General features: G+C 49.3%; 55 protein-coding genes (1 of these 55 cut by a window edge). 42 read left to right on the plus strand and 13 right to left on the minus strand.

Annotation, left to right across the window (positions count from 1 at the left end; translation table 11 throughout):
• From AC5YBZ_RS01885 to AC5YBZ_RS02040, 32 genes are all read left to right on the plus strand, one after another.
• A protein-coding gene (locus AC5YBZ_RS01885) for a malic enzyme-like NAD(P)-binding protein (protein WP_494524275.1) crosses the window boundary here: on the plus strand, positions 1–1,000 show its 3' portion. 248 nt of this gene lie to the left of the window's left edge; the window shows 1,000 of its 1,248 coding nt (coding positions 249–1,248); its start codon lies beyond the left edge, outside the window; it ends in the stop codon at positions 998–1,000.
• Between the two features lie 230 nt (positions 1,001–1,230).
• On the plus strand, positions 1,231–3,177 hold the full coding sequence (csrD, locus tag AC5YBZ_RS01890; RefSeq protein WP_494543359.1) for an RNase E specificity factor CsrD: 1,947 nt from the start codon (positions 1,231–1,233) through the stop codon (positions 3,175–3,177).
• 234 nt (positions 3,178–3,411) lie between these two features.
• Positions 3,412–4,296: an MSHA biogenesis protein MshI gene (locus AC5YBZ_RS01895; protein WP_494520226.1), complete on the plus strand. Its 885-nt coding sequence runs from the start codon at positions 3,412–3,414 to the stop codon at positions 4,294–4,296.
• Positions 4,297–4,902, plus strand: coding sequence for a PilN domain-containing protein (locus tag AC5YBZ_RS01900; protein WP_494520225.1), 606 nt, complete (start codon positions 4,297–4,299; stop codon positions 4,900–4,902).
• Positions 4,899–5,549, plus strand: coding sequence for an MSHA biogenesis protein MshJ (locus AC5YBZ_RS01905; protein WP_494520224.1), 651 nt, complete (start codon positions 4,899–4,901; stop codon positions 5,547–5,549). Before AC5YBZ_RS01900 ends, AC5YBZ_RS01905 begins: the two co-directional genes overlap by 4 nt.
• A gap of 1 nt (position 5,550) precedes the next feature.
• On the plus strand, positions 5,551–5,877 hold the full coding sequence (locus AC5YBZ_RS01910) for an AKAP95 family protein (protein WP_494520223.1): 327 nt from the start codon (positions 5,551–5,553) through the stop codon (positions 5,875–5,877).
• Positions 5,878–7,554 carry a pilus (MSHA type) biogenesis protein MshL gene (gene mshL / locus AC5YBZ_RS01915; protein ID WP_494543360.1) on the plus strand — a complete coding sequence of 559 codons (1,677 nt, stop codon included), beginning with the start codon at positions 5,878–5,880 and terminating at the stop codon, positions 7,552–7,554.
• Between the two features lie 6 nt (positions 7,555–7,560).
• Complete coding sequence (locus AC5YBZ_RS01920) at positions 7,561–8,469, plus strand: ExeA family protein (RefSeq protein WP_494524277.1); 909 nt, start codon at positions 7,561–7,563, stop codon at positions 8,467–8,469.
• Positions 8,466–9,662: a tetratricopeptide repeat protein gene (locus AC5YBZ_RS01925; protein ID WP_494520220.1), complete on the plus strand. Its 1,197-nt coding sequence runs from the start codon at positions 8,466–8,468 to the stop codon at positions 9,660–9,662. Before AC5YBZ_RS01920 ends, AC5YBZ_RS01925 begins: the two co-directional genes overlap by 4 nt.
• Positions 9,659–11,416, plus strand: coding sequence for a GspE/PulE family protein (locus AC5YBZ_RS01930; protein WP_494543361.1), 1,758 nt, complete (start codon positions 9,659–9,661; stop codon positions 11,414–11,416). The genes AC5YBZ_RS01925 and AC5YBZ_RS01930 overlap by 4 nt, the downstream gene beginning before the upstream one ends.
• 2 nt (positions 11,417–11,418) lie before the next feature.
• On the plus strand, positions 11,419–12,636 hold the full coding sequence (locus AC5YBZ_RS01935; protein ID WP_494524279.1) for a type II secretion system F family protein: 1,218 nt from the start codon (positions 11,419–11,421) through the stop codon (positions 12,634–12,636).
• A gap of 48 nt (positions 12,637–12,684) precedes the next feature.
• Positions 12,685–13,170, plus strand: a complete 486-nt coding sequence (locus AC5YBZ_RS01940) for a hypothetical protein (protein ID WP_494543362.1) — start codon at positions 12,685–12,687, stop codon at positions 13,168–13,170.
• A 75-nt stretch (positions 13,171–13,245) separates the two neighbouring features.
• A complete protein-coding gene (locus AC5YBZ_RS01945) occupies positions 13,246–13,869 on the plus strand; it encodes a prepilin-type N-terminal cleavage/methylation domain-containing protein (protein WP_494520216.1) in 624 nt (207 codons plus the stop codon).
• A gap of 58 nt (positions 13,870–13,927) precedes the next feature.
• Positions 13,928–14,446, plus strand: a complete 519-nt coding sequence (locus AC5YBZ_RS01950; RefSeq protein ID WP_494543363.1) for a prepilin-type N-terminal cleavage/methylation domain-containing protein — start codon at positions 13,928–13,930, stop codon at positions 14,444–14,446.
• Positions 14,447–14,461: 15 nt separating this feature from the next.
• Positions 14,462–14,986, plus strand: a complete 525-nt coding sequence (locus AC5YBZ_RS01955) for a type II secretion system protein (RefSeq protein ID WP_494543364.1) — start codon at positions 14,462–14,464, stop codon at positions 14,984–14,986.
• Between the two features lie 172 nt (positions 14,987–15,158).
• Positions 15,159–15,605: a pilus assembly FimT family protein gene (locus tag AC5YBZ_RS01960; protein ID WP_494543365.1), complete on the plus strand. Its 447-nt coding sequence runs from the start codon at positions 15,159–15,161 to the stop codon at positions 15,603–15,605.
• Entirely contained in the window at positions 15,595–16,170 is a 576-nt protein-coding gene (locus tag AC5YBZ_RS01965; protein WP_494543366.1) for a prepilin-type N-terminal cleavage/methylation domain-containing protein, read from the plus strand. Before AC5YBZ_RS01960 ends, AC5YBZ_RS01965 begins: the two co-directional genes overlap by 11 nt.
• Positions 16,170–16,994, plus strand: coding sequence for a PilW family protein (locus tag AC5YBZ_RS01970; RefSeq protein WP_494543367.1), 825 nt, complete (start codon positions 16,170–16,172; stop codon positions 16,992–16,994). The genes AC5YBZ_RS01965 and AC5YBZ_RS01970 overlap by 1 nt, the downstream gene beginning before the upstream one ends.
• Positions 16,984–17,433 (plus strand): MSHA biogenesis protein MshP, encoded by a 450-nt coding sequence (locus AC5YBZ_RS01975; RefSeq protein WP_494543368.1) that lies wholly within the window; start codon positions 16,984–16,986, stop codon positions 17,431–17,433. Before AC5YBZ_RS01970 ends, AC5YBZ_RS01975 begins: the two co-directional genes overlap by 11 nt.
• Entirely contained in the window at positions 17,426–20,137 is a 2,712-nt protein-coding gene (locus AC5YBZ_RS01980; RefSeq protein WP_494520210.1) for a DUF8470 domain-containing protein, read from the plus strand. The genes AC5YBZ_RS01975 and AC5YBZ_RS01980 overlap by 8 nt, the downstream gene beginning before the upstream one ends.
• 221 nt (positions 20,138–20,358) lie before the next feature.
• Positions 20,359–21,408 (plus strand): rod shape-determining protein, encoded by a 1,050-nt coding sequence (locus AC5YBZ_RS01985; protein ID WP_494520209.1) that lies wholly within the window; start codon positions 20,359–20,361, stop codon positions 21,406–21,408.
• A gap of 124 nt (positions 21,409–21,532) precedes the next feature.
• Entirely contained in the window at positions 21,533–22,408 is an 876-nt protein-coding gene (gene mreC, locus AC5YBZ_RS01990) for a rod shape-determining protein MreC (protein ID WP_494520208.1), read from the plus strand.
• The gene (gene mreD, locus AC5YBZ_RS01995) at positions 22,405–22,893 is read left to right on the plus strand and encodes a rod shape-determining protein MreD (RefSeq protein ID WP_494524286.1); all 489 of its coding nucleotides are present in this window, start codon (positions 22,405–22,407) and stop codon (positions 22,891–22,893) included. Before mreC ends, mreD begins: the two co-directional genes overlap by 4 nt.
• 2 nt (positions 22,894–22,895) lie before the next feature.
• A complete protein-coding gene (locus AC5YBZ_RS02000) occupies positions 22,896–23,477 on the plus strand; it encodes a Maf family protein (RefSeq protein WP_494520206.1) in 582 nt (193 codons plus the stop codon).
• Between the two features lie 67 nt (positions 23,478–23,544).
• Positions 23,545–25,047 carry a ribonuclease G gene (rng, locus tag AC5YBZ_RS02005; protein WP_494520205.1) on the plus strand — a complete coding sequence of 501 codons (1,503 nt, stop codon included), beginning with the start codon at positions 23,545–23,547 and terminating at the stop codon, positions 25,045–25,047.
• Positions 25,047–29,312, plus strand: coding sequence for a YhdP family protein (locus AC5YBZ_RS02010; RefSeq protein ID WP_494543369.1), 4,266 nt, complete (start codon positions 25,047–25,049; stop codon positions 29,310–29,312). Before rng ends, AC5YBZ_RS02010 begins: the two co-directional genes overlap by 1 nt.
• Positions 29,236–30,066: a carbon-nitrogen hydrolase family protein gene (locus AC5YBZ_RS02015; RefSeq protein WP_494520203.1), complete on the plus strand. Its 831-nt coding sequence runs from the start codon at positions 29,236–29,238 to the stop codon at positions 30,064–30,066. The genes AC5YBZ_RS02010 and AC5YBZ_RS02015 overlap by 77 nt, the downstream gene beginning before the upstream one ends.
• A gap of 64 nt (positions 30,067–30,130) precedes the next feature.
• Complete coding sequence (tldD, locus tag AC5YBZ_RS02020; RefSeq protein ID WP_494543370.1) at positions 30,131–31,579, plus strand: metalloprotease TldD; 1,449 nt, start codon at positions 30,131–30,133, stop codon at positions 31,577–31,579.
• Positions 31,580–31,819: 240 nt separating this feature from the next.
• A complete protein-coding gene (locus AC5YBZ_RS02025) occupies positions 31,820–33,274 on the plus strand; it encodes a TolC family protein (RefSeq protein WP_494520201.1) in 1,455 nt (484 codons plus the stop codon).
• 2 nt (positions 33,275–33,276) lie between these two features.
• Positions 33,277–34,248 (plus strand): HlyD family secretion protein, encoded by a 972-nt coding sequence (locus AC5YBZ_RS02030; RefSeq protein WP_494520200.1) that lies wholly within the window; start codon positions 33,277–33,279, stop codon positions 34,246–34,248.
• 4 nt (positions 34,249–34,252) lie between these two features.
• Entirely contained in the window at positions 34,253–35,422 is a 1,170-nt protein-coding gene (locus AC5YBZ_RS02035; protein WP_494524784.1) for an ABC transporter permease, read from the plus strand.
• Between the two features lies 1 nt (position 35,423).
• A complete protein-coding gene (locus AC5YBZ_RS02040) occupies positions 35,424–36,566 on the plus strand; it encodes an ABC transporter permease (protein ID WP_494520199.1) in 1,143 nt (380 codons plus the stop codon).
• A 134-nt stretch (positions 36,567–36,700) separates the two neighbouring features.
• On the opposite strand, the gene yjgA is transcribed toward AC5YBZ_RS02040, so the two are convergent.
• Positions 36,701–37,240, minus strand: coding sequence for a ribosome biogenesis factor YjgA (gene yjgA / locus AC5YBZ_RS02045; protein ID WP_475515688.1), 540 nt, complete (start codon positions 37,238–37,240; stop codon positions 36,701–36,703).
• 140 nt (positions 37,241–37,380) lie between these two features.
• On the opposite strand from yjgA, the gene pmbA reads away from it, so the two are divergent.
• The 6 genes from pmbA (at position 37,381) to AC5YBZ_RS02075 (ending at position 45,114) form a co-directional block, all read left to right on the plus strand.
• Positions 37,381–38,721 carry a metalloprotease PmbA gene (gene pmbA, locus AC5YBZ_RS02050; protein ID WP_494520198.1) on the plus strand — a complete coding sequence of 447 codons (1,341 nt, stop codon included), beginning with the start codon at positions 37,381–37,383 and terminating at the stop codon, positions 38,719–38,721.
• 168 nt (positions 38,722–38,889) lie between these two features.
• On the plus strand, positions 38,890–39,231 hold the full coding sequence (locus tag AC5YBZ_RS02055; RefSeq protein ID WP_110455718.1) for a metalloregulator ArsR/SmtB family transcription factor: 342 nt from the start codon (positions 38,890–38,892) through the stop codon (positions 39,229–39,231).
• 55 nt (positions 39,232–39,286) lie between these two features.
• The gene (arsB, locus tag AC5YBZ_RS02060) at positions 39,287–40,330 is read left to right on the plus strand and encodes an ACR3 family arsenite efflux transporter (RefSeq protein WP_475515690.1); all 1,044 of its coding nucleotides are present in this window, start codon (positions 39,287–39,289) and stop codon (positions 40,328–40,330) included.
• A gap of 32 nt (positions 40,331–40,362) precedes the next feature.
• The gene (locus tag AC5YBZ_RS02065; RefSeq protein ID WP_494543371.1) at positions 40,363–41,373 is read left to right on the plus strand and encodes an ArsJ-associated glyceraldehyde-3-phosphate dehydrogenase; all 1,011 of its coding nucleotides are present in this window, start codon (positions 40,363–40,365) and stop codon (positions 41,371–41,373) included.
• Positions 41,374–41,388: 15 nt separating this feature from the next.
• Complete coding sequence (gene arsJ, locus AC5YBZ_RS02070; protein WP_494543372.1) at positions 41,389–42,636, plus strand: organoarsenical effux MFS transporter ArsJ; 1,248 nt, start codon at positions 41,389–41,391, stop codon at positions 42,634–42,636.
• 1,110 nt (positions 42,637–43,746) lie between these two features.
• Positions 43,747–45,114 (plus strand): alanine/glycine:cation symporter family protein, encoded by a 1,368-nt coding sequence (locus AC5YBZ_RS02075; protein WP_494520194.1) that lies wholly within the window; start codon positions 43,747–43,749, stop codon positions 45,112–45,114.
• 61 nt (positions 45,115–45,175) lie between these two features.
• Here AC5YBZ_RS02075 and AC5YBZ_RS02080 read toward each other — a convergent pair whose 3' ends face one another.
• From AC5YBZ_RS02080 to AC5YBZ_RS02115, 8 genes are all read right to left on the minus strand, one after another.
• Positions 45,176–46,270 (minus strand): ABC transporter permease, encoded by a 1,095-nt coding sequence (locus AC5YBZ_RS02080; RefSeq protein ID WP_475516909.1) that lies wholly within the window; start codon positions 46,268–46,270, stop codon positions 45,176–45,178.
• Positions 46,263–47,228 (minus strand): ABC transporter ATP-binding protein, encoded by a 966-nt coding sequence (locus AC5YBZ_RS02085; RefSeq protein WP_494520193.1) that lies wholly within the window; start codon positions 47,226–47,228, stop codon positions 46,263–46,265. The genes AC5YBZ_RS02080 and AC5YBZ_RS02085 overlap by 8 nt, the downstream gene beginning before the upstream one ends.
• On the minus strand, positions 47,228–48,175 hold the full coding sequence (locus tag AC5YBZ_RS02090) for an HlyD family secretion protein (protein ID WP_494520192.1): 948 nt from the start codon (positions 48,173–48,175) through the stop codon (positions 47,228–47,230). Before AC5YBZ_RS02090 ends, AC5YBZ_RS02085 begins: the two co-directional genes overlap by 1 nt.
• 205 nt (positions 48,176–48,380) lie before the next feature.
• Positions 48,381–48,554, minus strand: coding sequence for a hypothetical protein (locus AC5YBZ_RS02095; RefSeq protein WP_494520191.1), 174 nt, complete (start codon positions 48,552–48,554; stop codon positions 48,381–48,383).
• Between the two features lie 372 nt (positions 48,555–48,926).
• Positions 48,927–49,619 (minus strand): TorF family putative porin, encoded by a 693-nt coding sequence (locus tag AC5YBZ_RS02100; protein ID WP_494520190.1) that lies wholly within the window; start codon positions 49,617–49,619, stop codon positions 48,927–48,929.
• 297 nt (positions 49,620–49,916) lie between these two features.
• Positions 49,917–50,189: an HU family DNA-binding protein gene (locus AC5YBZ_RS02105; protein WP_119977178.1), complete on the minus strand. Its 273-nt coding sequence runs from the start codon at positions 50,187–50,189 to the stop codon at positions 49,917–49,919.
• 147 nt (positions 50,190–50,336) lie between these two features.
• On the minus strand, positions 50,337–51,134 hold the full coding sequence (locus AC5YBZ_RS02110; RefSeq protein WP_494520189.1) for a response regulator: 798 nt from the start codon (positions 51,132–51,134) through the stop codon (positions 50,337–50,339).
• Positions 51,135–51,192: 58 nt separating this feature from the next.
• Positions 51,193–51,606: a hypothetical protein gene (locus AC5YBZ_RS02115; protein WP_494520188.1), complete on the minus strand. Its 414-nt coding sequence runs from the start codon at positions 51,604–51,606 to the stop codon at positions 51,193–51,195.
• Between the two features lie 146 nt (positions 51,607–51,752).
• Between AC5YBZ_RS02115 and AC5YBZ_RS02120 the strand changes: the two genes are divergently transcribed.
• Entirely contained in the window at positions 51,753–52,262 is a 510-nt protein-coding gene (locus AC5YBZ_RS02120; protein ID WP_494524290.1) for a DUF4240 domain-containing protein, read from the plus strand.
• Between the two features lie 95 nt (positions 52,263–52,357).
• On the opposite strand, the gene AC5YBZ_RS02125 is transcribed toward AC5YBZ_RS02120, so the two are convergent.
• Positions 52,358–52,672 carry a hypothetical protein gene (locus tag AC5YBZ_RS02125; RefSeq protein ID WP_494520186.1) on the minus strand — a complete coding sequence of 105 codons (315 nt, stop codon included), beginning with the start codon at positions 52,670–52,672 and terminating at the stop codon, positions 52,358–52,360.
• A gap of 379 nt (positions 52,673–53,051) precedes the next feature.
• Positions 53,052–53,360 (minus strand): hypothetical protein, encoded by a 309-nt coding sequence (locus AC5YBZ_RS02130; protein WP_494520185.1) that lies wholly within the window; start codon positions 53,358–53,360, stop codon positions 53,052–53,054.
• Between the two features lie 285 nt (positions 53,361–53,645).
• Between AC5YBZ_RS02130 and AC5YBZ_RS02135 the strand changes: the two genes are divergently transcribed.
• Positions 53,646–54,182 carry a DUF3016 domain-containing protein gene (locus AC5YBZ_RS02135; protein WP_494520184.1) on the plus strand — a complete coding sequence of 179 codons (537 nt, stop codon included), beginning with the start codon at positions 53,646–53,648 and terminating at the stop codon, positions 54,180–54,182.
• 47 nt (positions 54,183–54,229) lie between these two features.
• On the opposite strand, the gene AC5YBZ_RS02140 is transcribed toward AC5YBZ_RS02135, so the two are convergent.
• Complete coding sequence (locus AC5YBZ_RS02140; protein WP_494520183.1) at positions 54,230–54,541, minus strand: prephenate dehydrogenase; 312 nt, start codon at positions 54,539–54,541, stop codon at positions 54,230–54,232.
• 49 nt (positions 54,542–54,590) lie between these two features.
• Here AC5YBZ_RS02140 and AC5YBZ_RS02145 point away from each other — a divergent pair, with 49 nt between their 5' ends.
• A complete protein-coding gene (locus tag AC5YBZ_RS02145; RefSeq protein ID WP_494520182.1) occupies positions 54,591–55,475 on the plus strand; it encodes a TraB/GumN family protein in 885 nt (294 codons plus the stop codon).
• On the opposite strand, the gene AC5YBZ_RS02150 is transcribed toward AC5YBZ_RS02145, so the two are convergent.
• Positions 55,472–56,257, minus strand: coding sequence for a methyltransferase domain-containing protein (locus AC5YBZ_RS02150; protein ID WP_494520181.1), 786 nt, complete (start codon positions 56,255–56,257; stop codon positions 55,472–55,474). The two genes, AC5YBZ_RS02145 and AC5YBZ_RS02150, sit on opposite strands and share 4 nt — an antisense overlap.
• A gap of 162 nt (positions 56,258–56,419) precedes the next feature.
• On the opposite strand from AC5YBZ_RS02150, the gene AC5YBZ_RS02155 reads away from it, so the two are divergent.
• Positions 56,420–57,292 carry a MaoC/PaaZ C-terminal domain-containing protein gene (locus tag AC5YBZ_RS02155; protein WP_494520180.1) on the plus strand — a complete coding sequence of 291 codons (873 nt, stop codon included), beginning with the start codon at positions 56,420–56,422 and terminating at the stop codon, positions 57,290–57,292.
• Positions 57,293–57,671: the final 379 nt, after the last annotated feature.

The raw sequence follows: 57,671 nt of genomic DNA on the forward strand, positions 1-57,671 counted from the left end.
GCTGGCGTCAAAACCTGTAATGGAAGGTAAGGCATTATTGTTCAAACATTTTGCTAATATCGATGCGACAGATATTGAAGTGAAACACCGTACAACGGAAGAGTTTATTAATACCGTTGAGGCCATTGCCGATACCTTTGGTGGTATTAACCTTGAAGATATTAAGGCGCCAGAGTGTTTTGAAATAGAAAAGGCCCTAATCGAGCGTTGTAACGTACCGGTATTTCATGATGACCAGCATGGTACAGCCATTGTTACCGCGGCGGGAATGATCAACGCACTAGAGATCCAAGGCAAAAAACTGGAAGAAGCGGTTTTTGTTTGTATGGGCGCTGGCGCAGCCGCGATTGCCTGTATGACCATGCTTGTAAAGTGTGGCGTGCAGCGTGAAAACGTTTACATGCTTGACCGTAAAGGGGTTATCCATACTCGTCGTGAAGATATTAACGAGTACAAAGCCCTGTTTGCCAACAACACCGACAAACGTACCTTACAAGATGTGATCAAAGGCGCCGATGCGTTCTTGGGTCTATCGGGTCCAGATGTATTAACCGCTGACGATGTTATGTTAATGGCCGACAAACCAGTGATTTTTGCTTGTTCTAATCCAGATCCTGAGATCAGACCCGAGCTTGCCCATGACGTGCGTAAAGATCTGATCATGGGAACGGGTCGCAGTGATTATCCTAACCAAGTTAACAACGTCTTATGCTTCCCATTTATTTTCCGCGGTGCGCTGGATGTGCGCGCCTCGCAAATTAACGATGAAATGAAGATTGCCGCAGTGCATGCGATTGCGGCATTGGCCAAAGAGCCAGTACCTGCCGCCGTATTGGCCGCTTATCCTGATGTCTCTGAGTTAACATTTGGCCCAGAGTATGTCATCCCTAAGCCGATGGATACACGTCTACTCTCAAACGTAGCCAAGGCGGTAGCGCAAGCGGCTATCGACTCGGGTGTGGCGGCGATAGAAATCTTGCCAGAGCACTATATGGCGTAAGCGATATCCCGCTGACTGATAAAGGGCCTGAGGGCCCTTTTTTTATTTGTACCCAATACGGTTTGTTTGTATGGTAATTAAGCTGATTTTGACTTTATCAGGGTTACATTTAGCCATTGGCTAACGAGCGTAGATAAACATTTGTCGCATTAATAAATTAACCATTTAATTTTATTGGTATAAAAACCAGTAGCAGCAAAAAATATAACAATAATTCTGCAGGAAGCGGCATGAAAGCAACTGTACTATTAACTAAAAAGCTCACCAGTTTCTGGCTGTTATCGCTAGTGGCAATGGCGTTTATTTTTCTGCTGACTGCGGTGTTTAGTGTCATGCAGCTGACCTATAAACAGCAGCGACAGCAAGTCACACAACTCAGCACTATTTTGTCGCAGCATCAAACGCCAGCGCATATACAAGGGCTCGATCTTTGGCTACCACAACTATTGTCGGCCTATCAGGCACAGCAGTTTGTGTTAACACGTCAAAATGAGGTGTTATATCGCTATGATAGTCCTCAAGGCGAGCGGCGCGTTATTCGTTATGAACGCTCTATTTTACCTGCAGCGTCGCTCACAAACTTATCATCAACTGCCGAGCAAATGGCGCTTACGTTTCAGCTCAGTGTGCCCCGCCCACTGCAACTTAATCAGATCAGTGGTTATGGCGTGTTGATCTTACTGCTAGGTCTAAGCGCCATCGCGCTCTTTGTGCGCTGGGGATATCTCTGGTTAGCCCAACAACTCGAAGGCATTGAAGATTTAGCTAAGCGTAGCCACCTTATCTTATCTGGCGATTATGACAAAGCTTTGGCCGAACGTGGTCATGGGCGACCAAGGCTCATTAACCGTGCCTTAACACAATTGCTGCTGGAACTCGATGATGCGCAAAAACAGCGAGCGCGTTTCGATAAGGTGATTCGGTCTAACACCTTCCTCGATCCCGTCACGGGCATAGGAAATCGGTTGTTTTTAAAAAATCGGCTCGATGCGTTAAGTAACGATCAGGGGATGATCGCCCCAGGAGTGCTGTTGCTGCTTGAGATGGAAGATCTGGATCTATTGCAGCAAGAGCATGATGAGTTCACCATCCAAGAGATGCTGAGCCACACCATTAATGACATTAACCAGTTGCTCAACAGTTACGCTAACAGTATTTTTTCACGCCGTTCTTATAATCAGTTTGCCATTGTTATTCCGCAAATTTCCTTGGTCGATGTTGAAAAGCTGGTGGCTAAATTGCTTAAGGTCTGTTTGGCACAGCCATTGGATGACTTGGTTAATCGTGATGATTTTTTCCATATTGGTGTGGCTTATTTTAAGGTGGGCGACAGTAAAGAGCAGTTGATTGAAGAGGCGGAAATGGCGTTACGTGCAGCGCAGTTTCAGGGACCTAGCGGCTGGTTTATGTATGACAAGGGGGCCGTCGATGAAGAGTTTGCCCGAGGTTCGGTGCGTTGGCGCAGCTTTTTAGAATACGCCCTGGTGAACAAGCGGGTGGTTATCTATTCTCAGCCGGTGTTGGACAGTGATGGGGTAGAGCACCACAGAGAGGTGTCGAGTAGGCTACGCGACAGCAAAGGTAACTTGGTTCGGGCCACCCTGTTTTTACCCATGGCGATTAAGTGCGGTCTTACCCCTCAAATTGAGCGTCAGGTGATAGAAGCTGTGTTATTTGACTTGTTAGGCAGCAACCCTCAAAGCACTCAGCGTTACAGTATCAATCTTAGCCTCGATACCCTGACCAGCCGGGCATTTATTCGTTGGTTTAAAACCACCTTACTCGAATACCGTAATCTGGCATGCAAACTTATTATTGAGGTCAATGAAGATATTGTGGTCAATAATATTGAGCAGTTAACGCCCACATTGAATATGATCAGTAAAATGGGGGCTAGCCTGTGCGTTGACCGAGTTGGCCAACAGGTGGTGAGCATGCAATACATCACTAGCTGTAAATTCGATATCATTAAATTGCATCGTTCTATCGTGCGGCAGATTCATTTACGCCAAGAGAATCAATTGTTTGTAAGAAGCCTTATCGGCGGCTTATATCGCGCTGAAGTGCGGGTGTTTGCCGAAGCGATAGAGTCATTCGAAGAGTGGCAAACCCTTAAAATTCTAGGGGTCAGTGCCGGGCAGGGCAGCCTGTTTAGCGATCCGGTACAAGAAATATAATAGTGAGAGGGGTAAGGGCGTTGGCAAATATGACTATGCTAGAGTGAACTAAATTGAAGATATCGCATGGTTCTGGGCTTTTTTCTATAAAATTAAGAAATTAGTCGCTACAATGACCACAATTTTTTCGATGTTTAACACTTACCCTCTGGTTCGATATTGCGCTGTGATTGGATTTTTTGGTGGTTTGGGTGTCTCAACTCAGATTGGGCATAACATAGTGGGCACAGCTTAATGCAACAACGTTTTTTCAGTAAACTGGCTTTTTGGCAAACATCACACCCTAGTGCTAATGTTGGTGTTTATATTGGCGTCGACGAACTGACGGTATATTGCGGGGCTGAATCGCCAGCCTTGATTAAAATTCCGCTAATCAAACATGATTGGCATCTTGCTTTGGCAAGTCTTGCTGAACAAATTCCCGCTGCCAATATGCACATTGTCCTTAGCGATTGCTATTACCAATTGCTACTAGTCGACAAGCCACCGGTTGCCGATGAAGAGATAAGCCAAGCCTTATTTTGGTCGATTAAAGATATGGTGGTCAAACCCGTCAATGCGCTGCATTTAGATTATTTTGAAGCGCCGCAATCGAGTAGCAACAAGTTAACTGTGGTGGTGGCCGAGCGTGCCATGCTCAGCGCTTTGGCGTTGGCCGCTAAGCAACATGAACTCACCATTGCCGGCATCAGTATTGAAGAGATGGCCATCAGTAATTATCAGGTGAATGACAATCAAGCGAGATTGGTCTTGTGCCATATGCCAAACAGTGAGCTGATGCTGGCTGTGATTAAGCAGGGGCAACTGTTTATGCAGCGCAGCGTCAGAGGCTTTAATCAGATAGATACGGTATCGGCGGCGGATCTGCGTTTAGGTATAGCCGATAATCTGAGTATCGAGCTGCAACGCTCGATGGATTACTTTGAAAGCCAATTCCGTCAAGCCCCGGTGGCCTCAATTGACTTGTTAATGGAAGGCGATCGTAATGAGTTGGCTAATTTGCTATCGGCCAACTTTGACCAGCAGGTCGAGGTGATCCCCTGCGAGCGCGTCGCAGACAAACTGGCTGAGCTTGCTTACGCCGAGTTTAGTCGAGATGCTCAACAGGAGGTGGCGTAGATGGCGCAAAAACTCAGGGTTAACCTATTTCATCCCTCACTGTTACCCCCCCAATTACGGCTCTCTTTTGCACGTTTATGCCAAGTGGCGATAGCGGTGGGACTCTTGTTACTGATAGCCAATGGCATCACCTATTGGAGCGTTAATCGTCTGCAGCAACAACATACGCAATTAAGCGCGCAAAAGGCAGACTATGACCGCCAAAAACTGCAGTTAGAGCAGCAGCTCGGCGCGCGCGGGGCTTCACCGACGTTAGTGGCTAAGGTGGATCTGGTGACCCAGCAGCTTGAGCTGAAACGCCAATTGCTGGGTGAGCTCGGCCAAGTGCAAGCGCTCACCAGTCATGGCTACTCCTCCTTATTAACCGACTTGGCCAGTGTGGCAGACAGTCGCACATGGCTGACCCGTATCCAGATTATGGAAAAACAAGTGATATTTGAAGGCTACAGCAGTGCGCCGCAGGATGTGCCGCGTTGGGTGGAGCGTTTAAAGCAGGTCGATACCTTAAAAGGGCAAGCCTTTAGCACCTTGACCATCAGCCGGGGCGAAGGCGAGCCGCTGTCATTCGTGCTTCGCAGTGAAGCCGCAAAGGAGTCGAGCCAATGAAGCCATTTTGGTCCCAATGGGGCGCTCAGTTTAATGTACTCACTCAGCGTGAGCGGCTGATGATAGCTGGCGCTGCGCTTATGGTTATCGCTGCGCTACTCTATTTTCCATTAGAGTCGTTACTGCTTAAGCGTGATACGCTGCAGCGTCAAGTAAGCGCGATGACCACAGAAAACAAGGTCTCAATGCAGCAAATTGAACTCTATCAGCAGCGCTTAGCCCAAGATCCCGACCAAGAATATCGGCAACGATTAACCACGTTAGAGCAACAGTTGGCGGATATCGACCAACAGCTGTCATTTCAGATGGTTGATATGGTGCCAGCTGAGCATATGCCGGCGATGTTGAGCCAATTGCTGGGGCAGATTAAAGGAGTGAAATTACATTCGTTCGATACCCTCGCTCCACAACCTTTACTGCCGGTCGGTGATCAAGACAAGCTGAATTTGTACAGTCATGGTATTAAGCTCACCTTCGTGGGCGACTATTTTGCCACGCTGAAGTTTGTGCAAGCGGTAGAAAATATGCCCAATAAGCTTTACTGGAAGCAGCTCGATTACAGCGTCGATAAGCACCCTAAGGCAAGCGTGGTATTGGAGTTATACACCTTAAGTATCAATAAGGACTTTATCAGTGTGGCGAAATAAGATGAAATCTGGCTTAGCCTTGTTGATTGCTTCAGCCTGTATGCTGGTTATCCCGGCGCAGGCGCAATCGTTACGGGATCCGACTCAACCGGGCGTTGGCGCGGTGTCGCACTCAGTCAGTCAACAACAAGGGGCTGATACACTTAAATTAAACAGTGTGTTGATATCGGATAATAGCGCGACCGCGATTTTTAATAATAAGATGTTCACCCTAGGTGACCGGGTACAAGGGGTTAAAATAGTGCGCATTAACGCCAAAGGCGTGTGGCTAGCCGATGGCCGACACTTCTCCTTGTACCAAGCCGTAACAGAGACTAAGGGACAATAAATGACCGCAATAAGAACCTTCACGCCACTCGTGGCGCTGCTTTTAGTGGCATGTCAGACAACGGATCGTCCGCAGCCTGTCGAGTCAAAGTCGGCATTATCCAGCTCTATTTCTCAGCAAGAATATCAGGTGAATATGCCGCCAGCGGCTGTCATGCCAGACTCGGTGCAGCGTGAGCTTGCCTCGGCCTCATTACTGGGGAGCCCAGCGCCCATGATGCCCCCAGAGCGACGTTTCGATGTGTCGGCTAATGACGTTGATGCCAAGGTGTTTTTTCCAAGCCTAGTGCAGGGCACCCCTCTGAGTGTGGCGGTGCATCCCAATGTCAGCGGCACGATCTCACTGTCATTAAAAGGGGTGACATTGAGTGAAGCCTTGCAAGTCGTGGAAGATATTTATGGCTATGAAGTGAGTCGTGATGGGCGTATTTTACGCGTCTATCCTGCGGGCATGCGCACCGAGACCTTCGCGCTAAATTACCTGCACATGGAGCGCAACGGCCTTTCGCTCACTTCGGTCAACTCGGGACGAATCTCCGATACCAATAACTCAAACAGCAACAGCAATAACAACGGTAACAATAATAACGGTAATTTTGGCTCCAATAACGATTCGAACAACAATAACAGTAACGACACCACCAATGGCACCTTTATCCGGTCGACCACTAAGAGTGATTTTTGGGGCGACTTGAAAGAGACCTTAGTGTCGATTGTTGGCGAGACAGGCAACGGCCGCCAAGTGGTCATTACGCCGCAGGCCGGTTTAGTCACGGTTCGCGCCTTTCCTAACGAGTTACGTCAGGTGAAAACCTTCTTGCAAACTGCCGAGAGTCACCTGCAACGCCAAGTGATCCTCGAAGCCAAAATTTTAGAGGTCACCTTGTCGGACGGTTATCAGCAGGGGATCCAGTGGGATCAGTTACAAGGCGATGCTTTTGCTGACGGAAATACTAAAGTGAATTTTGGTACCTCGGCGGGTTCGTTTGGCGATCAGATCACCGCCGCTTTAGGGGGGGTAACTTCTTTAACCATACAAGGTCGTGATTTTACCAGTATGATCACCTTGCTCGATACCCAAGGCGATGTCGATGTGCTGTCTAGTCCAAGGGTGACCGCCTCGAACAACCAAAAGGCGGTGATTAAAGTCGGCAGCGACGAGTATTTTGTCACCGACGTCTCTTCAACTACCGTGGCGGGCACCACACCAGTTACCACCCCGGAGGTAGAACTGACGCCATTTTTCTCTGGTATCGCCCTAGATGTTACGCCGCAAATCGATGCCGAAGGTAATGTGTTACTGCATGTTCATCCGTCGGTTATCGACATTAAAGAGCAAAATAAATCCATCAAAATTTCTAACAGCACTCTGGAGTTGCCACTGGCACAGAGCGAGATCCGCGAGTCAGATACCGTGATTAAAGCGCGCACCGGTGATGTGGTGGTGATTGGTGGTTTGATGAAGAGTGAAAATATTGAGCTGGTTTCTAAAGTGCCCTTCTTAGGCGACATCCCCTTGCTTGGTGAGGTATTTACCAACCGCAGTCAGTCACTGAGAAAAACCGAGCTGGTGATTTTACTCAAACCTACCGTAGTCGGTGCCGATACTTGGAAGGCTGAGCTTGAACGCTCAAAAGCCTTGCTCGACCGTTGGTATCCAGAGCCTGTAAAGGAGTAGCGTCACTTGTATCAGCAGCACTTTGGCATGGCGCAGACCCCGTTTTCATTAACGCCCAATACGGAGTTTTTCTTTGGGCTAGCGCCTCATGTTGAGGCGCTGCAAGTGCTGCAAACGGCGTTGCAAACTGGCGAAGGCTTTATCAAGGTGATTGGCGAGGTCGGCACAGGTAAGACTCTTCTCTGCCGCAAGCTGCTTAATGATATTCCCGCTCGGTTCCATTGTGCGTACCTGCCGAATCCTTATCTCACGCCCGCTGAACTGCGCTGGGCGGTTGCGTTAGAGCTGGGGCTTAAATACTCAGCCAATATTGATCAACAGCAGCTGACCACCTTAATTCAGCAACAGCTGATCGCCTTATCGGCCCATGGTCACGCCATTGTGCTGGTGTTAGATGAGGCTCAGGCGTTGCCTGACGAGAGCCTCGAGGCGCTGCGGCTATTTACCAATCTCGAAACCGAAAGCCGTAAGTTATTGCAGGTGGTGTTGTTTGCCCAACCAGAATTAGATGAACGTTTGAGTTTAAAGCCGTTTCGCCAGTTAAGGCAGCGCATCACCTTTAGCTATCGATTACGGCCGTTAACCTATGACGAAACCGCCGCTTATCTCACCCATAGGTTACACATTGCGGGCTATCAAGGCGCCGCGTTATTTTCACCCAGTGGTTGTCGGCATATTGCCAAGGCGGCACGAGGGATCCCAAGGTTGATCAATATTTTGTCTCATAAAGCGCTGTTATTGGCCTTTGGTGAAGGGGCGTCACAAGTGCTGCCTCGTCATATTCGTGCAGCCATTAGCGATACCGAAGATGCAGGAGCCGAGCGGCGCAGTCCACGTTGGTGGTTTGCTGCGATTGCCACCGTATCAGTACTCTCTATCGCGGTGTGGCGCTGGGTGAGTGGGGCTCTCGTATGAGTGTGATTAATACCATGCTCAAAGATCTCGATAAGCGTCAGCAAGCTCAGCCCATAGAAACCCTTCCAGTGCCTGATGTACAGTATGTTGCACCTACGCCGGGTGCTTTTGCTCGTCTCTTGCCTTGGGCTTTACTCTTGTTATTGTCTGTATGTGGCACTATTGGCGCCACCATGGCGTGGCAGCAGCTGGCCATTTTAACCCAAAATAATACCCAGCTTGAGCAAGATTTACAGCAAGCGCAGCTGCCCGCAGTCAATGTCGCGGCACAAGAGTTAGCGTCATCTGAGCCTACAGAAGCAAAGGATATGAACGCGCTGGCAGAGTCACAGCAGCAGTTGCCTGATGTCGCGGCTAAGGGGATAGATAACCAAACATTAGCGGCGAATATCACGACAAATGCGAAGGCAAACCCCAATACCGATAGCAGTCCCCATGGCAGCGTCGATGCCATCACTGGCGACAATGCGGGCAGACATATTGCGATGCAACATACATCAGACAAAAATAGAGTAGCCGCCAGTGAGGTGAATCAACAACTAGTGCGCCAGCCTAACGCGGCAGAGCCTCGTCAAGTGGCAGGTGCAATGGCGGTGAAAGAAGTTAAGCTCACGCCATCGGCACTGGCCCAAAAGCGGTTTGCTTTAGGGCAGAGAGCACAAAATGAGGGGCAACTTCAGCAGGCCCAGGACTATTTTTCTGAAGCGATTGGCCTCGATCCTAGCCTGCATCAGGCAAGGCAACATTTAGCGGCGCTCTACTATGGTCAAGGGCGGCTCGGCGATGCCGACAGCACGTTAGCGCAAGGGCGAGTCTTGTATCCTGAACATTTTAATTATGCCCTACTGCAAGCCAGGCTGTATGAGGCATCCGGGGCCATAGATAAGGCATTAGCGGCGTTAGCGACGATTCCTGATGCTGATCTGCTTGCAGTGCAAAAGTGGACCATGCAGAGCCATTTAGCGCAGCAAGTACAACAGTTTGCGTTGGCTGAGCAGAGTTATCGCCAGCTGACGAGAGTCGATCCCAATCAAGCCAAATGGTGGATGGGGCTGGCCTATGCGCTCGACTCTCAGCAACAGTTTTTATCCGCGAAACAAGCCTATCGCCAAGCGTTGGCTCTCGATGGCTTATCAGCCTCTGCCAGCGCCTTTATCGAACAACGTTTAGCGCAGTTAGGAGATGTTGAGTGAAACCCAAGTTAAAAATGCGCCTAGGCGACCTGTTGGTACAAGAACAGATCATTAGCGAAGAACAGCTAATTCAGGCCTTGGCGGAGCAAAAAAAGTCCGGTAAAAAACTGGGGCGCACCTTAATCGATCTGGCTTATATCAGTGAAGAGCAGCTACTGAGGTTTTTATCTCAGCAGCTTAATATTCCCTTTTTGGATATCAGCCGCCGAGCGATCGCACCGCAAGTGGTGAATTTACTGCCAGAGGTTCAGGCGCGCCGTTATCGCGCCTTAGTGGTTGAAGATCACGGTGACAGCGTGTTAGTGGCCATGAGCGATCCGGCCGATCTGCAGGCGATGGATAACATCGAAGTGTTGCTTGCCCCTAAAACGATCCAAATTGCGGTGGTGACCGAAACTCAACTGCTGCACGCATTTGATAATTTGTATCGCCGCACAGGTGAAATTGCGCAGATCGCGGGCAAGCTCGATGAGGAGTATGCCGCCGACGATCAATTTAATCTGGCCAGTTTGACCGATGCCGACAGTGACAATGAAACCACAGTGGTTAAGTTACTGCAGTCGATTTTTGAGGACGCGGTGCAGATGCGCGCCTCGGATATTCATATTGAGCCGGGCGAAAAAGTATTGCGTATTCGTCAGCGTATTGATGGCCAGTTGCAGGAGCATACCCTGTCGGAAGTCAATATCGCAGCCGCGCTAGTGTTACGCCTTAAGTTGATGGCTGGGCTGGATATTTCAGAGAAACGTTTGCCCCAAGATGGCCGTTTTCACATGACGGTCAAGGGCCATAAGATTGATGTGCGTATGTCGACCATGCCGATTTATCATGGCGAATCTGTGGTGATGCGTTTGCTCGACCAATCCGCTGGGCTGTTAACGCTTAATGAAACCGGCATGCCGCCTGCCATGCTCGCCCGAGTACGGCGACAGATTAAGCGTCCCCACGGTATGCTATTGGTGACGGGGCCCACGGGTAGCGGTAAAACCACCACCTTGTATGGTGTACTCAGTGAACTCAACACCGCTGATCGTAAAATTATTACTGTTGAAGATCCGATTGAATATCAATTGCCTCGCATCAATCAGGTGCAAGTGAATCACAAGATTGGCCTAGATTTTTCTAATGTATTGCGCACCACGTTACGTCAAGATCCCGACATCATCATGGTGGGGGAGATGCGTGACCAAGAAACGGTCGAAATTGGCCTGCGAGGCGCGCTTACCGGTCACTTTGTGTTATCGACCCTGCACACTAACGATGCCGTGACCAGTGCGCTGCGTTTACTCGATATGGGCGCCGCCAGTTACTTGGTGGCCAGTGCACTGCGGGTCATTATTGCTCAGCGTTTGGTGCGCCGGGTATGCCAGCATTGCGCGCAGCCCTATGAGATGAGCGCCCAAGATAATGCCTGGCTTAGTTCGGTAAGCAGACGTGATTTTTCCCACGCCAATTTACGTATCGGTACAGGTTGTCAAAGCTGTGGTGGTAGCGGTTATCGTGGCCGAGTGGGGGTGTTTGAAATTTTAGAACTCGATGATGCCATGATTGAGGCGATGCGCAGTGGTAACCCACAAGATTTTGCCGCTAGCGCTTATCGCAGTCCTAACTTTACGCCATTGGCCGAATCGGCCTTTGATTACCTCGCCCAAGGCATCACCACCATAGAGGAAGTGGCTAAGTTGGTAGAGGATGCCTCTGAGACCCAGATACCGCTGGCGAGTCAGATGCATAGCCCACAGGGTGAGGGATAACCATGCCGGTTTATCAGTATCGTGGTAGAGACGCCCAAGGCAAGGCGGTGACCGGACGGCTCGACGCCGTATCGGCAAGCGCCGCCGCCGACCAATTAATGTCGCGCGCGGTGATCCCTCTAGAGCTGATTGAAACTAAACCTAAGCGTGACTTTAATTTAGGAACCCTGTTTAAAGGCAAGGTAGGGTTAGATGAGTTACAAATTTTTACTCGGCAGATGTACTCATTAACACGTTCAGGGATCCCTATTTTACGCGCGATAGCAGGGTTGTCGGAGAGCACCCATTCACAGCGAATGAAGCTGGCGTTAAAAGATATTTCTGAGCAGTTGACCGCTGGTCGGCCCTTATCGTCGGCGATGAATCATCATCCAGATGTCTTTGATGCGCTGTTTGTGTCGATGATCCATGTGGGAGAGAACACGGGTAAGCTCGAAGATGCTTTTATTCAGCTCTCGGGTTATATCGAGCGCGAACAAGAGACGCGCCGTCGAATTAAAGCCGCGATGCGCTACCCCATTTTTGTATTAATCGCCGTAGCGTTGGCCATGGTGGTGCTTAATATTATGGTGATCCCCAAGTTTGCCGAGATGTTTTCTCGTTTTGGTGCTGACTTGCCTTGGGCCACCAAATTGTTGATCGCCACCTCGAACTTTTTTGTCAATTATTGGTATCTATTATTGCTGGGGCTGCTGCTGGGGTTTGTTGGGATCCGCTACTGGCATAACAGCGAGAAGGGCGAGAAACAGTGGGATCAGTGGAAGCTCAAGATCCCTGCTGTGGGCAGCATTATCGAGCGCTCGACCCTATCACGTTATTGCCGTAGCTTCTCGATGATGCTCAGCGCTGGCGTGCCAATGACTCAGGCGCTCAGCCTCGTCGCCGATGCAGTCGACAACGCCTATATGCATGACCGCATCGTGGCGATGCGCCGTGGTATCGAGTCGGGTGATTCTATGCTGCGGGTGTCGAATCAGAGTCAGTTGTTTACGCCGCTAGTGTTGCAAATGGTGGCGGTGGGTGAAGAAACCGGACAAATCGATCAGCTGCTTAACGATGCCGCCGATTTTTATGAAGGTGAAGTCGATTATGATCTCAAAAATCTCACCGCAAAATTAGAACCTATTTTAATTGGGATTGTCGCAGTCATAGTCTTGATTTTGGCCCTAGGAATTTACTTGCCGATGTGGGACATGCTCAACGCGGTCAAGGGGGGGTGAAAAATGAGGCAACGGACTTATATTCGGCAGGCATTGGGTCGGTGTTAGATGCAGCGTCAACAGCTCGCCGATAGTGAACTAATACAGCTTTATGGCAAGATGATCGCCATTGTGGTGGTGTTGCTTATCTTAACCGTATTAGCCTTTCGCTTTATGGGCAGTGTCGAGCAAGTCTCTAACCAAGGGCTGAAAGTGGAACATACCCGGTTAGTGAATGTACTCGCCATGGTGCGCTCCCAGTGGTTAAGCCAAGGCCGACCCGACAGCTTGTTGCTGAACTGGTCGACAGGTGAGTCCAGCACCAGCGTTGAGCCAGTGCTGATTAATCAACAAGGGCTGCCAACGCTTGAGCGCGCCGATGAGGCTGGATGCCGGCAGTTGTGGCTACAGCTACTGGGACCCAAACCTGACAGGGTCGATGTGATGGTTGCGACAACAGATAATGGACCAGCATGTGAGTATGTCAGCGGCAATGGTGACAAGTTAATTTATCAGCTAAATAGCGGACAAGTGAGCTGGAGTAATAATGACTAAATATCGAGATATCAATAGTTTCTAATTTTTGTTTAACTGTTAGAATTAGCGCTATATACCATAGAGGCAATAAATATGAATATGACCACCAAGATGGGACGACTAAAGCAGCAAGGATTCTCGCTTATTGAGTTAGTTATTGTCATCGTGATCTTGGGCATTTTAGCGGCAACCGCGATCCCGCGTTTTCTGAATGTGACCGATGATGCCGAAGATGCCAGTGTCGATGGCGTTGCTGGTGGGCTTGCCACTGCAGTTAGCTTTGTGCGTTCACAGTGGGAAGTTGATGGTCGCAATGCGAACAGTGTCGTACTCGACGGCACCACCATTTCATTGGATCCCCGCTTTGGTTTTCCAACAGCGACAGTGCCTAACGCCAGTGATGTCACGCAGATGAGCGATGCCAGTTGCCAAGAGGTATTTAATGCCATATTACAGAGCCCACCGCGTAATGTGCTTTATACCCAAGATGCGCGTAATCAAAGGTTTACTGCGAGAGTGCTAGACGGTAGTGGGGGCAGCGCGGTTGATCTCAATGGTGATCTAGTCAGTAATATCGATTTGTGTGTTTATCATCAAGTCAATTCATTGGCATTAGATCAAGCTAGTGGTATTGCCACTCCGACTCCAGATTTAGATGTGGGTAAAGGGGTGACCTATAACCCCGCAACAGGTGCAGTAGTGAGCTTCACTCATTAATGTCATTAAGCCTAAGTCGTTTATATAATTTATTATTTTTAATTAAAGGAAACATAGCATGAAAAAACAACAAGGCTTTACGCTTATTGAGCTTGTCGTGGTGATTATTATTTTAGGTATTTTGGCCGTCACCGCCGCGCCTAAATTTATTAACTTGCAGAGTGATGCACGCGCCTCGACATTAGAAGGGGTAAAAGCTGCCCTGCAAGGGGCGAATGCCTTAGTCTACTCTAAAGCCGCGATTCAAGGCAAAGAGTCTAAGCCTACTGCTGAGGTAATTATTGATGATAAAGGTGATACTGATGCAGATAACGATATTAAGGTGAATGCGGTATACGGCTACGTAAATAATGCATCAGCCGATCTCGTTGAGGTGCTCGATATTGATACCACTTCAACATCACCTGAATGGATCATTGTTGACTCTCCTAGCGTTACAACCGAGATTGAGGATGCGATAATCATCCACCCTGGAGATAAAGCCCCCTCTGATACTGCTAAGTGCTGGGTCGAGTATAAAGCTCCAGGTGCGCAAGGTGCTTCACCAGAATATAAAGTTGAAGATTCAGGTTGTTAATAAGGAATATCGTAAATGCATAAGCAACAAGGCTTTACCCTGATTGAATTAGTGGTGGTGATCATTATCTTAGGTATTTTAGCGGTTACCGCCGCGCCTAAGTTTATCAATCTGCAGAGTGATGCGCGCGCATCGACCATCGCCGGCTTAGAGGCGGCGCTGAAAGGGGGCGATAGCCTTATCTATTCCAAGTCGCTGATTGCCGGGAATGAAGCGCTGGGCGTTGGTGACGGTCCAACTGTTAAAGTTGATGCTGCCGGAACCCCTGTAAAGCTCAATTATGGACATCCTATTGCAGAATGGACCGGCAGCTTAGAGCATGTTTTGGATATCGATGTATCTCTTGAGTCAGCTGACGATGAGACGACTGAGTGGGTTTATTTGGAAGTCGGTGCAGAAAAGAGCATCTACTTTTACCCTCAAGGGCAAGACAGCCCTAAAGCAGATGCACCGGATACAGGCGCTTGTTATGTCCAATATCAGAACAACCTTGATGCACCTGGTAGTATAACTATCACCAGCGTGACCACGGGTTGTTAATAAAATACCCAATGAAAAGGCCTGCTTAGCAGGCCTTTTTTGTCACTGCTTTTTATACGCATCATTTTTACCAAGCTGTGCTATAAAAATCTGAAATGGGCGGCATTATTTGCCATACTCATTGAGTTACTAGAAAATATAACGCTATCAGCGGTTTGTGGGCGGAATATCAATGGGAAAACAGCAAGGCATTACCCTTGTGGAGTTAGTGACCACTATCATGTTGATTGCCATCTTGTCTGTGGTGGTGTTGCCACGGTTTTTTTCTGCTAGCAATTTTAGTGCCTTCACCTTAAGAGATGAGTTTATCGCCGAATTGCGACGGGTGCAGTTGATGGCGATGAATAATCAAGACCGTTGCTATGGCGTCAATGTCGATAAGAAGGCCTACCGGATGATGATCTACCAAGAGGATTGCAGCAGCGTTATCGTGACAGGTACAGCGCAAGCACTGCCCAATAACACAGCATTAAGCCTTAACGGCCTGTCGGTGTTTGCGCTGCAATTTGCCCGTGACGGCAGTGTCCCCGCATGCAGTAATGGCTGCGATATTAAGGTGAGCGCTGATGAGGTGTTAACGCTTAGGATTGAAAGTCAGGGCTATATCCATGGACGCTAACACTTACCATGGCCGTTACTTTATCCGCCGCCTAGGCCATCATGGGGCGCAAGGGTTTACCTTAATTGAATTGGTGGTCGGCATGTTAGTGCTCAGCATCGCCTTGGTGATGCTATCGACCATGCTGTTTCCCCAAGCCGACCGCGCCGCCGAGACTCTGCATCGTGTGCGCTCTGCCGAGTTAGCCCATTCATTACTCAATGAAATTTGGGGCAAACGTTACGATCAAAACACCAACCCTAATGGCGGCGTGCCAGCATGCGGCGCCGCAGCGCGCCCCGAGAGAGGCTTGCCAGCAGGCTTACCCTGCACCGCAGAGAGTGACTTTGGTGCCGCTGGGTTAAACCGTAATGCCTATCGTGATGTGGACGATTACCATAATCTTTCCCAAGATAATCTCATGCTTAACTCCTCGCGCACCTATGCGCAAGAATATCCCAACTATCAACTTGCGGTGCAGGTTACTTACCCTAATGGCGATAGCAATAGTAAATTAATCACCATTACGGTGATCACGCCCAGTGGCGAAGCCATCGTCTATAACGCGCTGCGGAGTAACTACTGATGCCCAATCGCTTCCTAAGTGTTCATACTCGCCGCCAGCACTCAGGCTTTACGCTGGTGGAGATGGTCACAGTGATCATTATTTTAGGGATTTTAGCGGTCGGCGTGAGCAGTTTTATCGTGCTGGGCACCCGTATTTTTGTTGAATCGACTTCGGTCGATCAGGTGTTGAGCCAAAGCCGATTTGCCATCGAGCGTATGACGCGCGAGCTACGTAACGCGCTGCCTAATAGCATCCGCGTTACCCCAGCATCGACCACTTACCAGTGCATCGAATATTTGCCCATCATGAGCAGTGCCAGTTACCTGCAACTGCCTATCGCGCCAGGTGGGGCTGCCGCTAGCGGCAGTATTATGCAGCCATCACAAACGATTGATGAGGCTCATAAAATGGTAGTTTACCCGCTAACGGCTGCGCATGTTTATGGCGCAACGCCTGCAGGGACGACAGGGCGCATGTTTGATATTAAACAGGTGAATGGCAGTTTGGTGGAGTTTCACCGCGCGGTGCGTTTTGATGAAGCGTCGCCGCAGCGGCGCTATTTTACGGTAACGGAGTCCGTCAGTTACTGCTTTTTGGCCAGCGGCGAGGTGAGGCGTTATAGCGGCTATAATCTTAGTGCCGCTCAGCCTAGCCCCGCTCAGATGGGGGCTGGGGTATTGATGGCCGAAAATGTGGTGAATAATCTCATCAGTGACGCGCCCATTCGTTACACACCTGGAACCTTAATGAATAATGCGGTGGTGCAGTTAAGCCCACTATTTGAGGTTAACGGTCAAACATTTCAATATCAGCACCAAGTGCAGGTGATCAATGTCCCCTAAGACGAACCCTATAATATCATCGACCTTGAGTGCCCAGCGTGGTGGCGCCTTGGTGATCGGCCTGTTTGTCATCACAGTGATGTTTTTGCTGGCCTCGGCGCTGATTAATGTGGTGCAAGATGCTGACGAACAGGTGAATTTAGAGGTGCTGGGCACTCGGGCTTTTGCCGCAGCCAACAGTGGCGCCGATGTGGCGCTAGCACGCTTATTTCCGCTCGATGCGAGCGCCGGAGAGTGCGATTACAGCGCTCAATCTTGGACGCCACCCAATGTGGTGGGCTTTAAGGGGTGTAGCGTCCAGCTTACATGCCGAGCGAGCGATTACAGTGGCGCAGTGCAGTATCTTATTAGCAGTGAAGCCACCTGCTTCGCAGGGCCATGTGACGGTGATAATTGCATGAGAGTTAACCGTAAAGTAGAGGTCGAGGCGCGTGAGTAAATTATTTGTTAGCTCAATGCTATTCATCATACTGATGCCTCTGTCTGTATTGGCAGTGCCACAATGCGATAATATTTTTACGAACCCCCCTTCTGGTAATCATGATCCTGGTTTAATGCCACCTACAGATATTGGGCCTGAACTTGGTAATCTGGAATGTGATGGTAAGAATGACGCCTCTATATGCTCTATTTTATTGAATAATATAGATTATAACTTTGCTGATGGTGAAGTGAAACAAGGGGATTATATTCGCACTAATAGTGCAAGCACGCGTTTGTATTTTGATAATTTGACCTTAAATCAGGCCAGTGTGAATCAATTTGGCAAGGCTGAGAACTTAATTATTTATGTCAGAGGGAATTTATCGATTGCAGGACAAAATGTGCTTAATGCCATCATTTATGTTGCTGGTACTGTCAAACTTACTGGTAATGCTAGTATTAGTGGAGCATTAGCATCTGGGGATGATTTAGATATTACAGGTAATGGTAATGTGGATTTTGACCCCAGTGCCATAGAAGATGCTGACTTCGGCGGCATGTGTAACAAAGAACCTATCGATCCCGTCATAATCGATCACTATCGCGTCGAATTTACCTCTGGCGCACTCAGCTGCGCGGCTAAAGCGATCACGCTGCGCGCCTGCATCAACAATGATTGTTCCAGTGAGTCAAGTGTGCGGAGTTCGGTCGAGCTTACTAAAAATAGTCATAAATATAGCGATGTGAGTTTTAGCGGTAATACCCAAACACAACTGTGGCACACCGATGGCGGTTCCGTGTCGGTAGGACTCGGTGCCACGGCGCCAAGTGCGCCCTATCGCTGTTATATCGACGGTGGCTTGGTGAATAATTCACAATGTTTGTTGAATTTTGAAGATACGGGCTTCTACTTCGATGTGCCTAACACCTTGTCTTGTAAGGACAGCACTAACTTTAATTTGTTTGCGGTAACCAAAGATACCCAGACTCAGCAGTGTCAGCCTCTGTTTGCCGATCAGACCAAGACGATTCATTTCAGCTTAGGTTACGAGCGTCCATCAGCCGTCAACAACCCAGCTAAATTAACCCTCAATAGTCTACTTGCGCCCACTGCAACCACAGAGATCGATGCTGGCACCACAAGTAGCATGGATGTTCATTTTAATGGGCAAGGGGTGGCGACATTGAGTGCCAATTATCCTGAGGCTGGTGTCGTCAGGTTAACGGCAGAGCATCTTCATACTGTAAATTTACCAACCGGTGGCACTGATACCTTAACCTTGAGTCACAGTGATACCTTTACCGCCGCGCCAGCGGGTTTTCACTTTTTCAATGGCGGCAGTAATAAGCGTTGCGATGCTAGTGATCCCTATGATGAAAATTGTCAAATATTAGCCGCTGCCGCTGAGCCGTTTGCTATGCAGGTAAAAGCGGCCTGTTGGCAAAGTGATGGCGACAGTGATTTTAGCGATAACAACGCGTTGCAAAATTTTGTCTACTCAGGATTTGGTATGCGCTCGCAAGTCGTGGAGCCTAGCTCAGGTAGTGATGGTAGCTTAGGGCTAGCATCGGTTGAATTTACGCTATCTAATACCGAAACAGCACTTTCGATTAGCGAGCAGAGCTGGAACGAAGTGGGCACCATGAAGGTAGCCTTGTCCTCTGCATTAAATTATGACGGGGTTACCATTGTTATCGACAAGTCGAGCAGTGAGGTGTTTGGCCGCTTTACTCCCGCTTATTTGGGGATCACGGGTAACATACCTGAAGTGACTCATAGCTGCGGTACATTCACCTATATGAACCAACCCTTTAGTTTTACCGCGGGAGCCGAGCCAAGGATACAAGTGGTGGGCTATAGTGCCAATAATGGCGTGACGACTAATTATCAACAGGGTGAGTGGTGGCGCTATCAGCATCGAGATGTTCAGCAGCGTAATAGCTGGGGCGGGCGTCAGTATCTCGATACCTCTAGCAGGGCGGCGATTGCTGATAGTCTGGCTCCAGCGTTATCGGGCGTGGTTAATTATCTGAGCACACCTAATGTTGCCGAATTAATTGGCGCGCAAGTCAATTATCTGCGCAGCCCAACGCCGCTCACACCATTTGATGGCAAGTTTGATTTGACCTTGTCGATTGCAGATGTGAGTGACGAGGACGGGATCTGTTATCAGGATGACGCTGCTGGCAGCTGCCGAAGCTTTACCTTTACCGATATCGCCGATGGTGATGCATTTACGCTTAGGTACGGGCGTTTGGCGTTAGAAAATGGTTATGGTCCAGAGTCTGAAAGTTTACGTCTGCCGCTGCGCGCCGAATATGTTAGCAGCGTCGCGTCCACAGGAGAGGCCACTTGGGTGATTAACAGCATAGATAACTGCTCACTCTACAATACTCAAACCTCACTCGATGCAACCGAGGCATCGACTGAGGGATTATATATGCAACCGCCGGCAGGCTTTCCTGCCATCCGCGCCTACAGTAACCCCACTTTAACCCTGCAGAGTGGCAGCCTTAGTTTAGGTCGAGGCTATAGCTATTTCTCTGTGCCAAATGCTGCCGGTGAGGTTCCGCTAAAGCAACACGTTAAGCCGTGGTTAAAGTGGTATTGGAATTTTGATGGCTCGACACCGACCACGCTTTACGATCCACGTGCGAATGCTTACTTTGGCACTTATCGAGGTCACGACAAGGTGATATTTTGGCGTGAAGTACGTTAAGCCAATAGTGACTTGTTAACTGGTTATGATGATGCGATGGGCGGTATAAATTCTTACGATGAGATGCAGGGTTAGCCCAGTAATCTCACTTGTGATACAAACCCTCACAAATGAACAGATATTTATGGTGCGATCGGCATAATATCCTTGTGGAATCGGGGGGTGATTGATAAAGTTACCTGATTTTTATTTTTCCGACTCGACTGAGACAGGCTGGTTACATGTTCAAGAAGCTGCGTGGCATTTTTTCTAACGATCTTTCGATCGATTTGGGTACGGCAAACACCTTAATTTACGTTCGCGAAGAGGGCATAGTGTTAAACGAGCCTTCGGTTGTTGCTATTCGTGGCGAACGCGGCAGTGGTGGGCAAAAGTCTGTTGCCGCTGTGGGCACAGAAGCCAAGCAGATGCTGGGCCGTACACCGGGTAACATTCAGGCCATTCGGCCAATGAAAGATGGCGTGATTGCCGATTTTTATGTCACCGAGAAAATGTTGCAGCATTTCATTAAGCAAGTGCATAACAACAGCGTTTTTCGTCCAAGCCCACGGGTGTTGGTGTGCGTGCCTGTTGGGGCGACTCAAGTGGAGCGTCGCGCGATCCGTGAATCGGCGATGGGCGCAGGTGCGCGTGAAGTCTATTTAATTGAAGAGCCAATGGCGGCGGCAATAGGTGCAGGTCTTCCAGTGTCGGAAGCCACAGGCTCTATGGTTATCGACATCGGTGGTGGTACCACCGAAGTGGCAATTATCTCGCTTAATGGCGTGGTGTACTCCTCTTCAGTGCGTATTGGTGGTGACAAGTTTGATGATGCCATCATCAATTATGTGCGTCGTAACTACGGCAGCCTGATTGGTGAAGCCACCGCCGAGCGGATTAAACACACCATAGGCACGGCTTATCCGGGTGATGAAGTACTGGAAATTGAAGTGCGTGGTCGTAACCTTGCCGAAGGGGTTCCGCGCAGCTTTACGCTTAACAGCAACGAAATTTTAGAAGCACTACAAGAGCCACTGTCTGGCATCGTTAGTGCCGTGATGGTGGCGCTAGAGCAGTCGCCGCCAGAGTTGGCATCAGATATCTCTGAGCGCGGCATGGTGCTCACCGGTGGTGGTTCGCTACTGCGTGATCTCGACCGTTTATTGATGCAAGAAACCGGTATTCCGGTGATGCTGGCCGATGACCCACTAACGTGCGTCGCTCGTGGTGGCGGTAAAGCCTTAGAGATGATCGATATGCATGGCGGCGATCTCTTTTCAGAAGAAAATTAATTCGACTTAATTTAGGCAGCTTAATGCTGGCAACCTGGTTTATGCGCTTTTTGTACTCATTTAGCCAAACGACTCGAGTCGAGTTGTTATCCCAGTCGCCGCAGGTAGCTGCCTTAAGTGTTTTATGAAACCCATTTTTGCGCGCGGTATTTCAAATCAATTCAGGCTAACATTGGCAATTATGTTGTCGGTGATCCTGTTGGTGGCTAACGATAGGCTTGAGCCTGTGCGTCAATCCATCTCCTCCATTTTAAGCCCCTTACAATACGTTGCCAACATTCCAGGTGCGGTACTTGACTGGTCGGCAGAAAGCTTGGCGACCCGTAACATGCTGGCTAAGCAAAACAAAGAGCTACTACGCCAACAACTGCTAATGAGTGAACGCTTGCAGCGTTTTGAACACCTGCGCCAAGAAAATGATCGTCTGCGCTCCCTGCTGGGGTCTCCTGTGCATATGGATGCCAAAAAAGTGGTCGCCGAGGTGATGGAAGTGGCCAGCGATCCCTATCGTCATTACGTGGTATTAAACCACGGTGCACGCAGTGGCGTGTTTGTCGGACAGCCCGTGGTCGATGCTCACGGCGTGGTCGGTCAAGTGGTAGAGATTAGCGAACTCACCAGCCGGGTGTTATTGATCTCAGATGTTACCCATGCCATTCCGGTGCGAGTAACCCGCAATGATGTGCGTCTGATGGTGCAAGGTACGGGTGAAATTGACGAACTGGAGCTACGCCACGTCGCGAAGAGTACCGATCTTCGAGTGGGCGATCTCTTGGTGTCATCTGGCTTAGGTAAGCGTTTTCCCGAAGGATATCCCGTGGCGCGTATTATCAGCGTCGGCAAAGACGATGGCCAGAGTTACGCCACCGTTACTGCCCAGCCTCTGGCAGCATTAGACAGAATTCGCTATCTGCTATTGCTGTGGCCCGATGGTTATGCTGCGCCTAGCAGTGATGAGACTGACAAGCCGGATGACGCTGCGGTAGAGGTAACACCATGAGTATGCATGTTCCCAACGGCCGCTGGGTCGTATGGTTAAGTTTTCTGGTGGCGATGTTGTTTCAAATCATGCCATTACCTAGCATCGTCGAAGGTTGGCGCCCCGATTGGGTCTTGCTGGTGATGATCTACTGGGCGATGGCGTTGCCCCACAGATACAATATTTTATCGGCGTGGATCTTAGGCGTACTGCTGGATATTTTACTTGGGGCACATTTGGGCATTCGGGCTCTGTCGATGTCATTAGTTGTCTATGTGGTGGTATTGCATTTTCAGCGCCTGCGCACCTTCCCCATGTGGCAACAAGCCTTAGTGATCGCCTGCTTGGTGTGCTTGCACCATCTGGTGGTATTTTGGATTGAGTTTGTGGTCGATGTGGCCCGTTTCGATGTCAGCCTGTTTTTACCTGCCGTATCGAGTTTAATCATCTGGCCTTGGGTCTTCTGGATGCTCAGACGGGTGCGGCGCACCTATAAAGTGAGATAAACATGACATTAGTATTAGCCTCAGCGTCGCCGCGTCGCCGCGAATTATTAGCCCAAATTGGCATGGCCTCCCCCGAGTTTAGCTTTGACGTATTAGCTGCCGATATCGATGAGAGTCACCAAGCAGGTGAAACCGCCGCCCAGTTTGTGCAGCGTCTAGCGGTGGAAAAAGCGCAAGCTGGCTTGGCGCTTTACGGCCAGTCACCCGCGGTGGTATTGGGCTCGGATACCATAGTGGTGCTCGATGGACAGATCTTAGGTAAACCAGTAGATGCAGCCGATGCCGAGCAGATGCTGCAGCAGTTGTCGGGGCGCGAGCATAGCGTGATGACGGCGGTGGCCGTGACCGATGGCACCAAGACGTTATCGTGTCTCGTTGAAACTAAAGTGCAATTTTGTGGCCTAACACAACAAGATATCCTCGCGTATATTGCCACCCAAGAGCCGATGGATAAGGCCGGAGCCTATGGCATACAAGGTCTCGGTGGGTGTTTTGTCGAAGCGATCAAAGGCAGCTATTCGGCGGTTGTTGGCTTGCCCTTAGTGGAAACCAAAGCCCTGCTGCGCGAGATGCAGGTCTTATAATTTTGAGCCAATTAGCTGTAGTGTTGGGAATAACGCTAACGCCTTAAATTAGAGTAAGTGAGTAGTCATGAGTCACATTGTCAAAAACAGAGTGCAGCGTAAGATTGGTTCTGAGTTATTGATCAATGTGACGCCGACCGAAGCCCGGGTCGCCCTGGTTGAATATGGCATCTTGCAAGAGGTGCATATCGAGCGGCGCATGAAGCGTGGCTTGGTTGGCAATATCTACAAAGGCAAAGTCAGCCGTGTATTACCCGGTATGCAAGCCGCCTTTGTCGATATCGGTTTAGATAAAGCCGCCTTCCTGCATGCCTCTGATATTGTGCCCCATACCGAGTGTGTCGCCGATGTAGAAAAAGGCAACTTTGTGGTGCGTGACATTGGTGAGCTAGTCCGTCAGGGGCAAGATATTATGGTGCAAGTGGTGAAAGATCCCTTGGGCACTAAGGGGGCGCGTTTAACCACAGACATCACCCTGCCTTCGCGTTATTTAGTCTTCATGCCGGGTTCAAGCCACATTGGGGTATCGCAACGCATCGAGTCTGAAGAGGTGCGTGCCCGCCTAAAAGGGTTAACCGAGCCTTTTGTTGATGAAGATGGCGGCTTTATTATCCGCACCGCCGCCGAAAATGCGGGCGAGCAAGAGCTAGTACAAGATGCCGCCTTCCTACGCCGTGTTTGGGGTAAGGTCAGCGAGCGCCGTAAACGTCCTGGCGTGGCGCTGTTGTATCAAGATTTAGCGTTGCCGGTGCGTATTGTACGGGATTTTGTCGGCACCGAACTGGACCAAATTCAGGTGGATTCGGGCCAGACCTATGAAGAGCTGCTGCAATTTGCCCAAGAGTTTATGCCGGAGATCGCCGAGAAGATTGAGCACTACTCGGGTCGAGTGCCCATTTTTGATCTTTATGATGTCGAAAATGAAGTGCAGCGCGCCCTTGGGCGCAAGGTCGAGCTAAAGTCTGGTGGTTACTTGATCATAGATCAAACCGAAGCCATGACCACGGTCGATATCAATACTGGCGCGTTTGTCGGCCATCGTAATCTTGAAGAAACCATTTTTAACACCAACCTCGAGGCGACCCATGCCATTGCCCGTCAGCTGCGGCTGCGTAATTTAGGTGGCATTATCATTATCGACTTTATCGATATGCTTAATGAAGACCACAAAAAACGGGTATTAACCACCTTAGAAGCCGCCCTAGCGACCGATAGAGTAAAAACCAATGTCAGTGGTTTTTCAGGCCTTGGCCTAGTCGAGATGACCCGTAAACGCACCCGAGAAAGTTTAGAGCATGTGCTGTGTGGTGAATGCCCGGTTTGTTTAGGTAAAGGTACCTTAAAAACGGTGGAAACGGTTTCTTATGAAATTTTCCGTGAGATCATTCGCCTCGACCGTGGCTATGATGTCGATGAGTTTTTAGTCTATTGTTCACCAGCCGTGCACACCAGTTTAACCGGTGAAGAGAGTCATTTATTAGCTGAGCTGGGCGCCTATATCGGTAAGCGGGTACGGCTGCAGAGTGAGCCTATGTATGCGCAGAATAAATTTGATGTGGTGATAATGTAGTGTCACGTTCATTTTGTCCCCGTAGCTTTGGCCGTTTATGCTGGCAAACGTTAGCGATTATTTTGGTGGTGTTTGCCCTTAGTGTGAGCTTGTTTCGTGGTTTGCTCCCCAAGCTGGATCAGGTGCGTCAGCAGCTGGTCAGCTATATCGAACAAGAATACCAAGTCGTGGTTAATGTCACCGAGTTGACCGCTGAATGGCAGGCGTTTGGGCCAGCGATGACGGTTAAAAACTTGGTGCTACCACCGCAAAATAATTTACCTTTTACTTTAGTGATCAAAGATGTGCATGTGAAACTCGACTTTTGGCAAAGCCTAGTGTCGGCCTCACCACAAATTGAGAATGTCATTTTTGAAGGGGTGCAAGTCGCCCTAAATATCGATCAATTAAACTCAAGTGCTAGCACTAACGCAGCATCGAGTGGGCCTGCAGCCAATACCGACTGGGTATATAAGTTGCTATTAGAGCAGCTCGATAGGTTTGCCATTACCGATGTTAAAATGCAGCTACTCAGCGATGGACATCAATATCCGCCTATTCATATCAATAATTTGCGCTGGCGCAATCTTGGTGACTCTCATCGTGGCCAGGGGCAACTGTTTCTCGACCATGGGGCCTCCGAGGTCGAGCGTTTATCACTTCGTGTCGATATTAATGGTGATGGGAGTCGCCCCGATGAATTGATCGGCCAACTCTATGTTGCCGCTAACGCGTTAGATCTCGGTGAATGGGCTTCAAAACAAGTTAATCCTTACGATAAAAACCGCAGTTTACCGCTTGAAGGAGTGGTGAACTTACAGGCGTGGGCTAGTTTTGCACGGCGGCAAATTACGTCTGCCACTATGGCATTTACCCCTAGCTGGTTACAGTGGCAGCTAAATGGTGAGCAGCAAAAATTTGAGATCCAAGCGGGGCAATTTAATTGGGCCCCTACCAGCCAAGGTTGGCACTTAACCAGTCACAATTTAGCCTTTGTGACTAATCAGCAAGCGTGGCCAGAGCTTAATGTCAGCCTGAGTCAGCAACAAGATCGCCTACAAGGGGCGATCAATCGGCTCGACGCCAGTGTGCTGCTGCCGCTGCTGCCCTTGGTACCGGGTATGGAGTTGGCTGGGCTTAATACTTGGCAAGCGATGTCGCCCAGCGGCTCGATTGTCGATGCGCGCCTCGAGTATGAGCTTAACCAAGCTGCGCCCGCGCTGCGTTTTTCTGCCAAGGGACAACAGCTGGCTTGGCTATATGAGCAAGGTATCCCGGGCAGTGGCCCTATCGATGTCGTGCTTGGCCTTGATGGTACAGACCTGTATGTGTCGTTACCTAAGCAGGATTATCGCATCGACTTTGATAGCGGCTTTGCTGAGCCGCTGCGTCTAAGTGGTGAGCCAGCAACCGTTAAGTATGATATGGACAAGGCGGCGCTGATCGCCCCGCGTTTACAGCTTGCCAATGCCGATTTACGACTCGACGCCGGCCTAAAAATGCTGTTTGCTGATAAGGTACACTTGAGCTTGCTGGCCGATGTGATAGTGAAAGATGCTGCCAATGCTAAGCGCTACTTTCCGCAGCATGGCATGAGTAACACCTTAATCGATTACCTGACTGGCGCCATTAAGGCTGGACGCAGTGACGATGCCAAGGTGTTATGGCATGGCCCCTTAGCCAACTTCCCCTATGACGATAACAGTGGTGTGTTTCAGGCGGGATTTACCCTGCAACAGGCGCGTTATCAATTTGTGCCCGATTGGCCCGAAGTGGACGCCTTGAGCTTAAGTGCCTTATTTGAAAATGCGGCCATGGATATCTGGGTCGAGAAGGGCAAACTACTCGATGTGGTCGCCGACGGTACTCATGTGGGCATTGCCCGCATGGGGAAGGAGACTGTCTTAACCGTCAAAAGTGATCTGCACACCCATGGCGATGCGGCAACCGCCGTATTGTTACAGTCGCCACTCAGAGATAGCGTTGGTGCCACGCTTGAGGTGGTGCAGGTGCAAGGCGAGGTCGATGCCAAGTTGGACTTGACCATTCCCTTGTATGACGGTGGTCAAGAAGATATTCGTGGCAGCGTATCCTTTAACCAGACGCCGGTGTACATCAGTCAACCCGGCGTACAGCTCAATGATGTGACGGGTAAGATCTATTTTGTCAATGAAGTGGTCACGGGCGAGGCCATTACGGCGCAGTTATTCGATCAACCCATCTCTTTGAGTTTCGACACTGGTAAGGTTAACCAGAATTACGGGTTAAACCTGGATATGCTGGGGCGTTGGCAGCTCGATGGTTTATCGCCCATGCTAGACAACCCCTTGAGTGACTATTATCAGGGCAACCTCGATTGGGTTGGCGCGCTCACATTAATTTTCGACCCCTTGGGTTATCGCATGCAAGCGCAGATCAGCAGCGATCTTAAGGGCGTAAGCCTTACCTTGCCCGGCGATTTTGCCAAAAGCGCCGACACTACCACTAACCTATCCCTTGAACTCATCGGTGATAACAAGCAATCGTCACTGGGAGCCAAACTGGGGGAGAAACTCGAATTTTGGGGCGGTTTCAATGAACAATCGGCCGGCCAGTTAGCTCATTTTGACCTGCTACTGGGGCGCACCTTCAAGCCCGGAGATGAGTTACGCCGCGATAAAGGTCACCTGCAACTGGATCTGCCCGAGACCGATTTTGTGCAGTGGCTGCCTATTATCCAAGCATTGATAGCGGCCGTGCCCGCCAGTACCGATGAACTCGATACGGCCATGGTTAAGGCCTTAACGCCAGAGTCATCAACGGCTAAATCCCCACAAATAGATCCTGATCATAGCATCGCCTCAACCTTGATGAGCGCCGAGATAGTGGAAGATAAGGCGGTCGAGCGTGGATTTTTTCCTGCGCTTATCTCTCTCGATGGCAACATAGATAAATTATTGTTATTTGGTCAGCCGCTGACCGATTTGGCGTTGCAAGGTCACACCACAGAGCATGGCTGGCGTTTTGAGGGGCAAGCCAAAGAGTTTTTAGGTCGCATCGATTTTTACCCCGATTGGGCCACCCAAGGAATCAAGGTGGTTGCTAGTCATTTTGACTTTGCTGTGGCGACTCAAAGCGAGTCGTCAGCTGCGAATTTTACTCAAGACACCGTCTTGAACCATCTGCCGCCATTGGCCATCGATGTCGATGAGTTTAGTGTGTTTGATAAGCCTTTAGGTCATCTGGTGTTGCAAGCCTCACCTGAAAATGGCAATTATCAAATTCAGACGATCTCGCTCACCACTGAAGGTATCACCCTTAAGGGCAAAGGGGCTTGGCTTAATCGCGAACAGCAAAATCGTACCGAGTTTGAACTAGATCTTAAGGCTAACACCTTCGATGAGGTGTCAGAACGTTTAGGCATAAATACAGGGCTTCAAGAGTCGCCCGTGGCGCTGCAAGCCCAGTTATCTTGGGCCGGTGCTCCTTATGCGTTTTCGTTAGAGACCTTAAATGGCCAAGTGAACTATCAACTAGGTAAAGGTCATCTGTCGCAAGTCAGTGATAAAGGCGCGCGGATTTTCTCGCTGTTTAGCCTAGATTCTTTGCTACGTAAGCTGTCGCTGGACTTTTCGGACGTATTTGGCAAAGGGCTCTATTTTACCTCTTTTACTGGCACGCTTAAGATAGACAATGGCGTGGTTAAAACCACAGATTCTGAGATGGATGCCGTGGCCGGTAATATGCGGGTGCGCGGTTATACCGACCTGACCACCGAAAGCTTAAATTATGATATTCGCTTCGTGCCGCAACTGGCCTCCAGTGTACCGACTGTGGTATTACTGAGTACTGGCGGTTGGACCTTAGGCTTGGGGGCATTTGCCTTGACCAAGGTGCTAGAACCTGTGATTGAGGTGATTTCAGAAATCCGCTTTAGGCTCACAGGTACCATGTCAGAGCCTAAGCTCGAAGAACTCGAGCGTAAGAGTAAAGAGATAGAGATCCCCGAGTCTGTGCTGCCAGAACATCTGCGCAAGCAAGTAGTGCCCAAGGCAACGTCGCCTACCACAATGGAAGACGAGGCGCCGATTGAGACTAACGCCGCAGGAGTTGAGATCCCACAGCCAGCGGTTGAGGCGCGGCCAGCGTTTAATGAGTCGCCAAAACCGATAAAACAGCAGGGCAATCTTTCCAGCGCCAATTCGACCCGTGATAACAAGGAGCCAGTGTATGCAGGTCAGCTTATTACAATGTCAAAGCAGCCGCGATGTCAGCGAAAATCTTCAATTTATCGACGAGCAGCTTAAGCTATTAGCGCCGAGTGCGCAGCCACATCTAGTGGTGTTACCCGAGTGTTGTTTGTTGTTTGGTGGCCATGAAAGCCAGCAACTCGCCTATGCAAGTACTGACCAGCACAGCCCGCTAAAGCAGGCTTTGGCGCAAAAAGCGGCGCAATATGGGGTTTATCTGGTGGCCGGCACGATACCGATTTTAGCCGACGATGGACGGGTTTATAGCCGCAGTTATCTGTTTGATGATAAGGGCGCTACGTTAGGCCACTATGACAAGCTGCACCTGTTTGATGTGGATGTGGCCGATGGCACTAAAAGCTATCGCGAAAGTGAGACTTTTTGCCCAGGAGAGCGGATCACTGTGGTCGATACACCTTTCGGTAAAGTCGGTATGGCGATATGCTACGACCTCAGATTTGCCGACCTGTTTCGCGCCATGCGAGAGATGGGCGCCGAGATCATTGTGCTGCCTGCGGCGTTTACTAACGTCACTGGCAAGGCACACTGGCAGCCCTTGTTGCAGGCGCGGGCGATAGAAAACCAATGTTTTGTCTTGGCTGCGGCGCAGTGGGGGCAACATAATCAGGGCAGTCGCGAAACCTGGGGTCACAGTTGTGTGATAAACCCATGGGGCGACATAGTGGCACAGAAAAATGAGCAAATCGGGTGGCTGTCAACGACTATCGAGCTGGATGAGCTAGCGCCTATTCGCCGTGCCATACCTGTGGCTAAACATAATCGGTTTAGCGTGCCTAAGCTCAGATCCTAAGCGATCTGGGTATTGAATGAATCATGAAATAACTCGCACAAGGCGAGCTAAAGAGAGAGTATTAATGCCATTTTTAACCCAAGTAGAACAGAGCTTATTGCAAGATGGATTGTCGCTTGCTCAGTTGCAAGGCTATTTAAATAGCATTCATCAGCATCAGGTCGATTTTTCTGATCTCTATTTTCAAGGCAGTCGTCACGAATCTTGGGTATTAGAAGATGGCATCGTTAAGGATGGCAGTTTCCATATCGAACGCGGCGTGGGTGTGCGGGCGATCTCAGGTGAAAAAACCGGGTTTGCTTACGCCGATGAAATTACCCCTAACGCCTTAAACGCGGCCGTTGAAGCGGCGCGCGGCATTTCGGCGGCGGGCAACAGTGGCCAAGTTAAAGCCTGGAAACGACAGCAGGTGCAATCGCTGTATCAAAGTGCTGACCCGATCGCGGCCATGGAAGAGGTGAAGAAAATTGCCTTACTTAAACAAGCCGATGCCTATGTGCGCAGCTTAGACAGTCGCATTATTCAGGTGGTCATTAGCCTCTCTGGCGTCCATGAGGAGATCTTAGTTGCCGCCAGTGATGGCACGCTTGCAGCCGATATCCGCCCCTTGGTGCGCTTCAACTGTAGTGTGATCTTAGAGCAAGACGGTAAACGTGAACGCGGTGCCAGTGGTGGCGGTGGACGTCATGATTATCAGGTGCTATTTGATGCCGATGAGACCGGCTTACCTTACTGTTTTGGATTTGCCCGCGAAGCGGTGCGCCAAGCCTCGGTGAACCTAACTGCCATCGATGCCCCTGCTGGTGAAATGCCTGTGGTGTTGGGCGCAGGTTGGCCGGGCGTGTTACTGCATGAAGCGGTCGGTCATGGCCTAGAGGGTGACTTTAATCGCAAGGGCAGCAGTGCCTTTAGTGGCAAAGTGGGGCAACAGGTGGCATCTAGCCTAGTGACGGTGGTGGATGATGGCACCATAGTTAATCGTCGTGGTTCACTGAGCATCGATGATGAAGGGGTGGCGACCCAAAAGACAGTCTTGATCGAAAACGGTATCTTAAAAGGCTATATGCAAGACAAGCTCAATGCGCGCCTAATGGGCGAACAATCGACGGGCAACGGTCGCCGCGAGTCTTATGCCCACCTCCCTATGCCGCGTATGACCAACACATACATGGAAGCGGGTGAGTCCGATCCGAGCGATATCATTAAGTCGGTAAAAAAGGGCATTTATGCGCCTAACTTTGGCGGTGGTCAGGTGGATATCACATCGGGTAAATTTGTTTTCTCGGCTTCTGAAGCTTATCTCATTGAAAATGGCGAAATAACCCAAGCCATTAAAGGCGCAACCTTGATCGGTAATGGGCCAGAGGCCATGGGGCAAATTTCTATGGTGGGGAATGATTTGGCCCTCGATAAAGGGGTTGGCGTGTGTGGTAAAGATGGCCAAAGCGTGCCCGTCGGGGTGGGGCAGCCTAGCCTTAAACTGGACCGCTTAACCGTGGGTGGTACCGCGTAAGGTATTACTCATTCGAGCTATGTTGATCTGGCTCAGGCCACAATAGCGTAATATGAGTCGGTCAATCGGATAGGTAAAGCGTACCTAACGCTCAACTTCATTCATACAGAGTGATAGTCTGAATGAAGTTGAGCACAGATGCAGACAGTATCGAGTGTGTTTGTGCCCATCTGGCTACTACTTATATGGGATGGATGTTAACATCCGCCAAGGATTAGAGTTATAACTCTAGAGGGGCTAATGAAATATTTAACCAGCATATTGTTATCACTGTGCGTGAGCAGCGTTATGGCACAAACTGCGCGTCCAGTGTCAGACACTGCCGCTCAAACTACTCAACCTACAGCGGCTCAAATTGATGCCGCTAAGGCGCTTCAATTTGCCGATGCGTGGCAACAACTGCTGAAGGTCAGCGACAAGCTGCAAGCCAGTGAGCAACAAGTGAATCGGGCGACCGCGCAGCAAAGCGCCACCGACTCGCTGAACTTTCCCTCTCTCTCTGTGAACGGTAGCTATACCCGGTTAGAGCAACCCATTGAGCTGGATCTGCGCGATCTAAATCCGTTGGCTAGCCTCGACCCCGGCAGTTTACCCCCAGCCTTAGGTGGGGCGATTGGTGCCATTCCCGGATCGTTGTTTGTGACCCCCTTTACCGAACAAGATATTTTTCGCGCTAGCCTACAGGCGATGTGGCCTATCTATACCGGCGGGCGCATCACTGCGGCGCAAGCGATTCAAGCTGCCCACGTGGTGGAAAAACAGCAAGAGCACCAACTGTCGACTCGCGATCTGTTTGTGCAGCTGGTGGAGCGATATTACGCCGTGTCGGTGAGCCACGCGTTAGCCAGTACCAAAGGGCAGTTGGTTGAATCGCTCACCGAGCATGCCGAGCATGCGCTTAAGTTGGAGCAGCAAGGACAAATTGCTAAGGTCGAGCGCCTTAATGCTCAGGTCGCATTAGAAAATGCCAAGGTCGATCACGCTAGTGCTCGACGTCAGTTAGAGATGACCCAAATAGCCTTGTCGCGCATGTTACATCAGTCCTCGGTCGATACCGCATCGCCCTTGTTTTTGCTGCCAACGCCGCCCTCTTTGCCGCAATTAAGCCAACTGATGCTGGCTCAGCACCCGGCGCTGAAGCTACTCGAAGCGAAAGAAGCCCAAGCCCAAGGGCTTATCGATGTAGAAAAAGGCGGCTATCGGCCAACGGTGTTTTTGTACGGTAACTATACCCTGTATGAAGATGACAGCCTGTTTGCCAAGGTGGAGCCCGACTGGATGGTGGGTGTCGGGGTGAAGGTGCCGCTATTAAGTCGTGATGGTCGCAGTGGCAAGGTGGAAGCCGCTAAGAGCGCACTATTACAGGCGCGCTACACCAAGGCGCAGACGCAACAGGACTTGAGCCTGCTGCTCGACCAGAGTTATCGTCAGCTACAACAGGCTGAAGAGGAGGTGAAGTCTTTAGATCTGTCTTTGTCTTTAGCTCACGAAAATAAACGCTTACGTGATTTAGCCTTTAGCCAAGGATTATCTACCTCCATTGAAAAGGTCGATGCCGAGTTAAAACTTAGCGCCGTAGCCACCCAGCAATTAGCGGCGCGTTACCGTTATGTGGTGGCTTATGCCAAGCTCATGGCGGTCAGTGGTCAGTTAGATGAATTTATCGGTCGCGCACGCGGCGCACAGGAGAAATAAACATGCGCACCAATCGAATTGTAGCCATTGTGGCGTTACTGGCCTTGGTGGCTATTTTAGCTTACGGACTGACCTTGGCTTACACCCCAGTGCCCGAGCGCTTGCAGGGACAAATTGAGGCGCGTGAATACAATATCTCCTCCAAAGTTCCGGGCCGAGTATCGCAGGTGTTAGTGCGCCGTGGCGATAAGGTGGCTAGTGGCGATCTATTGTTTGCCATCGATAGTCCAGAACTCAACGCCAAGTTGATGCAGGCGCAAGGTGGGCGCGATGCCGCTAAGGCCAAGCAGCAAGAAGCCGATAATGGCGCACGTAAGCAGCAAATCACCGCCGCTAAAGAGCAATGGCTTAAAGCCAAGGCCGCCGCAACGCTGGCGCAAACTACCTATCAACGTGTAGAAGCCCTGTTTGTTGAAGGGGTATTGGCTCGACAAAAACGTGACGAAGCCTTTACCCAGTGGCAGGCGGCAAAGTATACCGAGCAAGCAGCCTATGCCATGTACCAAATGACCGACGAAGGGGCACGTGAAGAGATTAAAGCGGCCGCCGAAGGTAACGCTCGGATGGCACAAGGGGCGGTTAATGAGGTGAGTGCCATTTTAGCCGACAGCCAGATGCGTTCACCCAAGTCGGGTGAAGTCAGTGAGGTGTTACTGCAAAGTGGCGAGCTGGCCCCGAGCGGTTTTCCTGTGGTCAGCATTATCGACATGCAAGATGTGTGGGCGATTTTTCAGGTACGCGAAGATCAACTCAAAGACTATAAAGTCGGCCAACAGCTAGAAGTGCAGATCCCGGCCTTAGGGGCCAGTTACCCCTTTACGGTGGATCACATTAGTGTGCTGGGCCATTTTGCCACGTGGCGCTCGACCGAGAGTGGTCACGATTTTGATATGCGCACCTTTGAAATGGAGTTGCGACCCACTGAGCCGATTGCCGATTTGCGCGTCGGTATGACCACCCTGTTGGTGCGTTGATGTGATGCCCTTTAGGCAGCTTTTACAACGAGAGTTAAATGCGCTGTGGCATGATCCTTGGCAGCTGGCGCTGATCAGCTATATCCCACTGCTTGGGGTATTTGGCCTGTGGTGGCTGTTTAGCGCAGGTGTGCCACGTGAATTGCCTGTGGCCATTGTCGACCAAGATCAAAGCCAGCTTAGCCGCATGCTGGTGAGGCAAATTCAAGCCAACTCTGTGATAAAACCGCTGCATTACCCTGATGTGCTGCAAGCAAAAGCCTCGATGCAGCGTTCAAACACTTATGCCATGGTCGTATTGCCTTATCAACTTAACCACGACCTATTGACGGGCCATCAGCCGACTATCGATATTCGTTATAACGGCCAATATTTATTGGTGGGAAAATTGCTTTCAAGCCAACTGCAGTTGACTCTTGCCACAGCACTGCAGCAAAAGGCGCTGATTAAGCAGCTCGCAGCGGGTGTGCCTATGGCTCAGGCTGAGATCAATATCAATGCCCTTAGTAGCCAAACCAGCGCCTTATATAATGCTAACAATAATTATGTGGTATTTTTACTGCCACCCGTGCTACTGGCGTTGCTGCAGATCATCGCCATGTTAGTGTTTGCCAACTCACTCAATCGTGAGTTAAGTCTCGGGCATCCACAGCCTTGGTGGTCATTGGGCACCTATCGAGTGATCGCCGTTAAAATAGGGCTGTATATGCCACTACTCTTATTACACGGCGCGGTGATTTTCAGTCTTTTATATCGTTATTTAGGCTTACCGCTGGCGGGAGACAGCTGGCAGCTGTTGTTGGGGCTATTCGTGATGCTGCTGGCAATCTGGTTGTTGGTGTTAACCATTTTTTGGCTACTACAAGACAGTGCAAGAGTGATCAGTTTTTGTACCGCGCTCTTTGCACCGGCGTTTGCCTTTATGGGGGTGACCTTTCCCACCCAAGAGATGCCGATATTGGCCCAGTGGTGGCGTTTGGTGATGCCATCGAGCCATTATATCGACACTCATATTGGCGTGGTCAGTTATGATCAGACCAGCACGATACTCGTGCAGCAACTGGGCAGCTATTGGGGCTTTTTACTGTTATTGCCCTTAATCGTTTTCCTCAAGTCTAGAGCCCAAGCTTCGGCCACGGCTGTCGATAATCTGGCTCACAATGAGGAGCGCTAATATGAACTTTGGCGCATTGATCTGGGCTGAGTTGAAATCAATCGTGACCGATAAGGCCATCGCTATCACCCTCTTTGGTGGTGTGCTGTTTTATGCTGTACTTTATCCCTTACCTTATCTCAATGAAGTGGCGACCCTGCAGCAGATAGTGGTACTTGACGCCGACCACTCTAGTTTGAGCCGGCGTTTGATCCGCCATGCTGACGCTAACCCTAAGTTAGATGTGGTCGCACAGGTGACGAGCATCAATGAGGCCAAGGCGATGATTGTCAGTGGCAAGGCCCATGGCTATTTAGTTATTCCCGAGGGCTTTAGGCGCGATTTACTGCGACAAGAAGGGGTGACGTTGGCCTATGGCGGCGATGCCAACTATTTTCTGATCTACTCGGCGATTATTGAGGGGTTAACCGCCGCGGGGATCGATGCGGGTAAATATGTGCAGTTTAATGGTCTACTGGCCCATGGTCGCTCGGCTAAGCAGGTTGAGCGAGACTTAAATCCGATTAAGCTCAATAGTGTGCCTGCATTTAACCCATCACTAGGCTATACCGCTTATGTGGTGCCTGGGGTATTGCTGTTAGTGCTGCATCAAACCTTGCTTATTGGCGGCAGCATTTTAGGCGCGGGCCAATGGGGGCGACAAGGTTACTGGAGCGACATGAGTCCGCTGCAATTGATCGGCGCGCGCGTTACCACCCTTGGTCTCATCTATAGCGTAATGACTAGCTTTTACTTTGGTTTTTGTTACTACTGGTATGGCGTGAGCGTGCAGGGAAAATTGTTGCAGGTGGCGCTGTTTTTGGTGCCTTTTATCTTATCGACTGCCTTGGCTGGAGTGGCTTTTAGTTGTCTTTTTAGTCGTCGAGACTTGCCAACGCAAACTTTGTTACTTGTCTCTATGCCCATTCTGTTTGTGTCTGGTTTTGTATGGCCGCTGGAGCTGATTCCTGCGCCGCTGATTGGGTTGTCGCAGTTGATCCCGGCTGTGCCGTCAATCCAAGGTATATTGCAGCTTAATCAATTAGGCGCCAGTTGGGCGGATGTGGTGCCTCGGTGGTGGCAGTTGTGGGCGCTGGCGTTAGGGTATCTACTGCTCGCCTATGTTGGGGTGCGTTATCGACTCAATCGCGCTGTGGCTCACTGAGCTAAATCGTTTAGGCTGTGGTAAAAAATAATAAGCCCGCGAGTAAGCGGGCTTATAAGTTTAGAGATGATATGGCTATGATAACTCAAGATATATGGATAGCTTGAGCGATAAACGTCAGCAAAACCGTAACCTTATTCGGCGGTTTCTGCCTTGATATATTTCACTAGCTCAAGGGCTGACTTTGAGGCTTGCTCTGGTTGTTTTGCCAGCTCTTTGTTTGCTTGTCTCACTAATTGGCGCAACTTTTGTCGCTCTAGCGTCGGGTGCTGCTCGATTAAGGCTTGAATAGCATCATCGCCACCAGTTAACAGCTGATCTTTTGTCTTTTCCGCCACATTGATTTTTGAGCTCTCATTGCGGTTTTGGTTAAGCACATTTTTAAGATCGCTTTGCAGTACATTAATATCGATATTACGCATTATCTTGCCAATGTATTGCAGATGGCGACGATAGGCTTCGGTATTGATGCGGATGGTTTTAGCCTTGAGCACGTTGTCGTATAGCAACTCATCCAGATCCAGCTTATCAATCTGGCTCTTACTGAGTGCAACTAACTGTTTACCAAGCTCTTGGTAAATCGCGATTTCTCGCTTGGTTTCAGCTCTACTGACATATTCTTCGTCATGGTCAAAGGGCTGTTTAAAATGTTCTGAGTCACCAACAATATTCATAATCAAAAATCTCTAACAAAAACTCCCCTAATAATACCATTTCATTGGAATATCGCCTATTGGGGACGGCAGTTATTTAATGTGAAAGCCTAGCGGGTTTGTTATGCTACAGCCATTATTGACAACGAAAGAGTAGATTTGTGCCTTCTTCTAGCATTGAACTTGAACTGGATTCATTAAAAGACGCCGTTGCTATGGCATTAGAGTATGCCGCTACATTGGGTACCACAGGTGCCGAAGTCGCGATTAGTAAGCAGCAAGGCTTATCGGTATCGACTCGTCTAAAAGAAGTTGAAACCGTTGAGTTTAATAAAGATGGCGCCTTGGGCATCACCCTGTTTAGGGGCGGCTGCAAAGGCAGCTCATCTACGTCAGATTTAAGCCCTGAAGCGATCCGCCGCGCCGTTAAAGCCGCCGATGATATTGCTAAATTTACCTCAGAAGATCCTTTCAATGGCCTTGCCGATGCCGACTTAATGGCTAAACATATTGACGATCTTGAGTTGTACTATCCGCATGACACGACCCCAGCAGAGCTTGAATTACTCGCCGCGCGCGCCGAAGAAGCCGCATTAAGCGCTGACGCTCGTATAAAAAACTCCGATGGCGCCAGCGCTAATGCCCATACCGGTGCTAAAGTGTATGGCAATAGCCACGGTTTCTTAAATGGCTATGTCAGCTCGCGTTACAGCCTCAGTTGTGTAGTGATTGGTGAGCAAGAAGGCCAGATGCAGCGTGATTATGATTACACCATAGCGCGCAAGTTCAGCGACCTGTGGACGCCAGAAACTGTCGGGCTAAAAGCGGCTGAAAAAACCGTTAGTCGACTGGGTGCACGTAAGATAGCGACCACCAAGTTACCGATTCTGTTTGCCCCCGATGTGGCAACTGGCTTGATGGGCCACCTTGTAGGGGCCATCAGTGGCGGCAGCTTGTACCGTAAATCAAGCTTTTTGCAAGACGCCATCGACACACAAGTTTTCCCCGATTGGTTTAACATTGCCGAGCAACCGCATCTAAAAGGGGCGCTGGCCAGTGCTTTTTATGACAGTGAAGGCGTGGCGACCATTGAGCGTAATATTATCAGTCAGGGGATCTTATCCACCTACCTGCTGACCAGTTATTCGGCGCGTAAACTCGGTTTAACCAATACGGGCCATGCGGGCGGCATCTATAACTGGACTTTAGGGCACACAGGGCAAACCTTCGATGAACTCATCAAGCAGATGGGCACAGGCTTAATCGTGACCGAAGTGATGGGACAAGGGGTTAACGGCGTGACGGGCGATTATTCTCGCGGCGCGGCCGGCTTCTATGTCGAAAACGGGGTGGTGCAATACCCAGTAGAAGAGATCACTATCGCGGGTAATCTTAAAGATATGTACCGCAATATTGTGGCGGTGGCTAAAGATCGCGATATGCGATCGTCTATCCGCACCGGCGGTATCTTACTCGACGAAATGAAGATAGCCGGTAACTAGCTTATCCGCAGTCCATTTCCCCCAAGCGATGAATCAGCGAGTGCCAAGGCACTCGCTTTTTTTTGGCCTAAAGGGCCCTAACGCAGAATAAATCGACTGCCAACTTGAACATATGAAAATCCATATATATGCTTAAGCATATGTAATATGTCTGTGTTGGAGCCGTGTATGGCCACTGGGATTTTTAAAGCGCTGTCCGATGAAACTCGATTACTCAGCCTGCTGCTGATTTACGGTCAGGGTGAGCTGTGTGTGTGCGAGTTAATCTGCGCATTGAATTTGAGCCAACCCAAAATATCGCGTCATCTTGCCCAGTTGCGTAAAGCCGAACTGTTGAGTTCTCGTCGCCAAGGCCAGTGGGTGTTTTACCGTATCAATCCGGCATTGCTGCCATGGGTGCATAATGTTATCGAGCAAACTTGGCAGGGTAACCCTAACTTAGTGGCGGCGGCACTGGCCCGTCTAGATGCGATGGGGCAGCGCCCTGAACGTATTAAGGCATGCTGTTAAATCAGCTGAGTCAGGCAAGTTAAGATTAAATACTACAGCAAGATAGGTGAATAGCATGGGACTCTTTGAGCGTTACTTAAGTGTGTGGGTTGGTTTAGCGATTGGGTGTGGCGTGGTGTTGGGCCATTTTTTTCCGGCGCTGTTTGCCCTTATTGCTTCATTAGAATATGCCAGGGTCAACTTGCTGATCGCGCTGCTAATTTGGTTGATGATCTACCCCATGATGGTGCAAATTGATTTTACGGCGGTCAAAAATGTGGGCAAGAGCCCTAAGGGGTTGGTGCTGACGCTGGTGATTAACTGGCTGATAAAACCCTTTAGCATGGCGCTACTTGGCTGGTTGTTTTTTAAGGTTTTCTTTGCCAGTTTAGTGGATGCGCAAACCGCTAGCGAGTATATCGCAGGCATGATTTTGCTCGGCGTTGCCCCCTGTACGGCAATGGTGTTTGTGTGGAGCCAGTTGACTAAAGGCGATCCTAACTACACCTTGGTACAGGTATCGGTTAACGATCTTATTATGGTGTTTGCCTTTGCCCCCATCTGCGCTTTTCTGCTTGGGGTGAGCGATATTCAGGTGCCTTGGCAAACCCTGTTAATTTCTGTGGGGTTATATGTGGTGCTGCCCTTAATCGCGGGAGTGATAACACGCCAGTGGTTAAATCGCCGCGGTGGCTCAAAGCGGGTTGATGGCTTTATTGGTCGCATTAAACCTTGGTCGATATTGGGTCTCCTTGCCACGGTCATACTGCTATTTGGTTTGCAGGCCAATACCATATTGGCGCAGCCACAGAACATTGCCCTGATTGCCATTCCGCTGCTTATCCAAACCTATGGCATCTTCTTTATTGCCTACTTTGCCGCGAAAAAACTGAATATCGCGCAAAATGTCGCAGGTCCTGCGTGCATGATCGCCACCTCTAACTTTTTTGAACTCGCCGTTGCGGTAGCTATTTCACTGTTTGGCCTGCATTCGGGCGCGGCGTTAGCCACTGTGGTTGGCGTGCTGGTCGAAGTGCCGGTGATGTTGTCGTTAGTGGCATTTGTCAATCGAGATAAAGCAAAATACCAGCGGGCCATTAGCGCCGCATCTAAACATTAACCGAGCAGAATAGCCCTTTTCAGGAGAGTAACATGACAATTAAAGTCGGCATTAACGGTTTTGGCCGCATGGGGCGTTTGGCGCTTCGGGCCGCGTGGGCGTGGGACGATATTGAGTTTGTGCAGATTAACGATCCCGCCGGTGATGCGCTTACCTTAGCCCACCTATTAACATTTGATTCTATCCATGGTCGCTGGTCCCATGAAGCGGCAGCTGAGGGGGCCGATATTGTCATTGGCGATAAACGGATAACGACCAGTATGAATAGCACCATCGCCGCCACCGACTGGTCGGCATGTGATGTGGTGATTGAGGCCTCGGGCGTGATGAAAACCACAGCCTTATTACAAGCCTATTTAGATCAAGGTGTTAAACGTGTGGTGGTGACGGCGCCTGTCAAAGAAGCGGGCGTACTGAATATCGTCATGGGGGTTAACCATCAGCTGTATGATGCCGCCAAGCATCCTATCGTCACCGCTGCGTCATGCACGACCAATTGTTTAGCCCCAGTGGTTAAAGTGCTGCATGAGCAGATAGGCATAAAACATGGCTCGATGACCACCATTCATGACATTACCAATACGCAAACCATCTTAGATGCGCCCCATAAAGATCTGCGCCGTGCCCGTGCCTGCGGTGAATCGCTTATTCCGACCACCACAGGTTCCGCCACCGCGATCACCCATATTTTTCCTGAGCTTAAGGGGAAACTAAACGGCCATGCGGTAAGGGTGCCATTGGCTAACGCCTCCATCACAGATTGCGTGTTTGAGATGCTGCGCCCCGTCACAGTCACCGAGGTGAACGACCTATTTAAACAGGCGGCAGCAGCTGAGCTTAACGGTATTTTAGGCTATGAAACGCGCCCGCTGGTCTCGGTGGATTACAAGACAGATCCGCGCTCAGCTATCGTCGATGCCTTGTCGACTATGGTGATCAACGATACCCAGCTTAAGCTGTATGTTTGGTACGACAATGAGTGGGGCTATGCCAATCGCACCGCCGAGCTGGTCAGAATGGTCGGGCGCGTAGACAAAGCGTAATAGTAAGGATATTAGATGTTCGCCACAGTTCGCGCATTGCCGTTTGAAATACGCCAATACCTCATTGTCACGGGAAACTATTGGGCATTTACGCTCACCGATGGCGCGCTGCGCATGCTGGTGGTGCTGCACTTTTATCAGTTAGGCTACTCGCCGCTGTCGATTGCCATGCTATTTGTTTTTTATGAGATTTTTGGTGTGGTGACTAACTTAGTGGGTGGCTATCTTGGTGCACGTCTTGGGCTTAATCGCACCATGAATATGGGGTTAGGGCTGCAAGTGGCGGCGCTGGCAATGTTACTGGTGCCCAGTGTTTGGCTCACCGTACCTTGGGTTATGGCAAGCCAGGCTTGCTCTGGGATCGCTAAAGATCTCAACAAGATGAGTGCTAAAAGTAGCGTGAAAATGCTGGTGGCTAAGGGCGATGAGGACAGGTTATACCGCTATATTGCCCTGCTAACGGGCTCTAAAAATGCCCTCAAGGGCTTAGGGTTTTTCTTAGGGGGCGCGTTACTGTCACTGCTTGGGTTTAGTGGTGCCATAGGGGTAATGGCAGCGCTGCTGGGCATTGTGTGGCTGCTCAGTATCGTTAACCTTAAGCAAGACTTAGGCAAGGCAAAAAATAAGCCCAAATTTAGTGAGCTGTTTTCTAAAAGCCGCTCGATAAACATCTTATCTGCCGCGCGCCTGTGTCTGTTTGCCGCCCGAGATGTGTGGTTTGTGGTGGCGCTGCCGGTCTATTTAGCCAGCCAGTTTGGTTGGGGACATGCGGCGGTTGGCGGCTTTCTGGCGCTGTGGGTGATAGGCTATGGCGCGGTGCAAAGCATCGCCCCCAAGCTCACAGGCCAAACTAGCACAGGCCATGGCAGCATTGGCTTGAGTGTCGCCAAGGTGCCTGATGGCGGGGCCGCACTTAAGTGGGCGAGCTTGCTGACATTGATCCCAGCGAGTATCGCGCTGCTGATGACGCTGTTTGCTGCGCCTTATGCGCAAGCGACGTTACTGATAGGTTTGTTGATTTTTGGCGCCGTTTTTGCGGTAAACTCCGCCTTACACAGCTACCTTATCGTCAGTTACGCCAGTGACGATGGCGTGTCGCTCGATGTCGGTTTTTACTATATGGCCAATGCCCTTGGCCGCTTGCTAGGCACCTTGTTGTCGGGCTGGGTGTATCAGGCATTTGGGTTGATGGCCTGCCTGTGGATCTCGACGCTATTACTGGGATTAACAGCGTTAATCAGTGTATGGCTACCCAGGCGATAACCTTGAAATAAAGGTTATCGCCAAAGGGGGTTCTCCATGCCATGAAAACTTAGCATTTATACTTTTTGATTCAGCAGAATTTCGCTGAGTAGGAGTTGCTTAAGACCTAGGCTATTCGTTTCTTTACATCAAAAAATCACATTGATATTGTTATCAAAAGGTTAGTGTTGTAAGGTGTTGTCCGCAGCGCTAGTTTATAACTAGCTAGACTGATAAGGAAGTCAATGATATGAAAAGAATCGATACAAAATTTAACGTGGTTTGGACGCTTATTATTTTTTTTGTTTACAGCTTAGACTACTCAATATTTAGATATACCCCTCATTCTCGCGAAAACGATACCATTTTCAACAACATTGATAATCCGCTAGTGGCATTGTGTGTCTTGCTCTTGAATGCCATTTTGATGGTATCTGTCATAAGTAAACTTTTCATGGAAATATGGAATAGGCTTATTCGTGATTTATTAAGTATTGGATATATCAGTTTTGCTGAATCATACGCACTCTGTTTTTTGCTACTAGAAATTATACGCGTATAAATAACTGCTGCATCATTTACGGTAGCCATTAGATCACGTGATTTCGTCTTGTCCCCTTGTTTCGTGGGGCAGTTCCTGTCAACTCAACTCTAGTCTTCGGCTCATATGATATTCTTGTTCAGCTGCTCGCATTCTTCATCACTAAAAAGGCTTGCGGCTTCCTCTAGACCGGTCCTCGCAGAAATAAAGGTTTAACTTAAAACACACTTACCAACCGCCACTAATCTGAAGAAAAATGGCAATACTTTCATTCAAAGGGCAAGATTCCTGTGTCCATAACCTCCGCACAAGATCAAATCGAAGAGGTGATAACTCGGTGGATGTTGCTCTAGCGTAAGCCACTTAGACCCTAACGCTAAGGAGCTGCATAACGGTCCTGTGGCGCTTGACAAACATTACCATGTGACTTGCTTATTCGCCATTAAACTAGAGATCGCAACCTCTTGTGTTGTTTCAATTTGTTAACATTCCTTGCTTTCATTTTACGTTGCTTTCGTTGTACTCTGAGGTGCAGTCAATCAATAGTGGCGTAGATCACCAAAAATAACGATAAAAATGACGAGGTTTTAATGGAAGGTATTACAGAATTTGTCAGTATGATCAATGGGGTTGTGTGGGGTGTGCCCATGCTGGTGATGATCTTGGGCGTGGGCTTATTTCTCTCCTTTGGCTTGAAGTTAATGCCGATTTTAAAGCTTGGGACTGGCTTTAAACTGCTGTGGTCTGGACGCATTCCTGATAAAGATAAAAACATGAAGGGCGAGATCAGCCCGTTTAATGCCTTGATGACCTCGCTGTCGGCGACCATAGGTACGGGTAATATTGCTGGGGTGGCGACGGCCATTTTTATTGGCGGCCCTGGGGCGTTATTTTGGATGTGGTGTACCGCCCTCGTGGGAATGGCGACCAAGTTTTCTGAGGCGGTATTAGCGGTTAAATACCGCGAGGTAGACGATAACGGTAACCATATTGGTGGCCCTATGTACTACATCAAAAATGGTCTTGGCAGTAAGTGGGCGTGGCTGGGTACGGCGTTTGCCTTGTTTGGTTCGTTTGCCGGTTTTGGTATTGGTAATACGGTGCAGGCTAACTCGGTCGCCGATGCGTTAAGCAGTAACTTTGGGGTGCCCAACTGGGTGACAGGGGCTATCTTAATGGTGTTGGTTGGCGCTGTATTGATGGGCGGTATTAAACGTATTGCCGATGTAGCGGGTAAGTTGGTGCCGTTAATGACGGTGTTTTATATTGCCGCTGGGCTGGCAGTGCTGGTGGTATATGCCGATGAAGTGCCTGCCGCTTTTGCATTAATTATTCATAGCGCCTTTAATCCGGTGGCCGCTCAAGGTGGCTTTGCTGGTGCTGCGGTATGGGCGGCGATCCGCTTTGGTGTGGCGCGCGGCGTGTTTTCGAATGAAGCGGGTTTAGGTAGTGCGCCCATTGCCCATGCGGCGGCGCAGACCAATAATCCGGTGGCCCAAGGCTTGGTTGCTATGCTGGGCACCTTTATCGATACCTTAGTGGTATGTACTATCACGGGGTTAGCGATTGTGGTGTCAGGAGCATGGACCTCGGGCGAAAATGGCGCGGCCTTGACCTCATTTGCTTTTTCTCATGCCTTGCCTATGGGCAATTATATTGTAGCGATCGCACTGTCGGTGTTTGCCTTTACCACGATTTTGGGGTGGAGCGTTTACAGTGAAAAGTGCGTGCAGTATTTATTAGGTGTTCGTGCGGTTAAGCCCTTTAGGCTGATTTGGGTGTTAGTGGTGCCGTTAGGCGCGGTGAGTTCACTGGACTTTATCTGGTTACTGGCCGATACCCTTAATGCCATGATGGCGATCCCTAACCTTATCGCGCTGTCGCTGTTGAGCCCTGTGGTGTTTCGTCTCACACGGGAATACTTTATTAAGAAGCGTCAGCAAGAAGCACAGGCGTAAGGGCTGTCAGGCTTCGTTGTTGATTAAGCGCCTTAGGGCGCTTTTTATGTTTAACAATGGGTTAATCGAGCCGCTTAGTGAAGCGTAGTGATGCGACTATGATCCCCAGCAGGGTAAAGCCAAGCAGCCAGAGGGTGTCAAATGGCAGATCGCTCAATTGGCCGCCGCGCAGCACTATGGCGCGGATAATACGCATAAAGTGGGTGGCGGGTAGGAGTTCAGCTATCCATTGTGCGGGTTTAGGCATGGCTTCGAACGGAAACATAAAGCCCGACAGTAAGATGGTCGGCAAGATAATAAAGATGGTCATCTGCATCGCTTGCAGCTGGGTTGTCGCGATAGTGGAGATGATCAAGCCTAAGGTAAGACTGGCAGCAATAAACAGTAAGGTGCCCAGTAATAGCTGTGCAATGGTACCGTTTAAAGGCACATCAAAAATCAGATGCCCGAGCCCCAAGATGATGCTCATCTGGATAAGCCCCACAACAATGTAGGGTAAAATTTTACCTAGCATCAGCTCCAGTGGTTTGATGGGGGTGGTGATCAGCAGCTCTAGATTGCCTTTTTCTCGCTCACGGACGATGGCCGCCGAAGTAAATAAGATCATCGTCATAGTAAGAATAACGGCAATTAAACCCGGAACAATATTCACCGCCGAGCGTTGCTCTGGGTTATAAAACAGGGCGACTTCGAAGGTGGGGGAGCTGGCTAGGGGCTGGTCGCTGATTTGCGCTAATGGCATGTTACGCAGTTGGCTGATTGCGGCGGCCACCATGGTATCTGATCCATCGATGATCCATTGGCCGATAGGCTCGTTATTGGCCTGTTTATGTTCAAGATTAGGCGGCAAGATCAGCGCGGCGCGCACTTCGCCGCGGGTAATGGCAGCCTCGGCAGCGGTGGCGGTGGCGTAATAGCCTTCGATAGAGACGACTTGCGAGACCCTGATGGCCTCGACAATCCAACGCCCAGTTACCGAATCACTCTGATCGACCACCACAACCGGCACATTGCGAACATCTGTGTTGATGGCGTAGCCAAATAATAGCAATTGGATCAACGGGATCATCACTATCATGGCGAAGGTGATGCGATCGCGTTTAAGTTGACGGATCTCTTTTATGGTGATTGCTTTAATGCGTCTTAGGCTAGCCATGAGTGTCATCTGGCGCTCCTGCATTATGCTGATGTTTGCCTGTAACAGTGACAAACAGATCTTCTAGGCTGGCATTCACATGGCTGATATTGCGCTCATCGAGCGTGCTGCATTGCTGCTTGATCCATTGACATGGGTCGTTAATATCTTTATTTATCAATACCCTTAGCCGATCGCCAAGTTGGGCGGCGCTGCGTACCTGGCTTAATTGGCTGAGCTGGCTTTTCAATTGGCGCAAATTGTTAGCGCTTACCTCAAGTACATTTACCTCCATCTTTGCCAGTAAAGCTTGCGGATTGCCATTGGCGCGCATGTGTCCCTGCTCCATTATTGCCAGCTGGTGGCAGCGCTCGGCTTCATCCATATAGTGGGTGGTGACTAAAATACTGGTGCCTTGCTCTGAAAGATCAAACAGCTGCTCCCAAAAGTCGCGGCGATTCTGAGGATCGACCGCCGAGGTGGGTTCGTCGAGAAACAGCAGCTCTGGGTTGTTAATGCAGGCGCAGGCCAATGCTAAGCGCTGTTTTTGGCCACCACTTAAGGTGGCAGCCAGTTGATTTTGCTGAGGGACTAAGTTGTAGGTCGATTGCAGCTGGTCAATTTTACGTTTGCAGTCATTGGGGCTGAGGCCATAAATATCGGCGATAAAGCGCAGGTTTTCCTTTACCGTTAAGTCGTCATAGAGGGAGAATTTTTGCGTCATATAACCAATGCGGCTGCGCAGTTGCTCCGCCTGCTGTGGGATCGTTAGCCCAAGGCAGATGATAGTGCCATGAGTGGGGGTCATCAGCCCGGTGAGCATACGTATAGTGGTGGATTTACCGCAACCATTGGGGCCTAGAAAACCGTAAATATGCCCTTGCGGTACCTGTAGATTAAGATTGGACACCGCCTCAAACTGACCAAACTGCTTGCTGATACCGCGGGCATCGATCGCCAATTGACTGCTTGGGAGCATCAGGGTAACTCCACCTGTACGGGGATGCCGCTGGGCAGTTCGGCGGCGTCAGTCAGGGTAAATTCTGCTAAATAGGCTAAGCGCGATCTGTCCTGTTGGTTAAGTGCGTAGTAAGGCGTGAAGGCGGGATCTTTGCTAAGCCAGCGCAAGGTGCCTGTCAGTGGTGTATCAAGGCCATCGACATAGACATTAAGTTGCAGCCCTAAATGTAACGTCGCCATATTGGGCTCGGGGATATAAACCCGCGCATAGGGGGCGTTGTCGGCTTGTAATACGGCCACCACCGTATTACTTGGCACCCGCTCACCGACATTAAAGGGCAGACTGTCGAGGCGCCCATTACGGGTTGCCACTATGCTGAGCTCTGCCAAGGTTTGTTGCGCCAGTTGCAAGTTAGCGGCCGCAGCGTCCATGGCTGCCATTGCCTGTTGAATATCTTCTTGGCGCACACCGACCAGCAGTTTACTGAGGTTTTCGTCAGCCACATGCAGCTCGGCTTCGGCGCGATCGCGATTAGCGATCGCTTGGTCAAGTTCCGATTGGCTCACCAGTTGCTGTTGCTTGAGGCGATAGATACGTTGATAGGTTTTGTCTGCTTGTACCGTGGCCGCGTTAGCGCGCTGTACATTGGCTTGGGCACCGGCGATATCTTCGGGGCGCTCGCCATTGGTGAGACGTAGCAGGTAGGAGCGTGCTTGTTGCCATTGAGCATCGGCTATCGCCACCTTGGTTTTAGCTTTACGGCTATCTAGCTGCACTAGCAGATCGCCCTGTTGTACTAGGCTGCCCTCGTTAATCGGTTGCGCGGTGATGAGTTCTGCGGCGGTGGCGCGCAGTAAAATACGATCGCGCTCAAGGGTGCCTAGCGCCTGTGCTGGTGAGTTGGGTTGACAGCCTGCAAGGCTGAGTAAGATAAACACCAGCGCGGTGTTGTAGATGTGATTCATTTCAACCTCGTCAGCACTAGGGTGAATTAATAATCAATATGTTATTTAAGATAGCACCCTTTAACGGTTAGCCATATGGGGATTGCTCACAGGGGCGTCAGTTATATTGAAGTCGATAATGTACTGTGAGGACTGCGCTTTAGGGGCGAGGTATATCGCCCCGAGATGTTTGCTTTGGTCTATCTTGGACTGGCCTTTGGTAAATTCAGTAAAAATCACCTCCCATTGCCCGCTTAAGCTGCGCCTGTTCGAGCAAGGCTTCTAAGCGTTTTTTTACTTCGCGTCTATGTTGTAACTCGCAAGCCGCCTGAGGATTTTTAGGGGCGGTCATGGCTTCAATCTCTGCATCATTGGGAATAACATCACGTAATTGTGGCATAGCGAATTCCTTCATCACTGTCATTGAGTACCACGCAGCACTTAGGGTGTGCCTATCGGTACCACAAGCTTTGGCTAGCACATGAAGCCAAAGCGATAGTTATCGGCGCTACGTAATGCTTTAGCTGATACCTCAATGAGTTAGCTGCACATTAGTGAGCGCTAATGAGAAAGGTAGCAGGGAGTTTAGGAGCATTTTGAGATCGGCTTAACACAATTGCATTTATATCTATGGGTGAATAATGCTGTGAGTGTTATCCTATTTTAATAATTTAGATTTTGATTTTATTCGTTTTAATTGTTCTCAAAATTACGCCGCTCGCAATATTAGCGGCGGCGCATCTAGTAACAGATCACACATTTGCCCTAAAGCTTATAGATCAAAACTATAGCTATAACCTATCACCACTTTAGGGTCGTCATTTTCAAGGTCGGTATCGCTGATCAAGAAAGAGAAGCTGCCCACATCTGTGTCTTTGCTGAGCGCAATCGAGTAATCGCTATAGCTGTCTTCATCAAACCAAGCGGTCACCACATCACCACTGGAGTAGCCATAATGCACGGTTAACGACAAGCTGTCTGATAGTGGCCATGAAGCCGCCGCATCCACATAACTCATATCGTCATTATCTAGTGGTGCACTGGCGACATCGTCATCGGCATTAACCACATAAGAGTAACTGAGGCTAAACCATTTCCAGCTGAGCGCGGCTTTGAGTTCGCCAAAGTCAACGCTAGCGTCGCTATCTGGGTAGGCATAATAGAGATAGCTGACATCGTAACCCAGATCGTCAGTGATGCTCCCTGCATAGCCGCCATAGAAATCAATTTCGTAGCTGGTGTCATCGCCAAAATCAACATTAGACGCCCAAGTGCCTAAGTAAAAGCCGCTATCATGTTCGTAATCCACTCCGCCTTGCACGGCGACGCCATCATTGGTTTGTGTCACGCCGCGCCATAAGTAATTGGAGGTCATTCCCGCATTAGCAGTGACGGCTGCGCTGGCGGGCACGGCTAACATCATGGTTGCTGCGAGCAGGCTTAGGTTTCGAAGTGCTGTGTTCATACTCATTCCTTTTTATTGGTATAGGGATACTACCTAGCCGTATTATTATGAGTATTGTTAGGTAGTGCTTACGCCGTTGCTAACCCCATGCCAATAATTTATATGTTTATTTTCAGGGTCTTGTATTTATAAGCTGTGATAGCATGAACCAAGATGGGGACTGTTGAGATGTAGAGGCACTGTATTGGTGCAGCTGTAATGCTAGGCCATTAAGTAACCGATAATAAACAGTGCCTTAATATAAGGCATAAAAAAACCTCCTAAATGAGGAGGTTTTTTATAGAGGTAAAGCCGATTTTAGTTAACGCTATCTTTTAGTGTTTTACCAGCTTTGAACTTAGGTACTGTCGCTGCAGGGATTTGAATTTCCTTGCCAGTTTGTGGGTTGCGACCAGTACGTGCAGCGCGGCTTGTTGTTTCAAAAGAACCAAAACCAACAATAGAGATTTTCTCACCGTTCTTCATCGCTTCCGCTACGGTTTGTTCGAAAGATTTTAATGCACGTCCAGCTTCAGCTTTAGTCAGTTCAGCACTTTCAGCTATTTTTGCAACCAGTTCAGTTTTATTCATTTGGATAGTCTCTTCTTTCCATAGATTTAGTAACACCAATTACATTAGGTACTTGCAATTGCTGGAACTAACATGCCATAAGCAACCCTATAATGAAAGCGGTTTTATGTTGAACAATGGGGGTTTAGCTCAAAATTGAGCAAAATCCTAGTTATCGAGTAGGGAGTAGAGCAATTGTTTGACTAATTGTGGCTCGAAAGGCTTGTCACATAAGGCATTGACTCCGGCCTGCGACACATTGCTGAGATGCGTATCGTTTGCCTCAGATGACACCATCAGAATGGGGACATGAGATTGCTGGCTGTGATTACGAATAAACTGAGTCAGGGCTAAGCCATCGGCATTGGGCATATTGTAATCGGTGATCACAAGGTCATACATATTGTCTTGCATCAAGGCGATAGCCTCGGCGCCATCATTTGCTTCGGTGATCAGCTTTAACCCTAAATTAGTAATGGTGCGGCGGATAATATTGCGCGCCATCTTGCTGTCATCGACCACCAGTACCCGAATATTGTGCACATCAAAATGGTCCAGATCGAGCTCGTCATGGCTCAGCAGATCTATGGTGGCATTGAGGGCCTTACCTAGATGCTCAGACGAAAATGGCTTGGGTAAGATTGCCACTACACCTGATTGACGATAGATCTCCAGCTGTTCACGGCGGCATTCGCTCGAGACCAGCATAAATTGGATGTCACAAAAAGCCGGATTCTGTTTCAAGGTATTGAGCAGGTCTAATGCAGTGCCATCTTCAAAATGCATCGCGCTGGCGACTAAATCGGGTTGATGGCGCGAAATAATGATCATGGCCTGCGCAAGTGTGTTGGCCGTTTGAATATTGCTAATACCCTCTTGGCTGAGACGGCTGGTAATGATCTTACGCTGGGTGTCTGAAGGCTCAACCAACAAAATGGAGAGTTCACTAGGGGATAGGGTGGCCATGGTAATGGATCTCAGCTTAATAATTGTAAATACTTAGGTTTTTAAATTACCTTAAGGCTTAGGGTTTAGCAACCGATGGCCCTGAACGCTCAGGTCTGCTGAGGTAGGCTTTGGTTGATTTTGACATTGCGACCCACCACTGAAATAGCAAGAGTAGGGTGACAACGATGGCGATTAAAGGAATTGAGATCTGTTGACCCTTAAAGACCACTTTGACCTCTTCAGGAGTGATCTGATAGGCGATAATTGCTGTCATCCCCAAGGCACTAAATGCCAGCGTTTGAATGGCGACATAAATTTTAAGCAGCAAGCCAGCCCATTCGGCGCGTAGCAGTAGCCCAATAACGACGGGGATCACTCCGATAGTAAATAGATCTAAACTTTGGGTCGCCAGGGTGCGCCATACTGCAATAACAGAGATGACCAGATATAAACAGATAAGCAGTAGCATGGCAAAGTGGGGTCGTTTCATGGCAATTCGTCGACTAAAAATTTGCCAGCGAGTGTAGAAAAAACCTCTGCATTAGTCCAACTATTTACACTGATCTCGATTGCTTAGCTGTCCATTGGCCTAGGTTAGGTTAATATAGTGCCGATTTTTGATTGGATGAGAGTGACATGACAGACATTGAATTTTGGCAATTGGTAACCCGTAGCCATCCAGATCAAGACCAACAGAGCTTGGCGGACAACCTCAAACAGCAACTGACTCTGTTAAGTGATGAGGAACTGGCGGCGTTTGATAAACATTTCTCACAGCAGATGCGCCGTGCTTATCAATGGTCCATCTGGGGCGCGGCTTATATTGTAACTGGCTGCGATAGTGAATATGGTTTTGCCGAGTTTCGCTGCTTTTTGATCTCTTTGGGCCAAGAGTGGTTTGAGAAAGTGCTGCAAGAACCTGATGCACTCGGAGATCTACAGCAATGGCCTGAGAAAGATGGCTACGCTTACCCTTTTATCGAAGAGTATGACTTGATTGCGGGGCAGATATTTGAAGATCGCACTGGTGAAGAGCTACCTTTTGTGCCTTCGGGTCAGGCTACGCCGCAAGGTAAGAAGTTTTCTCATAAAAAGAAACAGCTCAAGGCAGCTTATCCCCGCCTGAGTGCACGCTTTCCTTTTTAATGTTCTATAGCTTGTGCTAGCAGGTCAGCTATAGCGTGTCGCTTGCCCCAAGCTCGTATGGGGCAAGATAACGGCATGTTTGTGCTGCGTCGGTGTTACTCATAACAGCTTTGGCTTTGCCGATCGTAATGACGTTGGTGTTTGGCGCAAGTCTCTTTCATAAAGCGTTGTTCAACTTGGGCTATTTGTGCATCAAGTGTCGTTTCGATGCCGCTAATAAGTTGCTCTTCACTCATTTCCTGTTGTTGTGCTAACCGTTCAAAGTGTTGCTCTACTGCGGCTTTTCCTTCAGGGGATAAGGGTTTCGCACTCACTTGAGATGAAATAGCGAGGCCAAAGATAAGGGCTGCGATAAGGGCCAGCTTGCCTGAATAGTTGACTCGCGTTGTTGTCATCAGTTTGTGTATCATAATTTGCTCCAATAATGTGTCGACAGGCCCGTTATCTGCAGCCGTTTATTACTGTTTGAATCGATAAATGATTTCAAGTTGCAAGCAGTCCCCTCATCGAAGGGGGTTGAATGCATTCAGTGATTTAGTGGTTGCACAAAGATTAATCTAAGGTAGTTGAATAAAGGCTGAACAAAAAACAAGCAGGTGTTTAATGGGGGGGAGGTTATGGCGAGCAGATGTCGTTGTGCCTAGGTGGATAGCAGCGGAGCGCTCAAGGCTCTTGCTTAGGACTATTGCTCAGGTGCTCAGGTGCTTAGGGCTCTCGCTCTGGTGTTCAGAGCTCCCAAGATTGAAGGCAATGCTAAGTTATGGTGTTCTCTCGGTATTGAATAAACCGTTAATCGCGGCGCATCGTTTCACATTGGAACCCTTGGCGGCTTGAATCAAATCGACAGCGCAGGCCACACTCCCACACCACATCTCCCTGAGCTTTGGCTTGCTGAATAGCAAAGGCTTTACAACTGGGATAATCATTAAAATCATCTTGTTTCTGATAATGTCCAGAATTAAAACCTTGGCTATAAACGAAGGCTGACCAAGTTTCTGGTCCTGAGTCTTGTTGGGTTTGGTTTATCCCTATTAAGCTCGCAGCCGCCGCAGAAAACAGCAGTATGCTCACTAATAATGGTAAGTGTTTTTGCATCATGGTCTCCATGGTGAGGCGTGTAAGCAGATTTGCTGACTTAATGGGCTTAGCGTTTGGCAGCATACGATGCTATAGCAATACTGTTTTGGCAACGTTTTTTATCGTCGCGCGAAATGCGATGTTAATGGGATAACTTAGCGAATTTACAGTATATTAAACCGGATTTAGCGATCAAAAAACACCAGGGTATCGCTTGTTAGCTTTGTATTAAGCTATTATTCAGGTTAGCTTTTGTACAGTTGCTATATATTGAACCTAATCGGGTTTAGCCTAAAGGAGGCTGTTATGAGATTGTCCACGCTACCATTACTTGCTGGCGTATTGATAGGGACTATGGTGTCCCTCAATGTCAGCGCCAATGAGGTAACTGCCGATCCCGTCACCGAGGCAGGGATTGTCAACATTACTTGGCAAGGGGTGGATAAGTATCGCGATGTCAAAGCGGTGGGTGACATTCAGTCGCGCTATGAGCTGCGCACCTTTGAAACTTTAACCAAAAACCTCAATAAAGCCGCGAGTAAAATCCTAAAGCCAGAGCAAAAGTTAGCCTTAGTCGTGACCGATCTCGACCTTGCAGGTGATGTCAGACCGACTTTCGGCGCTAGCGTCAGCGAGATCAGGGTGGTGAAAGATCTCTATCCACCGCGCATGACTTTTAGCTATCAAGTGTTGCAAGGTGAACAAGTGATTATGGCGGGCGAGGAAAAGCTTACCGATCTGGGCTTTATGCAGACCATTGGCGTAGCGAACGATAGACCCTTGCGCTACGAGTCGAAGATGTTAGCCGATTGGCTTAAAAAAACCGTCGCGCCTAAGCTTTAAAATCTAAGCTTTAAAGCTGGTGCGACGGACATACTGGTCGGAATAAATTATTTTGCTTGAGCCTTAAAGGCTTGCAAGGTTTGCAGTAACGCGCCCAGTTTACGGACAAACTGCTCTAGTGCTGGCGCTAAGGCGTCAGTATCTGTGGGCAGTTGTGTCATCTCTTGCGCCAACTCTTGCACATAAGGGCTAAAGCGGTTGCTGTGCGCTGCGAAGCCTTGATCTTGAGTGAAGATAGCGACGAACTTTCCGTAACCCGCTTTATTCAGTTCATCCAGTTTAGCATCGGCATCGATCGCTTGACGATAAGCGATCTGAAGGTTTTCTTGCAGTTGCGTTATCAGTTGAGAGTGTGGCATAACAGCCTCTTAATCATAAAATTTGAGCGAATTATAAGGGGCTAGCCTGATGGCAACAAGTCAGCGTTTGTGTTTACTGTTAATGGTGTTGCTCGTGGGGCTCTTTAGCAGTACACAGATTAGGGCGGCAGTAACAGATAAGCCTCCGTTTTATCAGATTAATTATCAAGGTAAGACCGCCTATTTACTCGGTTCTATCCATGTTGGTCGGGAAGATTTTTATCCCATGGCGCCGCAAATTGAAGCGGTTTTTGCTAAGGCTGGTGCTTTAGTGGTGGAAGTGGATGTGACTCAAACCGATGTCGTTAGCTTGATCCGTCGTTACGGCTTGATGCCCCAGCAACAAGATGAAGCCACGGCGCAGCGTATGGCGCGCTTTTGTCAATCTAATCAGGCCATCTGCAGCGCACTAAAACCCTACTCTCCTTGGATGCAAGCGATGCAGCTAGGGGTGATGCGTTTCGATGCGCTGGGTTATCAAGCCCAATGGGGCGTGGATCAAATATTGACCCAAAAAAATGGGCAGCGTCCTGTGATTGAGCTTGAAAGCAGTGAGTTTCAGTTTGAGCTCATGGCTTCTTTTGCTCCCCAAGTACAGTGGGAAATGGTGCTTGAAGCCATTGAGGCGCCGGATGAAGAGATGCTGGCATTGATAACCGCGTGGCGAGCAGGCGACGAAGCCGCGATAGATCAGTTAATGGTAGGTCAGATGCAGCAAGGTGATGACATGAGTTTAATTGACAAAATGCTCTGGCAACGTAATCAAGCCATGAGCCGTAAAATTGCCGACTTAATGACCCGAGACACCACGCCCGCGCCATTGTTTATCGTGGTGGGCGCAGGCCATGTAGTAGGGGATAAGAGCATAGTCGCCATCATGCGCCAGCAATTTAAGGCCCAGCTACAAAATTGCTGGCAACAAGCCTGTGATTAATCAGCTCGCCATTTAGCAATAAAGTGTACATAACGTCCTAGCGCGATATAGCTTGGGTGTTGTGAGTAGATCAGCTCCATATCGAGCAGCTGCTGAAAGTCGAAGTTGGGTGGCTGGTGGGTTTTAAGGTAGTCGTGGATCACCCGCACCCCAGATTGTGACACTAGCTGCATCTGCCACTTATCAAGCCACTGTTTAACGTCATCAATATACAGTGGGTGAGTAGGGGTTAAGCCGACTTTTTTCTTTACCTTAAAATCGGCGGCAACATAATCGAAGTTACCCGAGATAAGGCTATGAAAACGCATCGCTTCTTTGTTATAAAACATCAGCGAAAATAAGCCGTTAGGGGCTATGAGCTGTGTCAGTGTCGCCAAGGTGTTCTCGGCATCACTGAGCCACTCGGCCACGGCATGACACAGTACCAAATCAAACTGGCCATGCTCACTTGGGGTTAGCGTCTGTATTGGTGCGTGAATAAGTTCTATATTAAGCTGACATGAATGGTTAGCATTATATTCGTCTATTTGCGATCGCGCCAGCGTCAGCATTTCGGCTGAAATGTCACACAAGGTGACTTGGTGGCCGAGCTTAGCCAGTTTCTGGCTAAAAAAACCAAAGCCGCCGCCAGCATCTAAGATGCGTAATTTTTGGCCGTTAAAGTGGCGTAATGCCTCAGTGATATCGCGCCACACCACGGCGGCTCGTACTTCGCCTTTAGGGGTGCCGTAGATATTTTTAGCAAATTTACTGGCGAGTGGGTCAAAATTTTTGTCTTGCATTGCAGGCTACCAATGGCGTTGAGCACAACGGATAAAGGAATGATATTTTGCCATAGCCATAACGGCTTGGCACCTGTCGGCATAACCTTATAAATACAAACTGTGATTTTAAGGTATAATTGTTGGCTTTCGATTTAATCATTGTTGAAGGGTTTGGATCGCGTGAATAACGATATTTGTGTGGATTTGAAGGCGATACCGTCGCTGTTATCGCTTTACCGCAAGATTTTTTTTGGCCGTAAACCCGGTTGGGATCAGCAGCCTCTGCCCCATATTTATATCACTTGTCGTGATGTCGGTGTATCGGCCGACAAAGTGCGCCAGTATGCCACTGTGTGTGGTTTTGAGTTTGATGGCCAGCATCTACCGATGACATATCTTTATGTGATGGCGTTTCGTCTGCACGCGAGCATCTTCACCCATTCGGCGATCACTTTTCCGCTGCTGGGGATGATCCACCTTAAAAACAGCATTACTCAATACCGTCAAGTGACGGTGGATGAATCATTTCATATCGACTGCGGCTTACAAAGCAGCCAGATAACCGATTCGGGCTTAGAGTTTGAATTGGTCTCTAAAGCCTTTGTCGGTGATGAGCTCGTGTGGGAGTCGCTGTCGACTTACCTGTATCGTATCGACAGTGTGGGCCGTCGAGTACGGCCACCTAAAGCCACACCAATGGCGTGGGATGCTCCGCTTAATTGGCGCTTGAGTGAAGATCTTGGGCGGCGTTACGCTAAGGCATCTGGCGATTATAATTTGATCCATCTGCATCCTGTGCTGTCAAAACGTTTTGGTTTCGATCGTGTTCTCGCTCATGGCATGTGGTCCAAAGCGCGCAGCATTGCGGCCTTGATGCCGCAAATCGGTGATAAATCCTGTAGCGTGGACGTGGAATTTAAGTTGCCATTATTTATGCCGGCTCAGGTGAGTTTTGGGGCGGAGAATGATCCCGAAGCGGGCTTAATCTTCGAACTCAGGGATGGCAAGGGACGACGGCCACATCTGTCTGGCCGGGTCAGCTTTCTCGATTGATGTTTCGCTTTAACAATGCAGCCAGCGCACATGCTGGCTGTTTGCTTGTTGTGGCTCAGAGCATTAAAAACATCGTGCTGAGCGACACAGTCCCTTCCACTGGCGTAGTTTAGGTCGGCTCGCTAGGGCGAGAACTCACGTATTATCCCCATGAGTAACAGTTTATTACGCCATAGTCACACCACGGCTTAAGGCTATATTCGATTAACCTTAAGTTTCGCCTGCTGCCTGCTGCATAGTCGCCAAAACCCAACGATATAGAGCGGCTATCGGTTATTAAATTGATTTAGATTCATAAATCCTTAATTAACTGACAGTGAACCCATGAATAGGTTTGTAATTGGTTGTTTTTATTTTATATTCGACGTAGCTCATCGTT

The organism is Shewanella sp. 553, assembly GCF_059338375.1.

What these genes read in the sequence shown, in the direction of transcription:
- csrD (WP_494543359.1), top strand. Translation starts at nt 1,231, where the DNA reads ATGAAAGCAACTGTACTATTAACTAAAAAGCTCACCAGTTTCTGGCTG.
- AC5YBZ_RS01895 (WP_494520226.1), top strand. Translation starts at nt 3,412, where the DNA reads ATGCAACAACGTTTTTTCAGTAAACTGGCTTTTTGGCAAACATCACAC.
- AC5YBZ_RS01900 (WP_494520225.1), top strand. Translation starts at nt 4,297, where the DNA reads ATGGCGCAAAAACTCAGGGTTAACCTATTTCATCCCTCACTGTTACCC.
- AC5YBZ_RS01905 (WP_494520224.1), top strand. Translation starts at nt 4,899, where the DNA reads ATGAAGCCATTTTGGTCCCAATGGGGCGCTCAGTTTAATGTACTCACT.
- AC5YBZ_RS01910 (WP_494520223.1), top strand. Translation starts at nt 5,551, where the DNA reads ATGAAATCTGGCTTAGCCTTGTTGATTGCTTCAGCCTGTATGCTGGTT.
- mshL (WP_494543360.1), top strand. Translation starts at nt 5,878, where the DNA reads ATGACCGCAATAAGAACCTTCACGCCACTCGTGGCGCTGCTTTTAGTG.
- AC5YBZ_RS01925 (WP_494520220.1), top strand. Translation starts at nt 8,466, where the DNA reads ATGAGTGTGATTAATACCATGCTCAAAGATCTCGATAAGCGTCAGCAA.
- AC5YBZ_RS01935 (WP_494524279.1), top strand. Translation starts at nt 11,419, where the DNA reads ATGCCGGTTTATCAGTATCGTGGTAGAGACGCCCAAGGCAAGGCGGTG.
- AC5YBZ_RS01940 (WP_494543362.1), top strand. Translation starts at nt 12,685, where the DNA reads ATGCAGCGTCAACAGCTCGCCGATAGTGAACTAATACAGCTTTATGGC.
- AC5YBZ_RS01945 (WP_494520216.1), top strand. Translation starts at nt 13,246, where the DNA reads ATGAATATGACCACCAAGATGGGACGACTAAAGCAGCAAGGATTCTCG.
- AC5YBZ_RS01950 (WP_494543363.1), top strand. Translation starts at nt 13,928, where the DNA reads ATGAAAAAACAACAAGGCTTTACGCTTATTGAGCTTGTCGTGGTGATT.
- AC5YBZ_RS01955 (WP_494543364.1), top strand. Translation starts at nt 14,462, where the DNA reads ATGCATAAGCAACAAGGCTTTACCCTGATTGAATTAGTGGTGGTGATC.
- AC5YBZ_RS01960 (WP_494543365.1), top strand. Translation starts at nt 15,159, where the DNA reads ATGGGAAAACAGCAAGGCATTACCCTTGTGGAGTTAGTGACCACTATC.
- AC5YBZ_RS01965 (WP_494543366.1), top strand. Translation starts at nt 15,595, where the DNA reads ATGGACGCTAACACTTACCATGGCCGTTACTTTATCCGCCGCCTAGGC.
- AC5YBZ_RS01970 (WP_494543367.1), top strand. Translation starts at nt 16,170, where the DNA reads ATGCCCAATCGCTTCCTAAGTGTTCATACTCGCCGCCAGCACTCAGGC.
- AC5YBZ_RS01975 (WP_494543368.1), top strand. Translation starts at nt 16,984, where the DNA reads ATGTCCCCTAAGACGAACCCTATAATATCATCGACCTTGAGTGCCCAG.
- AC5YBZ_RS01985 (WP_494520209.1), top strand. Translation starts at nt 20,359, where the DNA reads ATGTTCAAGAAGCTGCGTGGCATTTTTTCTAACGATCTTTCGATCGAT.
- mreC (WP_494520208.1), top strand. Translation starts at nt 21,533, where the DNA reads ATGAAACCCATTTTTGCGCGCGGTATTTCAAATCAATTCAGGCTAACA.
- mreD (WP_494524286.1), top strand. Translation starts at nt 22,405, where the DNA reads ATGAGTATGCATGTTCCCAACGGCCGCTGGGTCGTATGGTTAAGTTTT.
- AC5YBZ_RS02000 (WP_494520206.1), top strand. Translation starts at nt 22,896, where the DNA reads ATGACATTAGTATTAGCCTCAGCGTCGCCGCGTCGCCGCGAATTATTA.
- rng (WP_494520205.1), top strand. Translation starts at nt 23,545, where the DNA reads ATGAGTCACATTGTCAAAAACAGAGTGCAGCGTAAGATTGGTTCTGAG.
- AC5YBZ_RS02015 (WP_494520203.1), top strand. Translation starts at nt 29,236, where the DNA reads ATGCAGGTCAGCTTATTACAATGTCAAAGCAGCCGCGATGTCAGCGAA.
- tldD (WP_494543370.1), top strand. Translation starts at nt 30,131, where the DNA reads ATGCCATTTTTAACCCAAGTAGAACAGAGCTTATTGCAAGATGGATTG.
- AC5YBZ_RS02025 (WP_494520201.1), top strand. Translation starts at nt 31,820, where the DNA reads ATGAAATATTTAACCAGCATATTGTTATCACTGTGCGTGAGCAGCGTT.
- AC5YBZ_RS02030 (WP_494520200.1), top strand. Translation starts at nt 33,277, where the DNA reads ATGCGCACCAATCGAATTGTAGCCATTGTGGCGTTACTGGCCTTGGTG.
- AC5YBZ_RS02035 (WP_494524784.1), top strand. Translation starts at nt 34,253, where the DNA reads ATGCCCTTTAGGCAGCTTTTACAACGAGAGTTAAATGCGCTGTGGCAT.
- AC5YBZ_RS02040 (WP_494520199.1), top strand. Translation starts at nt 35,424, where the DNA reads ATGAACTTTGGCGCATTGATCTGGGCTGAGTTGAAATCAATCGTGACC.
- yjgA (WP_475515688.1), bottom strand. Translation starts at nt 37,240, where the DNA reads ATGAATATTGTTGGTGACTCAGAACATTTTAAACAGCCCTTTGACCAT.
- AC5YBZ_RS02055 (WP_110455718.1), top strand. Translation starts at nt 38,890, where the DNA reads ATGGCCACTGGGATTTTTAAAGCGCTGTCCGATGAAACTCGATTACTC.
- arsB (WP_475515690.1), top strand. Translation starts at nt 39,287, where the DNA reads ATGGGACTCTTTGAGCGTTACTTAAGTGTGTGGGTTGGTTTAGCGATT.
- AC5YBZ_RS02065 (WP_494543371.1), top strand. Translation starts at nt 40,363, where the DNA reads ATGACAATTAAAGTCGGCATTAACGGTTTTGGCCGCATGGGGCGTTTG.
- arsJ (WP_494543372.1), top strand. Translation starts at nt 41,389, where the DNA reads ATGTTCGCCACAGTTCGCGCATTGCCGTTTGAAATACGCCAATACCTC.
- AC5YBZ_RS02075 (WP_494520194.1), top strand. Translation starts at nt 43,747, where the DNA reads ATGGAAGGTATTACAGAATTTGTCAGTATGATCAATGGGGTTGTGTGG.
- AC5YBZ_RS02080 (WP_475516909.1), bottom strand. Translation starts at nt 46,270, where the DNA reads ATGGCTAGCCTAAGACGCATTAAAGCAATCACCATAAAAGAGATCCGT.
- AC5YBZ_RS02085 (WP_494520193.1), bottom strand. Translation starts at nt 47,228, where the DNA reads ATGCTCCCAAGCAGTCAATTGGCGATCGATGCCCGCGGTATCAGCAAG.
- AC5YBZ_RS02090 (WP_494520192.1), bottom strand. Translation starts at nt 48,175, where the DNA reads ATGAATCACATCTACAACACCGCGCTGGTGTTTATCTTACTCAGCCTT.
- AC5YBZ_RS02095 (WP_494520191.1), bottom strand. Translation starts at nt 48,554, where the DNA reads ATGCCACAATTACGTGATGTTATTCCCAATGATGCAGAGATTGAAGCC.
- AC5YBZ_RS02100 (WP_494520190.1), bottom strand. Translation starts at nt 49,619, where the DNA reads ATGAACACAGCACTTCGAAACCTAAGCCTGCTCGCAGCAACCATGATG.
- AC5YBZ_RS02105 (WP_119977178.1), bottom strand. Translation starts at nt 50,189, where the DNA reads ATGAATAAAACTGAACTGGTTGCAAAAATAGCTGAAAGTGCTGAACTG.
- AC5YBZ_RS02110 (WP_494520189.1), bottom strand. Translation starts at nt 51,134, where the DNA reads ATGGCCACCCTATCCCCTAGTGAACTCTCCATTTTGTTGGTTGAGCCT.
- AC5YBZ_RS02115 (WP_494520188.1), bottom strand. Translation starts at nt 51,606, where the DNA reads ATGAAACGACCCCACTTTGCCATGCTACTGCTTATCTGTTTATATCTG.
- AC5YBZ_RS02120 (WP_494524290.1), top strand. Translation starts at nt 51,753, where the DNA reads ATGACAGACATTGAATTTTGGCAATTGGTAACCCGTAGCCATCCAGAT.
- AC5YBZ_RS02125 (WP_494520186.1), bottom strand. Translation starts at nt 52,672, where the DNA reads ATGATACACAAACTGATGACAACAACGCGAGTCAACTATTCAGGCAAG.
- AC5YBZ_RS02130 (WP_494520185.1), bottom strand. Translation starts at nt 53,360, where the DNA reads ATGATGCAAAAACACTTACCATTATTAGTGAGCATACTGCTGTTTTCT.
- AC5YBZ_RS02135 (WP_494520184.1), top strand. Translation starts at nt 53,646, where the DNA reads ATGAGATTGTCCACGCTACCATTACTTGCTGGCGTATTGATAGGGACT.
- AC5YBZ_RS02140 (WP_494520183.1), bottom strand. Translation starts at nt 54,541, where the DNA reads ATGCCACACTCTCAACTGATAACGCAACTGCAAGAAAACCTTCAGATC.
- AC5YBZ_RS02145 (WP_494520182.1), top strand. Translation starts at nt 54,591, where the DNA reads ATGGCAACAAGTCAGCGTTTGTGTTTACTGTTAATGGTGTTGCTCGTG.
- AC5YBZ_RS02150 (WP_494520181.1), bottom strand. Translation starts at nt 56,257, where the DNA reads ATGCAAGACAAAAATTTTGACCCACTCGCCAGTAAATTTGCTAAAAAT.